Annotated in this window: 69 protein-coding genes and 1 other annotated feature (2 of these 70 only partly in view); of the genes, 63 read left to right on the top strand and 6 right to left on the bottom strand. The window is 45.9% G+C overall.

Annotation, left to right across the window (positions count from 1 at the left end):
* The 14 genes from rplT to ACP4IT_RS01180 all read left to right on the top strand — a co-directional run.
* Positions 1-274 carry the 3' portion of a 50S ribosomal protein L20 gene (gene rplT, locus ACP4IT_RS01245; protein ID WP_011667796.1) on the top strand. 86 nt of this gene lie to the left of the window's left edge, so the window shows 274 of its 360 coding nt (coding positions 87-360); its start codon lies off the left edge, out of view; it ends in the stop codon at positions 272-274.
* A gap of 303 nt (positions 275-577) precedes the next feature.
* Entirely contained in the window at positions 578-1,120 is a 543-nt protein-coding gene (locus tag ACP4IT_RS01240) for a YqeG family HAD IIIA-type phosphatase (RefSeq protein ID WP_267160598.1), read from the top strand.
* Complete coding sequence (yqeH, locus tag ACP4IT_RS01235; protein ID WP_407337460.1) at positions 1,101-2,243, top strand: ribosome biogenesis GTPase YqeH; 1,143 nt, start codon at positions 1,101-1,103, stop codon at positions 2,241-2,243. The genes ACP4IT_RS01240 and yqeH overlap by 20 nt, the downstream gene beginning before the upstream one ends.
* 16 nt (positions 2,244-2,259) lie before the next feature.
* The gene (locus ACP4IT_RS01230) at positions 2,260-2,568 is read left to right on the top strand and encodes a YhbY family RNA-binding protein (protein WP_080952737.1); all 309 of its coding nucleotides are present in this window, start codon (positions 2,260-2,262) and stop codon (positions 2,566-2,568) included.
* Between the two features lie 13 nt (positions 2,569-2,581).
* On the top strand, positions 2,582-3,214 hold the full coding sequence (locus tag ACP4IT_RS01225) for a nicotinate-nucleotide adenylyltransferase (RefSeq protein WP_015473603.1): 633 nt from the start codon (positions 2,582-2,584) through the stop codon (positions 3,212-3,214).
* On the top strand, positions 3,204-3,800 hold the full coding sequence (yqeK, locus tag ACP4IT_RS01220) for a bis(5'-nucleosyl)-tetraphosphatase (symmetrical) YqeK (protein WP_172757594.1): 597 nt from the start codon (positions 3,204-3,206) through the stop codon (positions 3,798-3,800). The genes ACP4IT_RS01225 and yqeK overlap by 11 nt, the downstream gene beginning before the upstream one ends.
* A gap of 25 nt (positions 3,801-3,825) precedes the next feature.
* Positions 3,826-4,182: a ribosome silencing factor gene (rsfS, locus tag ACP4IT_RS01215; protein WP_011667790.1), complete on the top strand. Its 357-nt coding sequence runs from the start codon at positions 3,826-3,828 to the stop codon at positions 4,180-4,182.
* Complete coding sequence (locus ACP4IT_RS01210; RefSeq protein WP_011667789.1) at positions 4,179-4,922, top strand: class I SAM-dependent DNA methyltransferase; 744 nt, start codon at positions 4,179-4,181, stop codon at positions 4,920-4,922. The genes rsfS and ACP4IT_RS01210 overlap by 4 nt, the downstream gene beginning before the upstream one ends.
* Position 4,923: 1 nt before the next feature.
* A complete protein-coding gene (locus ACP4IT_RS01205) occupies positions 4,924-6,072 on the top strand; it encodes a nucleotidyltransferase (protein WP_011667788.1) in 1,149 nt (382 codons plus the stop codon).
* Between the two features lie 73 nt (positions 6,073-6,145).
* Entirely contained in the window at positions 6,146-6,700 is a 555-nt protein-coding gene (locus ACP4IT_RS01200; RefSeq protein ID WP_426855151.1) for a YceD family protein, read from the top strand.
* 66 nt (positions 6,701-6,766) lie between these two features.
* Positions 6,767-6,955, top strand: a complete 189-nt coding sequence (gene rpmF / locus ACP4IT_RS01195; RefSeq protein WP_011667786.1) for a 50S ribosomal protein L32 — start codon at positions 6,767-6,769, stop codon at positions 6,953-6,955.
* Between the two features lie 105 nt (positions 6,956-7,060).
* The gene (locus ACP4IT_RS01190) at positions 7,061-7,876 is read left to right on the top strand and encodes a Cof-type HAD-IIB family hydrolase (RefSeq protein WP_015473606.1); all 816 of its coding nucleotides are present in this window, start codon (positions 7,061-7,063) and stop codon (positions 7,874-7,876) included.
* A gap of 14 nt (positions 7,877-7,890) precedes the next feature.
* Positions 7,891-8,205 carry an ArsR/SmtB family transcription factor gene (locus ACP4IT_RS01185; RefSeq protein ID WP_011667784.1) on the top strand — a complete coding sequence of 105 codons (315 nt, stop codon included), beginning with the start codon at positions 7,891-7,893 and terminating at the stop codon, positions 8,203-8,205.
* 220 nt (positions 8,206-8,425) lie between these two features.
* Positions 8,426-9,079 (top strand): M57 family metalloprotease, encoded by a 654-nt coding sequence (locus ACP4IT_RS01180; RefSeq protein ID WP_267160597.1) that lies wholly within the window; start codon positions 8,426-8,428, stop codon positions 9,077-9,079.
* Positions 9,080-9,203: 124 nt separating this feature from the next.
* Here the strand turns inward: ACP4IT_RS01180 and adhP are convergent, their stop codons facing one another.
* A complete protein-coding gene (gene adhP / locus ACP4IT_RS01175) occupies positions 9,204-10,220 on the bottom strand; it encodes an alcohol dehydrogenase AdhP (RefSeq protein WP_011667742.1) in 1,017 nt (338 codons plus the stop codon).
* Between the two features lie 415 nt (positions 10,221-10,635).
* Between adhP and ACP4IT_RS01170 the strand changes: the two genes are divergently transcribed.
* The 3 genes from ACP4IT_RS01170 to ACP4IT_RS01160 all read left to right on the top strand — a co-directional run bounded on the left by ACP4IT_RS01170 (position 10,636) and on the right by ACP4IT_RS01160 (position 13,482).
* Entirely contained in the window at positions 10,636-11,322 is a 687-nt protein-coding gene (locus ACP4IT_RS01170; RefSeq protein WP_011667741.1) for a response regulator transcription factor, read from the top strand.
* Positions 11,319-12,929, top strand: coding sequence for a HAMP domain-containing sensor histidine kinase (locus tag ACP4IT_RS01165; RefSeq protein WP_011667740.1), 1,611 nt, complete (start codon positions 11,319-11,321; stop codon positions 12,927-12,929). Before ACP4IT_RS01170 ends, ACP4IT_RS01165 begins: the two co-directional genes overlap by 4 nt.
* Before the next feature lie 148 nt (positions 12,930-13,077).
* The gene (locus tag ACP4IT_RS01160) at positions 13,078-13,482 is read left to right on the top strand and encodes a YxeA family protein (RefSeq protein WP_011667739.1); all 405 of its coding nucleotides are present in this window, start codon (positions 13,078-13,080) and stop codon (positions 13,480-13,482) included.
* A 148-nt stretch (positions 13,483-13,630) separates the two neighbouring features.
* Here the strand turns inward: ACP4IT_RS01160 and yidC are convergent, their stop codons facing one another.
* Both yidC and ACP4IT_RS01150 read right to left on the bottom strand, forming a co-directional pair.
* Complete coding sequence (yidC, locus tag ACP4IT_RS01155) at positions 13,631-14,533, bottom strand: membrane protein insertase YidC (RefSeq protein ID WP_011667738.1); 903 nt, start codon at positions 14,531-14,533, stop codon at positions 13,631-13,633.
* A 102-nt stretch (positions 14,534-14,635) separates the two neighbouring features.
* Positions 14,636-14,908: an acylphosphatase gene (locus tag ACP4IT_RS01150; protein ID WP_011667737.1), complete on the bottom strand. Its 273-nt coding sequence runs from the start codon at positions 14,906-14,908 to the stop codon at positions 14,636-14,638.
* Positions 14,909-15,014: 106 nt separating this feature from the next.
* Between ACP4IT_RS01150 and ACP4IT_RS01145 the strand changes: the two genes are divergently transcribed.
* The 9 genes from ACP4IT_RS01145 to ACP4IT_RS01105 all read left to right on the top strand — a co-directional run bounded on the left by ACP4IT_RS01145 (position 15,015) and on the right by ACP4IT_RS01105 (position 23,798).
* The gene (locus ACP4IT_RS01145) at positions 15,015-15,785 is read left to right on the top strand and encodes a TrmH family RNA methyltransferase (protein WP_015473610.1); all 771 of its coding nucleotides are present in this window, start codon (positions 15,015-15,017) and stop codon (positions 15,783-15,785) included.
* A 124-nt stretch (positions 15,786-15,909) separates the two neighbouring features.
* Positions 15,910-16,407, top strand: coding sequence for an HD domain-containing protein (locus ACP4IT_RS01140; protein WP_011667735.1), 498 nt, complete (start codon positions 15,910-15,912; stop codon positions 16,405-16,407).
* A gap of 34 nt (positions 16,408-16,441) precedes the next feature.
* Positions 16,442-16,816 carry a winged helix-turn-helix transcriptional regulator gene (locus ACP4IT_RS01135; protein ID WP_011667734.1) on the top strand — a complete coding sequence of 125 codons (375 nt, stop codon included), beginning with the start codon at positions 16,442-16,444 and terminating at the stop codon, positions 16,814-16,816.
* Positions 16,817-17,149: 333 nt separating this feature from the next.
* The gene (pheS, locus tag ACP4IT_RS01130; protein ID WP_426855150.1) at positions 17,150-18,196 is read left to right on the top strand and encodes a phenylalanine--tRNA ligase subunit alpha; all 1,047 of its coding nucleotides are present in this window, start codon (positions 17,150-17,152) and stop codon (positions 18,194-18,196) included.
* A gap of 9 nt (positions 18,197-18,205) precedes the next feature.
* Positions 18,206-20,614, top strand: a complete 2,409-nt coding sequence (gene pheT / locus ACP4IT_RS01125; RefSeq protein ID WP_024855068.1) for a phenylalanine--tRNA ligase subunit beta — start codon at positions 18,206-18,208, stop codon at positions 20,612-20,614.
* A gap of 156 nt (positions 20,615-20,770) precedes the next feature.
* Positions 20,771-21,907, top strand: coding sequence for an endolytic transglycosylase MltG (gene mltG / locus ACP4IT_RS01120; RefSeq protein WP_011667731.1), 1,137 nt, complete (start codon positions 20,771-20,773; stop codon positions 21,905-21,907).
* 12 nt (positions 21,908-21,919) lie between these two features.
* Positions 21,920-22,594: a uridine kinase gene (gene udk / locus ACP4IT_RS01115; protein WP_015473615.1), complete on the top strand. Its 675-nt coding sequence runs from the start codon at positions 21,920-21,922 to the stop codon at positions 22,592-22,594.
* A gap of 108 nt (positions 22,595-22,702) precedes the next feature.
* Entirely contained in the window at positions 22,703-23,176 is a 474-nt protein-coding gene (greA, locus tag ACP4IT_RS01110) for a transcription elongation factor GreA (RefSeq protein ID WP_024525354.1), read from the top strand.
* 313 nt (positions 23,177-23,489) lie between these two features.
* The gene (locus tag ACP4IT_RS01105) at positions 23,490-23,798 is read left to right on the top strand and encodes a HesB/YadR/YfhF family protein (RefSeq protein ID WP_011667727.1); all 309 of its coding nucleotides are present in this window, start codon (positions 23,490-23,492) and stop codon (positions 23,796-23,798) included.
* Between the two features lie 52 nt (positions 23,799-23,850).
* Here the strand turns inward: ACP4IT_RS01105 and ACP4IT_RS01100 are convergent, their stop codons facing one another.
* Positions 23,851-26,481, bottom strand: coding sequence for a YfhO family protein (locus ACP4IT_RS01100; RefSeq protein WP_024855066.1), 2,631 nt, complete (start codon positions 26,479-26,481; stop codon positions 23,851-23,853).
* Between the two features lie 299 nt (positions 26,482-26,780).
* On the opposite strand from ACP4IT_RS01100, the gene ACP4IT_RS01095 reads away from it, so the two are divergent.
* The 8 genes from ACP4IT_RS01095 (at position 26,781) to ACP4IT_RS01060 (ending at position 32,712) form a co-directional block, all read left to right on the top strand.
* On the top strand, positions 26,781-26,990 hold the full coding sequence (locus tag ACP4IT_RS01095; protein WP_011667725.1) for a DUF378 domain-containing protein: 210 nt from the start codon (positions 26,781-26,783) through the stop codon (positions 26,988-26,990).
* Between the two features lie 266 nt (positions 26,991-27,256).
* A complete protein-coding gene (locus ACP4IT_RS01090) occupies positions 27,257-29,371 on the top strand; it encodes a peptidoglycan D,D-transpeptidase FtsI family protein (RefSeq protein WP_011667724.1) in 2,115 nt (704 codons plus the stop codon).
* A 187-nt stretch (positions 29,372-29,558) separates the two neighbouring features.
* Positions 29,559-29,708 (top strand): 50S ribosomal protein L33, encoded by a 150-nt coding sequence (rpmG, locus tag ACP4IT_RS01085; RefSeq protein WP_011667723.1) that lies wholly within the window; start codon positions 29,559-29,561, stop codon positions 29,706-29,708.
* 63 nt (positions 29,709-29,771) lie between these two features.
* Entirely contained in the window at positions 29,772-30,320 is a 549-nt protein-coding gene (locus ACP4IT_RS01080; protein WP_011667722.1) for a 5-formyltetrahydrofolate cyclo-ligase, read from the top strand.
* Positions 30,321-30,335: 15 nt separating this feature from the next.
* Positions 30,336-31,016 carry a rhomboid family intramembrane serine protease gene (locus tag ACP4IT_RS01075; RefSeq protein WP_011667721.1) on the top strand — a complete coding sequence of 227 codons (681 nt, stop codon included), beginning with the start codon at positions 30,336-30,338 and terminating at the stop codon, positions 31,014-31,016.
* Between the two features lie 42 nt (positions 31,017-31,058).
* The gene (locus ACP4IT_RS01070) at positions 31,059-31,289 is read left to right on the top strand and encodes a YqgQ family protein (protein WP_011667720.1); all 231 of its coding nucleotides are present in this window, start codon (positions 31,059-31,061) and stop codon (positions 31,287-31,289) included.
* A gap of 4 nt (positions 31,290-31,293) precedes the next feature.
* Complete coding sequence (locus ACP4IT_RS01065; RefSeq protein ID WP_011667719.1) at positions 31,294-32,265, top strand: ROK family glucokinase; 972 nt, start codon at positions 31,294-31,296, stop codon at positions 32,263-32,265.
* Between the two features lie 30 nt (positions 32,266-32,295).
* A complete protein-coding gene (locus ACP4IT_RS01060; protein ID WP_011667718.1) occupies positions 32,296-32,712 on the top strand; it encodes a rhodanese-like domain-containing protein in 417 nt (138 codons plus the stop codon).
* Positions 32,713-32,755: 43 nt separating this feature from the next.
* Here ACP4IT_RS01060 and ACP4IT_RS01055 read toward each other — a convergent pair whose 3' ends face one another.
* Positions 32,756-32,932 (bottom strand): DUF3042 family protein, encoded by a 177-nt coding sequence (locus ACP4IT_RS01055; RefSeq protein WP_011667717.1) that lies wholly within the window; start codon positions 32,930-32,932, stop codon positions 32,756-32,758.
* Positions 32,933-33,077: 145 nt separating this feature from the next.
* On the opposite strand from ACP4IT_RS01055, the gene ACP4IT_RS01050 reads away from it, so the two are divergent.
* The 24 genes from ACP4IT_RS01050 (at position 33,078) to ACP4IT_RS00935 (ending at position 51,030) form a co-directional block, all read left to right on the top strand.
* Positions 33,078-33,833, top strand: a complete 756-nt coding sequence (locus tag ACP4IT_RS01050) for a glycerophosphodiester phosphodiesterase (RefSeq protein WP_011667716.1) — start codon at positions 33,078-33,080, stop codon at positions 33,831-33,833.
* Positions 33,830-34,753, top strand: coding sequence for a tRNA (adenosine(37)-N6)-dimethylallyltransferase MiaA (gene miaA, locus ACP4IT_RS01045; protein WP_011667715.1), 924 nt, complete (start codon positions 33,830-33,832; stop codon positions 34,751-34,753). Before ACP4IT_RS01050 ends, miaA begins: the two co-directional genes overlap by 4 nt.
* Positions 34,754-34,859: 106 nt before the next feature.
* Positions 34,860-35,246 carry a MerR family transcriptional regulator gene (locus ACP4IT_RS01040; protein WP_011667714.1) on the top strand — a complete coding sequence of 129 codons (387 nt, stop codon included), beginning with the start codon at positions 34,860-34,862 and terminating at the stop codon, positions 35,244-35,246.
* 41 nt (positions 35,247-35,287) lie between these two features.
* On the top strand, positions 35,288-36,628 hold the full coding sequence (gene glnA / locus ACP4IT_RS01035) for a type I glutamate--ammonia ligase (protein ID WP_011667713.1): 1,341 nt from the start codon (positions 35,288-35,290) through the stop codon (positions 36,626-36,628).
* 252 nt (positions 36,629-36,880) lie between these two features.
* Complete coding sequence (locus ACP4IT_RS01030; protein ID WP_011667712.1) at positions 36,881-37,753, top strand: hypothetical protein; 873 nt, start codon at positions 36,881-36,883, stop codon at positions 37,751-37,753.
* On the top strand, positions 37,746-38,687 hold the full coding sequence (locus tag ACP4IT_RS01025) for a hypothetical protein (protein WP_011667711.1): 942 nt from the start codon (positions 37,746-37,748) through the stop codon (positions 38,685-38,687). Before ACP4IT_RS01030 ends, ACP4IT_RS01025 begins: the two co-directional genes overlap by 8 nt.
* Positions 38,688-38,701: 14 nt before the next feature.
* A complete protein-coding gene (locus tag ACP4IT_RS01020) occupies positions 38,702-39,244 on the top strand; it encodes a dUTPase (RefSeq protein WP_011667710.1) in 543 nt (180 codons plus the stop codon).
* 57 nt (positions 39,245-39,301) lie between these two features.
* Positions 39,302-39,910: a TetR/AcrR family transcriptional regulator gene (locus ACP4IT_RS01015; protein ID WP_307722693.1), complete on the top strand. Its 609-nt coding sequence runs from the start codon at positions 39,302-39,304 to the stop codon at positions 39,908-39,910.
* A 65-nt stretch (positions 39,911-39,975) separates the two neighbouring features.
* Positions 39,976-40,053: a sequence feature (ribosomal protein L21 leader region), on the top strand.
* A 20-nt stretch (positions 40,054-40,073) separates the two neighbouring features.
* Complete coding sequence (rplU, locus tag ACP4IT_RS01010; protein WP_011667708.1) at positions 40,074-40,382, top strand: 50S ribosomal protein L21; 309 nt, start codon at positions 40,074-40,076, stop codon at positions 40,380-40,382.
* A 28-nt stretch (positions 40,383-40,410) separates the two neighbouring features.
* Positions 40,411-40,749, top strand: a complete 339-nt coding sequence (locus tag ACP4IT_RS01005; protein WP_011667707.1) for a ribosomal-processing cysteine protease Prp — start codon at positions 40,411-40,413, stop codon at positions 40,747-40,749.
* A 19-nt stretch (positions 40,750-40,768) separates the two neighbouring features.
* A complete protein-coding gene (rpmA, locus tag ACP4IT_RS01000; RefSeq protein ID WP_011667706.1) occupies positions 40,769-41,068 on the top strand; it encodes a 50S ribosomal protein L27 in 300 nt (99 codons plus the stop codon).
* A gap of 96 nt (positions 41,069-41,164) precedes the next feature.
* The gene (locus ACP4IT_RS00995; RefSeq protein ID WP_426855149.1) at positions 41,165-41,677 is read left to right on the top strand and encodes a M24 family metallopeptidase; all 513 of its coding nucleotides are present in this window, start codon (positions 41,165-41,167) and stop codon (positions 41,675-41,677) included.
* Positions 41,678-42,229: a M24 family metallopeptidase gene (locus ACP4IT_RS00990; RefSeq protein ID WP_426855148.1), complete on the top strand. Its 552-nt coding sequence runs from the start codon at positions 41,678-41,680 to the stop codon at positions 42,227-42,229.
* Positions 42,230-42,305: 76 nt separating this feature from the next.
* On the top strand, positions 42,306-42,866 hold the full coding sequence (gene efp / locus ACP4IT_RS00985) for an elongation factor P (protein WP_011667704.1): 561 nt from the start codon (positions 42,306-42,308) through the stop codon (positions 42,864-42,866).
* Positions 42,867-42,900: 34 nt separating this feature from the next.
* Positions 42,901-43,341 (top strand): Asp23/Gls24 family envelope stress response protein, encoded by a 441-nt coding sequence (locus ACP4IT_RS00980; RefSeq protein ID WP_011667703.1) that lies wholly within the window; start codon positions 42,901-42,903, stop codon positions 43,339-43,341.
* Positions 43,341-43,769, top strand: coding sequence for a transcription antitermination factor NusB (gene nusB / locus ACP4IT_RS00975; protein WP_011667702.1), 429 nt, complete (start codon positions 43,341-43,343; stop codon positions 43,767-43,769). The genes ACP4IT_RS00980 and nusB overlap by 1 nt, the downstream gene beginning before the upstream one ends.
* A gap of 148 nt (positions 43,770-43,917) precedes the next feature.
* The gene (gene folD, locus ACP4IT_RS00970; RefSeq protein WP_011667701.1) at positions 43,918-44,784 is read left to right on the top strand and encodes a bifunctional methylenetetrahydrofolate dehydrogenase/methenyltetrahydrofolate cyclohydrolase FolD; all 867 of its coding nucleotides are present in this window, start codon (positions 43,918-43,920) and stop codon (positions 44,782-44,784) included.
* On the top strand, positions 44,771-46,126 hold the full coding sequence (gene xseA, locus ACP4IT_RS00965) for an exodeoxyribonuclease VII large subunit (RefSeq protein ID WP_011667700.1): 1,356 nt from the start codon (positions 44,771-44,773) through the stop codon (positions 46,124-46,126). Before folD ends, xseA begins: the two co-directional genes overlap by 14 nt.
* Positions 46,119-46,364: an exodeoxyribonuclease VII small subunit gene (locus tag ACP4IT_RS00960; protein WP_011667699.1), complete on the top strand. Its 246-nt coding sequence runs from the start codon at positions 46,119-46,121 to the stop codon at positions 46,362-46,364. The genes xseA and ACP4IT_RS00960 overlap by 8 nt, the downstream gene beginning before the upstream one ends.
* Complete coding sequence (locus ACP4IT_RS00955; RefSeq protein ID WP_011667698.1) at positions 46,354-47,256, top strand: polyprenyl synthetase family protein; 903 nt, start codon at positions 46,354-46,356, stop codon at positions 47,254-47,256. Before ACP4IT_RS00960 ends, ACP4IT_RS00955 begins: the two co-directional genes overlap by 11 nt.
* On the top strand, positions 47,257-48,072 hold the full coding sequence (locus ACP4IT_RS00950; protein ID WP_011667697.1) for a TlyA family RNA methyltransferase: 816 nt from the start codon (positions 47,257-47,259) through the stop codon (positions 48,070-48,072).
* A 92-nt stretch (positions 48,073-48,164) separates the two neighbouring features.
* Positions 48,165-48,620, top strand: coding sequence for an arginine repressor (locus ACP4IT_RS00945; RefSeq protein WP_011667696.1), 456 nt, complete (start codon positions 48,165-48,167; stop codon positions 48,618-48,620).
* Between the two features lie 76 nt (positions 48,621-48,696).
* Positions 48,697-50,391 carry a DNA repair protein RecN gene (recN, locus tag ACP4IT_RS00940; protein ID WP_426855147.1) on the top strand — a complete coding sequence of 565 codons (1,695 nt, stop codon included), beginning with the start codon at positions 48,697-48,699 and terminating at the stop codon, positions 50,389-50,391.
* A 177-nt stretch (positions 50,392-50,568) separates the two neighbouring features.
* Positions 50,569-51,030 (top strand): hypothetical protein, encoded by a 462-nt coding sequence (locus tag ACP4IT_RS00935; protein WP_011667694.1) that lies wholly within the window; start codon positions 50,569-50,571, stop codon positions 51,028-51,030.
* Between the two features lie 49 nt (positions 51,031-51,079).
* Here the strand turns inward: ACP4IT_RS00935 and ACP4IT_RS00930 are convergent, their stop codons facing one another.
* Positions 51,080-51,403 carry a hypothetical protein gene (locus tag ACP4IT_RS00930; RefSeq protein ID WP_011667693.1) on the bottom strand — a complete coding sequence of 108 codons (324 nt, stop codon included), beginning with the start codon at positions 51,401-51,403 and terminating at the stop codon, positions 51,080-51,082.
* Between the two features lie 266 nt (positions 51,404-51,669).
* Here ACP4IT_RS00930 and gmk point away from each other — a divergent pair, with 266 nt between their 5' ends.
* From gmk to fmt, 5 genes are all read left to right on the top strand, one after another.
* Positions 51,670-52,284 (top strand): guanylate kinase, encoded by a 615-nt coding sequence (gene gmk, locus ACP4IT_RS00925; protein WP_015473640.1) that lies wholly within the window; start codon positions 51,670-51,672, stop codon positions 52,282-52,284.
* 3 nt (positions 52,285-52,287) lie between these two features.
* Positions 52,288-52,503 carry a DNA-directed RNA polymerase subunit omega gene (rpoZ, locus tag ACP4IT_RS00920; protein WP_011667692.1) on the top strand — a complete coding sequence of 72 codons (216 nt, stop codon included), beginning with the start codon at positions 52,288-52,290 and terminating at the stop codon, positions 52,501-52,503.
* Positions 52,504-52,597: 94 nt separating this feature from the next.
* On the top strand, positions 52,598-53,809 hold the full coding sequence (gene coaBC / locus ACP4IT_RS00915) for a bifunctional phosphopantothenoylcysteine decarboxylase/phosphopantothenate--cysteine ligase CoaBC (RefSeq protein WP_011667691.1): 1,212 nt from the start codon (positions 52,598-52,600) through the stop codon (positions 53,807-53,809).
* Between the two features lie 11 nt (positions 53,810-53,820).
* On the top strand, positions 53,821-56,238 hold the full coding sequence (priA, locus tag ACP4IT_RS00910) for a primosomal protein N' (protein ID WP_172757593.1): 2,418 nt from the start codon (positions 53,821-53,823) through the stop codon (positions 56,236-56,238).
* Between the two features lie 22 nt (positions 56,239-56,260).
* Positions 56,261-56,823: the 5' portion of a methionyl-tRNA formyltransferase gene (fmt, locus tag ACP4IT_RS00905; protein WP_011667689.1), read on the top strand. The gene runs 382 nt beyond the window's last position; the window shows 563 of its 945 coding nt (coding positions 1-563); the start codon lies at positions 56,261-56,263; the stop codon falls past the right edge of the window.

Raw genomic sequence — 56,823 nt, 5'->3', positions numbered from 1 at the left:
CCGTTTATTCAAGGTTGCTAAGGATCAAGTTATGAAGGGGCGTCAATACGCATTCCGTGACCGGAAAGCGACTAAGCGTAACTTCCGTAAGTTATGGATTGCCCGGATCAACGCCGCAGCCCGGATGAATGGTCTGAGCTACAGCAAGTTGATGCACGGCTTGAAGTTGGCTAACATTGACGTTAACCGGAAGATGTTAGCTGATTTAGCAGTTAACGATGCTGCTGCATTTGCTGCTTTAGCTGAACAAGCTAAGACGGCTTTAGCTGCTTAATTTTAAATTAATTGTGGAGCTTGTTCTCTGCAGGATAAAAACGAGCATGCCGATTCTAGGGTTCTGCTCGTTTTTTTACATAGTTTTTTATTTGTAAGTGATCAAATTCTGCAGGTCGAATGGGGCTAATCTGCTGAAAAAATAGAAAGCTGTTTTATGACTAAGCGTTGTAAACTGCTAGGATGTTTTGGATAAGGCCAATCTTTATCGGTCTTCCGAGTGGTAAAATTACGCAGAATTGCGTATAATAGTATGCTAGACATGCCAAGGATGGCAAAAAAACGAAGGGGGGCTGTCACCCGCATGGTTTCTCAATTCAAACCAACGTGGATGGTTAAAAATATTTATGATTTGACTCCGGCACAACTGCGTGCCAACGGCATCAAAGTGATTTTAACGGATCTCGATAATACGTTAATTGCGTGGAACAATTCTGATGGGACACCGGAGCTACGGCATTGGCTAACCTTATTGGAGTTGGCAGGGATTCGAGTAATTGTCGTGTCAAATAACAACCGTAAGCGGGTTGATCGTGCGGTGGCACCTTTTAACTTGGATTATATTCACCGGGCACTAAAGCCATTATCATGGGGGATTTTGCGGGCGTTACGGCGTTGGCATCTGAACCGTGATGAAGTCGTCATGGTTGGTGATCAGCTTTTGACGGATGTTTGGGCGGCTCACCACAGTGGCGTACGCAGTGTCTTAGTCAAGCCGATTTTAAAGTCGGATGCGTGGGTGACCAAGGGTAATCGTTTAATGGAAAAGGTAGTCATGTGGCGGTTGCGTCACAACTATCCAGAATTAACTTGGCAGGAGGATCTTGATGAACGAAAAGCACATTGAACCTGTTTTGATTGATGGTGAACCACTTCATTGTATTGGCTGTGGCGCCACCATTCAGACGACTGATCCAACAGCACCAGGGTATACGCCACAGTCGGCGTTGGATAAGGGAATTGAAAAGCAAGAGGTCTATTGTCAACGCTGTTTCCGATTGCGGCACTACAATGAAATTGTGCCCGTTGGTTTAACGGATGACGATTTTTTGAATTTGTTAACCCAAATTCAAGATGCTAACGCCTTGATTGTTTATGTCGTTGATATCTTTGATTTTAACGGTAGTGTGATTCCCGGTTTGCACCGATTTGTGGGTGACAATCCGATTTTACTGGTGGGTAACAAAGAAGATTTGCTACCACGCTCACTGAAGCGTAGTAAGCTACGTGACTGGTTACGTCAACGGGCAAATGAAGCTGGGTTGCGGCCAATTGATGTGACATTATTAAGTGCTAAGACCAACCAGTCTGTCGATGGCTTATTACAATTGATTGATAAGTATCGCGGAGACCGAGATGTCTACGTAGTTGGTGTGACGAACGTCGGTAAATCCACGCTGATTAATCAAATTATTCGGCAAAATACTGGGGTAAAAGATTTGATCACCACTTCTAAGTTCCCTGGAACCACGCTAGATAAGATTGAATTGCCGTTAGACGATGACCATGTTTTGGTGGATACACCAGGGATCATTCAAAATCAGCAGATGGCCCACTTCTTAACCGGGAAAGACTTAAAGATCGTGACGCCACAAAAGCAGGTTAAGCCGAAAAATTACCAGCTAAATGACCAGCAGACGTTGTTTTTAGGCGGGGTTGCCCGATTTGATTTTAATAAGGGTCCTAAGTCAGGGTTTACGGCATACTTTGAAAACAATCTGTACATTCATCGGACGAAGTTAGAAAACGCTGATGATTTTTATGCGCGTCAGTTGGGACAGTTATTGACGCCACCACAAGCAGTGGACAAAGATGATTTTCCACCATTAGTTGCTCATGAATTCAAGACGACCGCGAAGAGCGATTTGGTCTTTGAAGGCTTGGGTTGGATTACGGTTCCTGCTGGGATTAATGTGACCGGTTGGACACCTGCTGGTGTTGGTGTTTTAATTCGTCACGCAATGATTTAAATTGGAGGATAACAATTTGTTACGAGGGAAACAAAAGCGCTATTTACGCGCTCATGCGCACGTGATGCGTCCATTATTTTCAGTCGGTAAGAATGGTTTAACCACGGTTTGGTTGGACCAATTAACCGGCGCGCTAGAAAAGCGCGAACTGATTAAAATTAATTTGCAACAAAGTGCTGACGTCACAGTTGCTGAGACAAAGACGTTCATTGAAGATAATACGGATATTCAAGTGGTTCAAACGATTGGTCGCGTGCTGGTTTTGTACCGGGTCGCAACTGACGAAGATAATCAAAAGATTTCACCAATTGTGGAAAACATGTAGGGAGGTCTAAGTCGTGGTAAAAATTCTGGAACGAACGAGTACGCAAGTCGCAACGGAGATGGCCGCGACGGCCAAAAAACGGCGGATTGGTATTCTTGGTGGCACCTTTAATCCACCACATCTGGGTCATCTCGTGATTGCAGATCAAGTCGCCACCCAGCTAGGGTTGGACCGTGTCTTATTTATGCCGGATGCGGAACCCCCACATGTCAATCGAAAATTGACCATTCCTGCCGCAGACCGGGTAGCCATGGTTAAAGCAGCGATTAAAGACAATCCACGTTTTGACTTGGAGTTAACGGAGGTTGAACGTGGTGGTCGAAGCTATAGTTACGATACGATGTTGCAATTGACACAAGCCCACCCCGAAAATCAATATTATTTCATTATTGGTGGGGACATGGTTGCCTATTTACCAAAATGGTACCGAATTGATGAACTGGTAAAGCTGGTTCAATTCGTTGGGGTTTGCCGTCAAGGATTTACCCACGCGTCGCCGTATCCTGTTTTGTGGGTGGACGTCCCACAGATTGGAATTAGTTCCACGATGATTCGCGATCAAGTTCGCCGTGGGCAGTCCATTCGTTATCTGGTTCCAACCATGGTTGATCTTTATATAAAGGAGCATCTGTTATATCGTGACTGAACTGAATTATCAAGAACATATTTTTCCGGGTACCCGCGAGCAACTAGTGGCCAAGCTGGAGCAAGCGTTGAAGCCACATCGGTTTCGGCATGTTTTGCGGGTCGAACAAACGGCTATTCAATTGGCTACAGCTAACCAAGTGGATGTGGAAAAAGCCAGTATTGCCGGTTTAGTCCATGATTATGCCAAACAACGGCCAGATGAAGATTTTATTGCCGCCATTCAACGTTATCATTTAGATCCCATGCTGTTGGACTATGGAAATGCCATTTGGCATGGCGTTGTTGGTGCTGAATTAATTAAACATGAACTACAAATTTTTGATGAGGATATTTTGAATGCGGTGCGCCATCATACAACCGGTGCGGTTTACATGTCGCCATTAGAACAAGTTATCTATATGGCAGACTATATTGAACCTAAACGTGACTTTCCTGGCGTTGACGAAGCTCGGAAAGTCACAGCGGCTGATTTAGCTAAAGGTGTGGCGTTTCAAGCAAAACAGACGTTGCAGTATTTGGTGACTAATGGCAAGCCGGTTTATCCGAAGTCGATTGACACTTATAACGCGTGGATTTCCCGTTAGTTGTAAGTGCGAGAGGAGAAAATGCATGGAAAGCAAAGAGATTTTAGAAATTGCCGTAAAGGCAGCTGAAAACAAGCGAGCAGAGGACTTAACTGCCTTAGATATGACCAAGGTGAGTTTAATGGCCGACTACTTCTTAATCATGGAGGCTAACTCTAGCCGTCAAATTCAAGCGATTGCCGATGAAATTACGGATCAGATGGCCGCTAACGGCGTTAAGATGCGCGATGTTGAAGGTAAGAATGAGGCCAACTGGATTTTAATTGATTTAGGCGACGTTGTGGTTCACGTCTTCCAAAAAGAACAACGGAGTCATTACAATTTGGAAAAATTGTGGTCTGATGCCCCAACGGTTGATTTAGGTCAGTGGGTTGAAGCATGATTTATCAATCATTTGCTGAACTTTACGATGAACTTTTTGATCCAGCCATGTATGACCAGTGGCTGGATTTTGTGACCGACCGTGTTGATCCTACTAGCGGCGAACTATTAGACTTGGCTTGTGGTAGTGGTCGGTTGGGCGTGCTACTTGCCGAACATGGGTATCAAGTCAGTGGCTTGGACCTCAGTGAAGAGATGTTGGCCTTGGCAGCTAAGCATGCCGAGGAAGCGGATGTTGCTTTGCCGTTAGTGGCTGGTGATATGCTGGACCTCAGTGTGTTGGGTGAGTATCAGACGGTGACGTGCTTTGCCGATTCGTTCTGTTATTTACCGGACTTGACGGCGGTGACGCAAGCCTTTACACAGGTGCACGACCATTTGGCGGTTGGGGGACAATTTCTGTTTGATGTGATTACGCCCCACCAAACAGATGACGTCTACCCAGGGTACATGTATAACTATGTCGATGACACCCGAGCCTTTGTTTGGACGAGTTATGGAATTGAAGACGAGACCCATGCGGCTGAACACGATTTGACATTCTTTACGCAAAACCCTAAGACGGGTGAATATCGAAAGGTGACAGAACTGCATCATGAACGGACCTATCCGTTAGCTGACTATCAGGCGGCCCTCAAGCAGGCTGGTTTAACGTTGAAACGGGTAAGCGCCGACTTCGGTGCGAATGAAGTTACTAGCGAAACGACCCGGTGGTTCTTTGAGGTAACACGGGAGGCTTAATATGACACTTCAAGCAGCGGGAATTGTGACAGAATACAATCCCTTTCACAATGGTCATGCCTATCAGATTGCACAAGCACGACAAAAAACGGGTGCTGACGTGATTGTGGCCGCAATGAGTGGTAATTGGGTTCAACGCGGAGAGCCAGCGATTATGGATAAGTGGCAGCGGACTGAAGCGGCACTTGCCGGTGGCGTTGACCTCGTTGTTGAACTGTCGGGTGCTGCGGCGCTACAGCCGGCCCACCTATTTGCCCAAGGAGCTATAGCGGTTTTAGCTACTTTGAAGTGTCAGTGGCTCGTCTTTGGCACCGAACATCCGGACATGGATTATGATTGCCTGATGGCCCATTTGCCGAGTGATCCAGCGATCTTTAAACGATTTGATCAGACGTATGCATCACTATTTCAAGGTTATTTGCGGGAGCAAACGGGGATTACGTTGAGTGCGGCAAATGATATCCTCGGCTTCTTCTACGCCGTGGCTAATCAGCAGCAAGGACAACCTTTACAGTTAGTGCCATTAGCACGACGGGGGAGCCAACATAATGACACTGCAGTCATGCAAGGTACAAACTACGCCAGTGCAACCGCAATTCGTGCGGCCTCCTTGGCTGGTGATTGGGCGACGGTTCAGCCAGTTGTGCCGGCCAAGACGTTGGCATTATTGCAGCAAGAATCATTAATAAGCTGGGCCGATTTTTGGCCATTACTCCGATATCAGTTGATTAGTGCCCCCGTTACGGATATGCGGCAACGTTATCAAATAACGGAGGGCGTTGAATATCGCTTGAAGCGAGCAGCTTTAGAAGCAACAACGTTTGCGGATTTTATGCGTATCGTAAAAACCAAACGGTATACGTATACGCGACTTCAACGGCAAGCCGCTTATCTACTGTTACAGGCACTGCCCGAGGAGATGCGGCCACAGCCGCAATATTTGCGGGTTCTCGGCTATTCCAAGCAAGGGCAGGCCTACTTACACCAGATTAAGAAACACGTCGCCTTACCGCTCGTTAGTCGGGCAAATCGGGATTGGCAGAAGGGCGTTGGGTCCCTTGACGATCGGTTGGGGGCACTCCGAACTTTGGTGACGGGAATTCCACAAGATTATGGCCGGATTCCCATAAAAAAACCGGATTCTGAGTGACTATCAAGGAAATTACCTTGACATCACATTTTTTGACAGGTATAATTTATCACGTTGCATTGGAGGGATTACGATGAAATGGTTGTTGACCGAGCTGCGGAAGAACCATCGCAGTGAGCCGCTTTTGTTCGATGAAACACTCGATTTGAAGGCGGATTTAATGGCGCGTTATGGCGACGAGGTCTTAGACTTAAGTCCCGTTCACGTGACGGGCACAGTGTCCGTCATTGACGGTGGCGACGTCGTCGTAACAGCACAGGTAATTGCGGATTTGACGGTACCATCTAGCCGATCTTTGGCACCGGTAGATTTACCCGTCAACTTCAGTATGACGGAATTTTATGTGTCTGACCCAGCCGCAACGCAACGGTTTGAAAAAACTGACGTTGTGATGGTCGTTTCCGATGACCAAGTTGTTTTAGACAAAGCTGTTGGGGATAACATTATTCTACAAATTCCGATGCACATTCTTTCTGACGCTGAAAAGCAAGGCGAAGCGATGCCTGCCGGTCAAGACTGGCAAGTTGTTGCAGAAGCTGACTTAGAAGCCGTTGAGAAAGAAAATCAACCAGTTGATCCACGTCTTGCAAAGTTAAAAGATTTCTTCCCTGATCAGGATGATCAATAATCGCCTTTGTGAGCCTTAAAAATTTTTTCACTAGTGGATATAATTTATTTAAAGGAGGTGTTTTCTTTGGCTGTACCAGCACGGAAAACGTCTAAGACGAAAAAGCGTATGCGTCGGGGTCACATTAAGTTGGCTACCCTGAACTTAGCACCATGTCCAAACTGTGGTGAATTACGGAAGTCTCACGTAGTTTGCCCAAGTTGTGGTTTCTACGATGGCCGTCAGGTCGTTGCGGTTAAGAACGCAAACAACTAAATCGATGAAAAGCTCCTATGAAGTCCGCGGCTTCTAGGGGCTTTTTTGTGTTTCCAATAAAATCGCGTATAATGAAACGACAAGGATTAACGAAGGAGTGAAATTGTGGCAATGAAATTAATCGCGACTGATTTGAACGGGACGTTGTTGCATCAAGATCAGGGATTTAATCAACCTTTGCTCAAAGAAACGCTGTCGCAATTAAAGCAGCGAGGGATAAGACTCGTGTTGGCTTCTGGTAACCAATACGCCCATTTGAAAGAGGTCTTTAGAGAAATCTGGTCCACAGATCTGGCGGTGATTGCTGAAAACGGGGCTTCAATTTATCTGGGTGATGAGCTAGTCTTTGATGGAAGTCTGACACCCCAGCAAGTCCGGCTGTTCTTGTCGGCCACGGCACAAGATGAGTTTTTGCAGAATGCCTATTTGATTTTAGTCGGCGCACAAGGTTCTTATACAAGGGTTGGGGCACCAGCACCACTAATTGCAGCCGCGGAAAAGTTCTACGACCATCTGCAACAGGTGATGTCCCTCGAAACCGTCACCGATCGTATTAAAAAAATTAGTGTCTCCACAGCGCCTGAACAGGCCGCCGCGCTAGTTCAGCACTTAAACCAGCGGTTCGCGGGTCAATTAAGGGCCCATGACAGTGGTTATGGTGTCATTGATGTCGTCAGTTTACACGTCGGTAAGTTACCAGCCGTTCAATGGTTGGCTCAGCATTGGCAGATTCCGGCTACTGAGATTGTTGCATTTGGTGATGGTGCCAATGACGTGCCGCTATTAAACTATGCAGGGCAAAGCTACGCCATGAAGAATGCACCCGTCGATATTCAGGCGCAGGCTAAGCACGTTACCGTTTGGGACAACGATCGTGATGGGGTACTCCGTACAATTGCTACCTTATTAGTTGCAGACTAGAGAGGAGCACCACAATGCCCATTAATGATGCAATCTTAGCGGAAGCCGTTAAGATTTATAAAGTATTGAGTAACATGAACCGAATCAAGATTCTTTATTTCTTGGAGAATCACGAGGCTGACGTGTCGCGTATTGTTGATCACGTTCAGTTGTCACAGCCAATTGTGTCTCACCAGTTGGCGATTCTCTATCACTATCAATTAGTGACACGTCACAAGCGCGGTAAGCATGTCTATTATTGTTTGGATGATCCCCACATTCTTGAGATGGTTGATGCAATGCTGGGACATGTCTCTCATGAGATCAAAGGAGAACCGCATCACGATTAAACAGACGTTCGGACTAACTTAGTCGCGACCGTTTTTTATTGGCGTGGTAAATCCTATCATGACATGACTGACAGTTATCGAAAGTGAAAGAAGTCTAGCGCTGTTTGGGCAGTCAGTTATTAAAAAAACGTAGCATTTCAAGAATTTCAGGCGTTTTAGTGGCTTCTAATGAATGGGACCAGTAAACTAACCCTAATCATTCAAAATAGGAGCAAAAATAATGCGCAAATTTTTGGGTTTTCTGTTCTTGCTGGCGCTAGGGGCCTGCTTTTTCTTACCCCAAGTACAAACTGAGCTTCCAAAGATTCTAAAACAATCGCAATTGACCGTTGCCCAAGCGGCTAAAAACATCGGGGTTCAGTTGCCGCTGGTCGGCCGACAAGAGGCGGCTGGTGCCACGCCAGTCGAGTCGATTGTTCGTCCGCAAACGTTAAAGAAAACGTACTATTATCATTTTTCGGCGGATGTTCCAGTAAAAGTTCAACAAGTATTTGAACGGGCCATCGCTGTTTATAATGAGACCGGTATTGTTGACTTAGTGGCAGGTCAGGCCACTGCCGAACAAAATGAAATTACGATTTTTGTTTATCAGAAAACGATGACGGCTAAACAAGTTAATTATTTGGAATTAGGTAAGGGTGGTCCGGAGATTCAGCAACTAACGGGATTTCAAGGTTACACGGCTAATCATGCGCGTGCGGGACTGAACGTGAAGTATGGTCAAAGCATTAAGGAATCTGTGGCGACCCACGAATTGGGCCATGCGTTAGGACTCGATCACAGTTCGAGTCGGCAATCAGTGATGTATCCAATTGATCAGGGGCTAACCCAGCTGTCTGCTGGTGATTTAAAGGCACTGAAGTATTTGTATTAGGATGCCGCGTAAAAAAGGCCACGACATGTCATTATCTTTTGAGGACCAATAACTAAAAAAAGCAATTCTGAAAATGACTTTTTCAGAATTGCTTTTTTAATTCAAATATTAATTTAAGTCGAAATTACTTCGTGAAATCAACGACCATTCGGCCAACGATTTGGTTATTCTTCATTTCATCAATGATATCGTTAACCTCGTCCAAACGACGGGTTTTAACGATTGGGTGAACCTTGCCTTCAGCACCAAATTGGAAAGTTTCGGCAAGATCTTGACGAGTTCCAACCAGTGAACCGCGAACGGAAATACCATCCAAGACGGTCTTAGCAATGTTTAATTCCATGTCGCCTTGAGGAAGGGCAACGGCAACTAATTTACCATCTGGCTTCAAGGCGTTAACGGATTGGGTAAAGGCATCCTTGTTAACAGCAGTTACTTGCGCATTGTCCACGCCACCGACCTTTTCTTGAATCTGTTCGGCGACATTACCGTCATGCCGGTTGATTAATACTTCAGCACCGTTAGCCTTAGCAGCAGCTAACTTATCAGGGTTACCATCAACGGCAACGACGTGGGCACCAAAGACATTGTGAGCGTATTGAATAGCCAGATTACCTAAGCCACCGGCACCAACAACTTCCACCCATTGACCAGGCTTAGTTTCGCCGACTTTCAAGGCTTTGTACATGGTTACACCAGCACAAGTTAATGAAGTGGCTTCAATTGGGTCCAAACCTTCTGGAACCTTAACGGCGTAGTTGGCATCAACGATACATTCTTCAGCCATCGCACCATCAACTGTGAAACCAGAGTTTTGAACATTCCGGCAAAGCGTTTCGCGACCGGTTAGGCAATATTCACAATGGCCACAACCCTTAAAGAACCAGGCAACAGAAACCCGGTCGCCAATCTTCAAGTTATCGACGTCGTCAGCGACTTGAATGACTTTACCAACACCTTCATGGCCGATAATCCGACCAGGTTGCTTACCGAAGTCTCCGGCAGCCACATGTAAGTCGGTGTGACATAACCCACAATATTCCATTTTAACTAAAGCTTCACCGTGAGTAATTGGGCGGAGCGTAACATCTTTAATATCAACGTAACCGTCAACTGAATCGCGAATAACTGCTGCTTTCATGAAAAAAACTCCTTTTCTTTTCGTCTACAAGAATCAGTATACTGCAAAGGAAGTAATATTCAAGTGAAATTTTGCACAAAAAGTATTACGTTTTTCCTAAGATGAACGAAAAAAGCTTATATAACAGCAGTCATTGGTTGATCTGAAAAGTATATAAATGTGAAGCAAATGACTAATCACTTTTTCAGAAGCAATATTATCGTCCGAATGCAACCGGTTGTTAATTTTTCAAAAGACAGCGACTAACAGTGATGAATAGGTAATGTTTCAGTTAAATGTGAGTGGGTAGGGAGTTTTGGCATACAATTATGAGAAAATATGATAAAATTAAATGTTGAAATGAGAATCGGACGTCCATTGTTAGTGTTTTTGCTGACAGTGGGTGCCGCGAATTAGCCAGAGGAGTTAACGTGTAATGAGCCGAATTTTAATTATTGAAGATGAAAAAAACCTAGCCCGGTTCGTTGAACTGGAGTTAAAGCATGAAGGGTACGAAACCAACGTGCAGTTTAATGGTCGAACCGGCCTGGAAGCAGCCTTGTCACAGGATTTTGATGTGATTTTGCTAGACCTAATGTTGCCTGAATTGAATGGGATCGAAGTTGCTCGCCGCGTGCGTGAGGTTAAGAGTACGCCAATCATTATGATGACGGCGCGTGATTCTGTGATTGATCGGGTTTCTGGATTAGATCATGGCGCAGACGACTATATCGTTAAGCCATTTGCAATTGAAGAACTGTTAGCGCGTGTTCGGGCGCTATTGCGGCGAATTCACCTAGAGGGTGAGCAGAAGAGTACCAAACAGACGACGGTTAAGTTCAAGGATCTTACAATTGAAAAGGAAAACCGCATCGTACGTCGGGGCGACGAAGTCATTAACCTGACTAAACGCGAATATGAATTGTTATTAGCCTTGATGGAGAATATCAATGTTGTTTTGGCGCGAGATGTCCTGTTAACCAAAGTGTGGGGTTATGAATCAGAAGTAGAAACCAACGTGGTTGATGTCTACGTGCGGTATCTTCGCAATAAAATTGATGTTCCTGGCCAGAAGAGCTACATTCAAACGGTCCGTGGAACAGGGTACGTGATGCGGTCGTGACCCAAACCGATAAAACCCCTGAGTTAACTGGTGATAGTGTTGCGCCTAAGAAGGCCGGGTTTCGGTTTTCTTTGAAGTGGGAGTGGGCGCTATCAACAGCATTTGGTGTTTTGGTTATTTTTGCTGCGATTGTTTTTTTGATTTTTAACAGCTTTATGACGGTGTTGATGCGTCAGGAAAAAACTCACGTATCGGACACACTGAACGTTGTTGTAGAAAAGTTGAACAGTCAAAAACAACTGACAAGTACTAATGTTAACCAGCTGTTGCGTCCCCAAGCAGTTGTGTCAGCGACCAAGCAGCCGACGCCCTATAACAATGCCGTGATTGCTAGTTTAGCCCGTGATAGTCAGGCCGTAACGGTTTATGATGCCGATGGACAGTCACTCTTTGCGACACGGCAAGGGGATGTCTCATTCCGGCGGGCTAGTAAACAGTCAATTTCTACTCAGACGGTGTCTGGTCGCAAGAATTTAGTGGGACGGTCACCAATTCGAGCTAAGCAAGGTAATCGCATTTTGGGCTATGTTCAAGTGACAGATAACTTGCGAGATTATCGTGCCACGCAAGTCAAATTGTTACAGGTTGAGGTGGTCTTAGGGCTGATGGCGGGCTTAGCCGCTGCAGTGCTGAGCTATAGTCTAGCAACCTTTTTACTACGGCCAGTTGAAGAAATTCGGGAGACAATTCACGCGGTACGTGAAGATCCACAAACAGATAAGCGAGTGCCCGAGATGCATCATCAAGATGAGCTAAGTGATCTAGGTAGCTTGTTTAATGACATGCTGGATACGACACAGCGCTATATGGATCAGCAGCAACAATTTGTGGAAGATGTCTCGCACGAGTTACGAACCCCAGTGGCGATCATTCAGGGACACATGGAGATGTTGGATCGTTGGGGTAAGGAAGATCCAGAAGTTTTGGATGAGTCGATCAAGGCCTCGTTACAAGAAACCAAGCGTATGAAGAGTTTGGTTCAAGAGATGCTGGATCTCCAACGAGCGGAACAAATTGAGGTTAATTACCCTAATGAAGTGACGGATGTCAGCGAAGTGGTTGAGCAGGTCTTCGATAATTTCAAGATGATCCACCCGGATTATGTGTTTATCTTGGATGATGACGTTCACCAACCACTACAGGCGCAAATTTATCGGAATCATTTGGAACAGATTCTTATTATTTTGATGGATAATGCGGTTAAGTACTCACAAACACGTAAGGAAGTTCATCTGACGTACGAAAGTGACTTGCGAAACCTTGAAGTGGCCGTTCAGGACTTCGGTGAGGGCATTTCGCAAGAGAATCGCAAGCGGGTTTTTAATCGTTTCTATCGTGTAGATAAGGCGCGTTCCCGCACCAAAGGGGGCAATGGCCTCGGCTTAGCGATTGCCAAACGGTTAATCGAAGCTTACCATGGCCAAATCACAATTGAGAGTGCTTTGGGGCATGGGTCTGTTTTCCGAATTTCATTACCAATCTTGTCACCGGAAGCGGCACAGGCGCTTAATGCTAAAAAAGAACAAACGCAAGCGGCCAATGACATTCCAGGAATCCAATCAGAATTGTTAGTGGACGACAGCGAGGATTCAACGAAATCTGAATAAAATAAAAAATCCGGTTTGAGTTTAGTTGACTTAAATCGGATTTTTTATACGATAAAATCGTAAAGAGATTGACAGGTAATGACGATTCAAGTATGCTGTTAACAACAAGTTAGTTACTATAGTAACTAACTAAATAGGGGGAACTGCTATGAAATTAGTCAAAGGCTTTTTGTGGTTACTGGTCGGTGCCGTGGTCGTTGTTGGGGGAAGTTTGTTTTGGTTACCACAATTTACGAAGAATAAGCATTCAGAATTGGTAATGGCTTTGGATAATGTTAATCCGGTGGTTAAACCGGAAACGGTTTATGCACTCACCACGACAAAGCCAGTTCGTCAGTTTACTGGGGGTGCTGGTGAAAAGGAATACACTTATCGATTAACAACCTATAATGATCGAGGACAGACCCGTATTGTAATGTTCGATGCCCAATGGCGGTTAAAACCACAACGTTTTTTGAAAATTAAGACGAAAGGCCAAAATGTTGAGTCTTGGACAGCAACGGCGCGACAAGAAGTCCCAAGTGGTGTTCGACAAAATCTGTTAATGAGCTAGTGTTTAAGCTTGTTGTTACTAACAATCGTTGTATTGGCGAATGGCTGGGGATCAGATTTAATGCCTTTGAAATGGCTTATTGTTATTAACAATCATATCAGAAAGAATAAAAAAGATCGTCGACAAAAAGTCGGCGATCTTTTTTTGATTATCGATGACGCTGTTGTTTTCCGGCGTTACGATTACGATTTTTTTGACTAACTGGTTTGGGGGTTGTGACTGTCGGTGTTGGCTTGACGACAGGTGCAACAACCGGAGCCGGTTGGTCTTTCATCTTTTCCTTAATCTCGCGACGAATTCGTGGTCGATAGAAATTGATGATCAATGTTTGTAGACAGGCAAACAACCCACCAACGAAGAAGTATAAGCCAAGACCAGCTGGAGAACTCATTGTGAAGAAGAGAATCATGACTGGTGATAGCAATAATGTCATGCGCATTTGTTTCTTTTGATCTTCTGGCATCCCCAACATGGACAAGTATCCTTGTAGTAGGTAAGAGAGGAAAGACAATAATGCAAGAATCCAGCTAGATTTTCCTAATGGAATTCCTAAGAAAACAGTGTTGGACAGTTCTGGTGAGTACCGGATAGCTGCATATAGTGCGGCGAAGATCGGCATCTGGATCAGAAGCGGTAAGCAGCCAATTCCACCGGTCATGCTAATGCCATTGTTACGATACAAAGCCATCATAGCCTGACTGGCAGCCTGCTGTTCTTCCGGTGTCTTAGCAGCTTTTTGTTGCTTCTGTAAGGCGGTCATCTGTGGCCGGATCATTGAGATCTTTTCCTGCTGAACGGTAGCACTTCGCATTTGACGAACCATGATTGGCAATAAGACCATTCGTACAATCACGGTTAAGATAATAATGGCCCAACCATAGCTACCGCCAAAGATGTGGGCGAGCCAATCCATCACGTGTTGTCCAGGTACGGCCAGATAATCGTAAACGAAGCCATAAGGTTTACCATTCTTGGTTTGCACACAGCCACTCAAGAAGAGGGCCATGGCCGCCAAGGCGGTCGTAACCGTAACTTTTTTGGAGATTTTCATATGTTGTTTTGAACCCCTTTAAATAACGATGTAGAGCCTAATTGCTCCCAGCGGCGCGAACGCCGTTAACATCAAACATCTTACTTGATTTACCGGCCATTTTCAAATAATAATCCGGAAGTCGGCAAATTGGTGGGTTGGGATTGAGTGGGTTGTCAGCGTCATCACGTTAATCCAGGGGGATAAGCCATGTTTGAGCTGCTGACAGAATTGTTGTAGGGTTGCAGATTCACCAGTGGCAATGATTTCAACTTGTCCGTTAGCGAGATTGCGGACAGTACCGGTTAGCGTCAGCTGTTTGGCTAGTCGTGTGGCCGACCAGCGGAACCCAACGCCTTGCACTTGACCACTGACCAGAATTTTTTGTGTTTCCATAAGACGATGCCCTCCCGATTAAAAATGCGTTTATCTCATTATACAACTGCCGGTTATTGATCGGATATGGTAAACTAGATGAAATAACTTAAAGCGAGGGACTATCGTGAAAGAAAAAATTACGTCTAGTCAAAATAGGCGCGTCAAGGAATGGCGATCCTTAGCCAGCAAAAAAGGGCGTAAGGCCACACGGACTTATTTATTGGAAAGTTGGCATCTTGTTCAAGAGGCTATTAAGGCGCAACAACCTTTAACGGCAATTATGGGGACTGCTGAGCAGTTAAGTGCCCATGCAGATAGCTTGCCTACTGACGTTCCCATTTACGAACTAACGGATAGTCTGGCTAAGACAATTGGGGATACTGGCACGCCTCAGGGCATTTTTGCGACGGCTCCGATGCCAGATGAGACTGCAATTGATCCTAAAACTGCGACGGGGGCTTGGCTGTTTCTAGACTACGTACAAGACCCTGGTAATATTGGAACGATGGTGCGGACAGCCGACGCTGCGGGCCTAACCGGCGTTGTGTTTGGAAAGGGAACCGCCAGCCGTTTCTTGCCCAAGGTTTTACGAGCCATGCAGGGAAGTCAGTTTCACATTCAATTGGTAGAGGCCGATTTACATGATTGGATTGGCGCTTTTACAGCCCGACAATTGCCAGTGTACGGAACTAATTTAGATCCACAGGCGCAAGACTATCGTGACGTGCCAGCTTTAACGAATGGTGCGATTGTCATGGGCAATGAGGGCAACGGTATGGCACCAGACTTGCAACGTTTAACGACACAAAATCTATATATCCCTATTAAAGGACAGGCAGAGTCCTTAAATGTTGCCGTGGCTGCCGGTGTTGTGATGTTTCGATTAGTGGGTTAATCATAAAGAAAAGGTAAACCCGATGAGAAATAGGCCATTTTGGTTGCATTTTGTCTAAAAGACAGTATGATATAGGGTAATTGAGAGACTGAAAATCATAATTTTAATGAAAAGGAAGCATTCTATGACCAAACTTACTTGGCGTGATGACCCCGAGTACCTTGCTTTAGTTTCTGACTTGTTGGCAAAGGAGCCGGTCCAACGCCTGGCGAATTACACCCAGCATCATCACTCTAACCGTTTGGATCACTCCATTTCGGTATCGTATAATAGTTATTTAGTTGCGAAGAAACTTGGTTTGAATACCCGGGCCACTGCACGGGGTGGGTTATTACACGATTTGTTTTATTATGATTGGCGAACGACGAAGTTTAATTTAGGCTCGCATGCGTTTATTCATCCTCGGGTTGCCTTACGCAATGCCGAAAAGTTAACGGATCTAAGCCCTATGGAAAAGGATATTATCCTTAAACACATGTGGGGAGCGACGCTGGCGATGCCGAAGTATCGAGAAAGCGCGATTGTATCGTTGGTGGATGATTATGAAGCTGTTTACGAATTCTGTGGACCAGCCCGTAAGCGAATGGAAGCCTTGATGGACAAGGTAACGCCTAACGCCTAGTTTCCAAGGAATCTGGATGGGAGGCAAGACAAATATGCAAATGATGTCAAAGAAGACGACAGAAGCACCAGACACGGCTATCGATTTTGAATTGTGCCCCCGCTTTGAACAAACTTTTTCCTTTTTGGGAAAGAAGTGGAATGGCTTGATTATCGATGTCCTCTTGCATGAAGGACCACAACGGTTTCGGGATTTAGCGCGAAATGTGCCGCGATGCAGTGATCGAGTGCTGGTTGAGCGACTAAAGGAATTAGAGGATAACGGTGTCATTTTACGCCGAACTTTTCCTGATAGTTCCTTGATTGAATATGAGTTAACTAAGAAGGGCCAAGAATTTGCTCCCGTGATGGCGGCGGTTCATGCTTGGTCTGACAAGTGGTCTTGTCCGCTTGAGGAGAACCAGAAGTAGTTGACTTCTGCGGCCAAATCCGCTAGGCTAATTGAAGTAATAGTTAAAAACGATGATAGAAAAGTAGTAACCGGAACGGTTTGTCAGGAAGAGTCTGCCTAGACTGTGAGCAGACTTCAAAGCGATAGGTGAATTCAGTTCTTGAGTTGTCGCCAGGACGCAACTTAGTTGTTGTGAAAAGGTGTTCCGGTACGTGACCGTTATCACGACTGAGTGTGGTTGGGGATGAAATCCCTAACTGAATCAGGGTGGTACCGCGATGCTTCGTCCCTAGTTTTAGGACGGAGCTTTTTTATTTGTCTAAAAAGTAAGTTAGAAATGGAGGATGACGTTATGTCGTTGAGAGATAAATTAAACGAACTGCATGAACGTGGGTTAGCCGAGATTCAAAAATCGACTGACCTAAAAGACGTCAATCAAGTGCGGGTATCGTTATTAGGTAAAAAGGGTCCAATTACCGAGGTGTTGCGTGGTATGCGGGATTTAGACGCTGAAGAACGACCTAAGGTTGGTGCTTTTGCCAACGAAATTCGGGATGACTTAACGGCAGCATTGACTAAACGGCGAGAAAAATTGGAAAATGCCGTACTAAATGCCCGTCTGGCTAAGGAAGCTATCGATGTTACCTTGCCAGGCACGCCGGTTGCTAAAGGTGAGCCGCACGTTATTCAGCAAATCATTGATCAAATTGAGGACCTCTTCTTGGGAATGGGTTATCAAGTGCTGAGCGGTCCAGAAGTTGAAGAGGACAAGTATAATTTTGAAATGATGAACTTGCCTAAGAACCATCCAGCACGGGATATGCAGGATACGTTCTACATTACCAAGGAAATTTTGATGCGGACGCAGACCTCACCAATGCAGGCCCGGACGTTGGAAAAGCATGACTTTAGTCAGGGACCATTAAAGATGATCTCTCCAGGCGTTGTCTATCGGCGAGATACGGATGATCCGACCCATTCACATCAATTCCATCAGGTCGAAGGCTTAGTGATTGATAAGCATATTACGATGGCTGATTTAAAGGGAACGCTCCAGGTTTTGGCCCACGAACTATTTGGTGATAAGTTTGACGTGCGGTTACGGCCAAGCTATTTCCCATTTACGGAGCCTTCTGTGGAAGCCGATATTACCTGTTTTAATTGTGGTGGAAAGGGTTGTAACGTTTGCAAAAACACTGGTTGGATTGAAGTGTTAGGTGCTGGTATGGTGCACCCTAATGTCTTAAAGATGGCCGGCGTTGATCCAGATGTATATGGTGGTTTTGCCTTTGGGGTTGGTCCCGATCGGTTTGCCATGCTGAAGTACGGGGTTGATGATATCCGTAACTTCTATTTAAATGATGTTCGTTTCCTGACCCAATTCACGAAGAAAGGATAACCGCCAACTATGAAGATTTCATATAATTGGATTAAAGAATACCTGGATTTAAATGTTTCACCCGTTGATTTGGCGGAAAAAATCGAACGCACTTCCGTGGAAGTCGATGGCGTGACCACCCCTAGTGATGGCCTGAAGAAGATCGTGGTAGGACACGTCTTGTCCTTAGAAGCCCATCCCGATTCCGATCATCTGCACATTTGCCAAGTGGATGTTGGTGAAGACGAGCCCTTACAGATTGTTTGTGGGGCGCCGAACGTTGCCGCGGGTCAGAACGTCATCGTGGCCTTACCAGGCTCACGGATTGCCAACAACGTTAAGATCAAGAAGTCCAAGATGCGGGGAGTCCCATCTGCGGGAATGATCTGTGCGTTACAGGAAATTGGGTTTGCCGAAGATGTTGTGCCTAAGGCTTACGCTGATGGTATTTATGTTTTGCCAACTGACGCGACGCCTGGGGATGACATTTACGATTACTTAGGTATGAACGACAGCTTAATTGACTTGGATGTGACGCCTAACCGTGGGGACATGTTAAGTCTTTATGGCACACTACATGACTTGGCAGCTATCTACGATCAACCCGTTAAGTTAGAACAACCAGCGGTTAAAGAAGCTGGTCAGGCAGTTGCCGATCAATTGACGGTTCACGTTGATGACCAGTTAGCACCGCAATATCGCATGCGTTTGGTTAAGCAAGTTAAATTAGCGCCTAGCCCAATGTGGTTGCAGATCCGGCTGTGGAATGCGGGTTATCGACCAATCAATAACGTTGTAGATATTACGAACTACATTATGTTGAAGTATGGTCAACCTTTGCATGCTTTCGATTACGATAAGTTTGCTGGACAAGATGTTTACGTGCGGACGGCACAAACTGGTGAAAGTTTAACAACGCTAGACGAAGGTGAACATGAGTTAGATCCACAAGATATTGTCATTGCTGATGAACACGCGCCAATCGCCTTGGCTGGGGTCATGGGTGGCTTGGATACCGCAATTAGTGAGGGAACCGTCACGGTAGCCATTGAAGCGGCTGTCTTCGAGCATGACCACATTCGTAAGGCTGCGCAACGGCACCATTTACACACGGATGCTTCACAACGGTTTGAACGTGGTGTCAATCAAGCTGGTGTACAAGAAGCCTTAGATGCAGCTGCACAGATGATGACCGAGTTGGCCGATGGTGAGGTTCAAAGTGGAACCGTGGTTGCGGCTGCTAACATTCCAGCACCAGCTGTGATTACATTGACACTCAGCCGAATCAATGCTGTTTTGGGTACGACTTTGGCTATGGAACAAGTTAGTCATATTCTCGAAAGCCTAGGTTGTACGGTGGCGATTGACGGAGAGACATTGACCGTGACGGTACCGGTTCGGCGCAATGATATTCATATTCCAGCTGATCTTTTGGAAGAAATTGCCCGGATCTATGGTTACGACCAGTTGCCAGCAACTTTGCCAACGGGACGGATGACCATGGGGGCCTTGACGCCAGCACAAAAACTGATGCGGGCCACTCGTCGCTCACTAGAAGGACTGGGATTAAATCAGGCGATTTCGTACGCGTTAACAACGGAAGATAAAGCGAATATGTTCATGATGCGGGCCAGCGAACCCACCCATTTGGCTTGGCCAATGAGTGTGGATCATGCGGTATTGCGGATGAATATTATTACGGGCTTATTAGATGACATTGCTTATAACACGGCCCGCAAAGTTAAAGATGTGGCGTTGTATGAACAGGGCCGAGTCTTTTACCGTGAAGCGGATACAGAGCGTCCTAGCGAAGAGGAACACATTGCCGGCGCAATTACGGGGACACTGCTACCAGCAGCTTGGGATCAGCCGGCAAAAGAAGTTGACTTCTATCAAGTCAAGGGTATCGTTGCGGCTTATCTGAAAGATATGGCGGTTAACGGCGACGTTACCTACGTGGCTAATTCGGATATGCCTGATATGCATCCCGGAAGAACGGCAGATATTTTGGTGCATGGCCATCGAATTGGCTTTATGGGGCAAATTCATCCGACTGTGGCCAAACAGTTTAAGATTGGGGCTACGTATGTCTTTGAACTGAATCTACAGGCAATTATTGACATGCCTAAGCAGGAAAATCAGTACGACGTCATTTCCCGTTATCCAGCAATCACACGGGATATTGCCATGCTGGTAGACAATCAGGTTACCAACGAACAAATTATGGCGTTGATTGAAAAACGTGGCGGTGCTTACCTGAGATCCGTCAAATTGTTTGATGTTTACGATGGTGTGAAGGTTCCTAAAGGCAAGAAGTCTTTAGCTTACACCTTAACGTATCAGGACAAGAATGCGACGTTAGTGGACGATGCGGTGAACCAAGCTTTTGACAAGGTTACCCAGCGGCTTCAAGATGAATTAGGTGCTGAAATTCGTTAATTCTGGTAATAAAACGCGATTGGCCTGAGGGCTAACCGCGTTTTTACGAGGCATGCAAGTGAAAGATTACAATTTCATCAAAGTCACGTTTACGTATTCCCGCGGACTGTAAATTTCTGTATAATAGAGAAGATTATGGCATAGAACGGAGGAAATATGTTGGATAATGGTAAGGATCCTATTCCATCACGACAAGATTCGGGAAAAAAGCGCTCGTTTGGTCGTCGGATCATTATTGGGGTAGCCAGTCTACTGGTTATTTTGGCGGTGGCGATTGGCGTTATTGGTTATCACTACTTTCAATCGTCGTTGAAGCCGATGGACAGCAGTAATAACCAAGTGGTGCAAGTCCACGTTCCCATGGGCGCAACATCAAATAAAATTGGGCAAATTTTACAGGATAAAAAAGTAGTTAAAAGCGGAATGGTGTTTAACTATTACGTGAAGTCCAATAAATACACTAATTTTCGTGCCGGGTATTATCAATTAAAACCATCAATGACACTAAAACAAATTGCCATGCAATTACAAAAGGGAGGTTCTTCAGAACCTATCCAAAGTACATCCGGCAACGTGTTGGTGCGTGAGGGAGAAACGATTGATCAGATTGCGACAGCAATTCCAGTTCAAACGGATTTCACCAAAGCAGAATTCTTGAGCCTAATGAAGGATAAAGCTTTCTTCAATCAGTTAGCAGCTCGCTATCCGCAACTATTAAGTTCCGCTAAAAGGGCGAAAAATGTTCGGTATCGGTTGGAAGGTTACCTGGCACCAGCGACGTATCAGGCTGGCAAAAAGATGACCTTGAAGCAATTGATTACAGAAATGGTTGCTAAAACGGATGAAAATCTGCAAGGAAACTACGCCACAATTAAGAAACAGAAGCGCTCAGTTCAAGAAGTCTTAACGTTGGCTTCATTAGTGGAACGCGAAGGGGTTACCCAAGCAGATCGGAATAAGATTGCGGGTGTGTTCTTGAACCGGATTAAAGCGGGGATGGCCATTCAATCTGATATTTCTGTCCAGTATGCGTTAAAGACAACGAAAAAGACGTTAACGTATAAAGATTTAAAAGTGAAGTCTCCATATAATTTGTATATCCATACAGGATACGGGCCAGGTCCATTTGACAACCCAAGTGTTTCGTCAATTAAAGCGGTCTTGCATCCAACGGATCGGAGCAAGGGATACTATTACTTCATTGCGAACACCAAAACGGGGAAGGTTTACTTCTCTAAGACTTACGCACAGCATCAAGAAAAGACAAGTTCACTTGCGAGTGATAATAAGTAAAGGACGGCGACAGTGTTGGCAGAGAAGAAACGACCGATCATTATTGGGGTTACTGGGGGGTCTGGTAGTGGTAAGACGACTGTTAGTCGGGCCATTTTTAATCAATTAATTGGCCACTCTATTATGATTTTACAGCAGGATTCTTACTACAATGATCAATCAGACATGACAATGGCGGAACGGGCCGCAGTTAATTATGACCACCCATTGGCCTTTGATACGGATCTGTTGATTAAGCAGCTCAAGCAATTGTTGCGCTATGAGCCAATTGAAAAGCCGGTCTATGATTACACGTTGTCAACGCGAAGCGATAAGACGATTCATCAGGAACCCCGTGATGTGATTATTTTGGAAGGTATCTTAATCTTAGATGATGAGCGACTACGTGACCTGATGGATATTAAGGTATTTGTTGATACGGATGATGATATTCGGATTATTCGCCGAATCGAACGGGATATGAATGAACGGGGCCGCTCACTGGACTCAGTTATTCAGCAATATTTGGCGACAGTTAAACCAACTTATCACCAATTCGTTGAGCCAACCAAACGTTACGCTGATTTAATCGTTCCTGAGGGTGGCGAGAACCAAGTTGCCATTGACTTATTGGTTACAAAAATTCGTGCAATTCTAGAAGCTAGCGGTAATAAAGAAGTTTTTGACAATCCTGATACAAGCATATAGAATAAGACAGGTTAGCCCAGCGTGGCTAACCTTTTCTACAAGTGATAAGTTAAGTTGGACGGAACGTTTCGTTCAAAATAAAAAAGATAAGTAAAAGGGGTGGCCAGTATGGCACAAGAAAAAATGTATCCAATGACTGAAGAGGGTAAGGAAAAGCTCGAAGCCGAACTCGAAGATTTAAAAATGGTGCAACGCCCAAAGGTGATCGATCGGATTAAGATTGCCCGATCATATGGTGATTTATCAGAAAACTCTGAATACGAATCAGCCAAAGATGAACAGAGTATGTTAGAAACGCGGATTAGTACGGTAGAACGAATGCTTCAATACGCGCAGATTATTGACAATGATGATACGGACAAAGACGAAATCACCGTTGGTAAAAAGGTAACATTCCAAGAAGACGATGACGAACCAGAAGAATATACCATTGTAGGGGCTGCTGAAGCAGATCCTATGTCTGGTAAGATTTCAAACGATTCGCCAATTGCTAAGGGGTTATTAGGGCACCGTGTGGGTGAGACAGTGACTTTCCCAACACCTGGTGGTGACATGACCGTGAAAGTGATTGCGGTCGACTAAAAGCATTTAAGAGATTCAGCCCTAGTTAAAGGGGCTGAATCTTTTTTATACCTTTGATGTATGCAACCGCGAAAGAATCGTTATTTGCTAGATACAATTGATTGAATTAAGGGCCTTTTTGCTGGTTAGTTGGCGGTAACTTATCAATGGTGTTGCGGTCAGCTGAGCAAATAGGTCGCTAACTAGAATGAAATCAGGCATAATAAAAGTACGACAAGAGTTTGTGAAAAGCTGCTTGCCAGATACCCGGCAAAAGTGGTATAAATAAGGTTGAAACCGGATTCATAGTTTGCTAAAGAGGAGTCCTATCAATATGAAAATTACGGTGACTGATGCAGCAAGTAAGTGGTTTCGTGAGGATATGGGAATGACCGGCCGCGGCATTCGTTTTTTCGGTAAAGTTTACGGAAAAACGCCGGTCCATCAAGGGTTTTCTCTGGGAATGACCCCGGATGATCACCCCCGCCATCCAATCGTTGCAGAAAAAAAGGACGACGTAACCTACTACATTACGGAAGGTGACCAATGGTTCTTTGTTGGTTATGATCTGACGGTCGATTACGATGCGCAAACGGATGGCCCCGTTTATCGGTATGCGGAAAATGGGGAATTAGATCACTAGTAAAAAACGCATGACCAGTTTTTGCGGTCATGCGTTTTTATAATGGACTAAATTATTGGTGGCGGCGAGAGAACCACCAACCGCCGAGAAGAATAATGAACGTTCCACCGCTAATCAGCAGTCCCACATTAAGCAGAGGTGGCCAATAGGCGAGCGTGACGGTACTGTTACCCTTAGGTAATTTGACCGCGGTAAACATGCCAATCGTTTTATAAGTCTTGACGGCATGACCGTTGACTGTGGCATGCCACCCCTGGGAATATGGGATAGATGTGTTCAGGACCTGCCCAGCGTGTTTACTGGTAATCGTGCCCTTGAAGTAACGACTAGTGTGCGTCGTCAAATGCCAAGGCTGCGTCTTCAGTTGATTAATCGCAGCCTGAAAACGAGGAGTGTTTAAACGATACAGCGTGAAGTTATCCAACCATAGGGAGCCTTTGCTAAGTTGAATGGTTAACTTTTGTTGGTGTCCCTTGGCGTGGTCTGCGGCACTAACCAAAATGGTATTTCGGTAAGTCTTGTATTGGTTGAGTGTCTTGCCATTCAAGATAAAGGTCGCGTTGTCCGGATTTACAGTTGATCCGAAAGTGAAGTAGTAGGCATCATTGGTGGTCGGCGTGAAGGTCAAGGTAATCTTGCCGGGCTTTAGTAAGTTTTTCTTCTGCAAGACGGCGCCCGTTATTTTAGTCTGCTGATTAATATTTTGGAAGGTGACTTGATCAAAATTCTCAGCGGTATATAACTGCTTGTCTTGGGAATTGCCGGTTAATGCGGCTAGCCAGTTAGCCTGATACTGTGTTGGATCAGCGGTTTTATTTTTTAGAGTCAGAATTTGCTGATTGGCTGCATAGCCCATAGGAAGGGCATACTGGTTTTTGTAGGTTGTTGCCCAGTGGTCACTGCTGATTTTTTGGTAATCGGCGAGATCTGCCTTATTAGATGAAGCCGGTAAGATACTGGTACCGCTGAGTGCGCCTGCTAATTGGTTCTGCTGGAAATAATATTTCATGTTGAGCAAGGAATCAGTAACTAGTGTGCCGTTACTGTACTCCACAAAGCCGTCACCGTCAGGATTACCAATATTGCCAAAGAAAGTGGGGACTGCTTTGGGTAATACGGATGAAAAGACGCCACCACCATTGTAACCAGTTTGGAAAGCATCTCCTTTGGTGCGCAAGAAGGTTTTACCGATGCGATAGAAGCCATGATCGCGTTTCTGTACGCGATTAACGAGTCGTTGAAGTTCATTCGTGTAGTTACCGTATTCACTTTGAGACACGTAACTAATATTGTTCAAAGAGATGAATGCGTTAGCTGTCACCTCAGTCACCCCGATAACTAAGAAGGTTAGGGGATAGATCCAATGATGCTTGATTGGCAGGGTAATTAAGGCAAGGGCGAGGATGACGAACAGTAACCCTAGCAGTAATTGATTTAACGTCAAGAACTTGAACTTGGCTAAGTTAATCCCCACGTAAGCACTACCGGCAATAACGATGAGGGTCACTAAGCTGATGGCTAACCATCCTGGTTGAAAATCGGCGGTCAAGGTTTGTGCCGCGAGCCAAATTAACCAGAAACTAACAATAAAGGAGAAACGATAAGGATACCAAACCGGAAATTGGCCGGCATGCCAGAGTAAATCTAGTGGTTGAAAGCAAAGTGATAGTGCTAAGAAGGCTGTTAAAATGCCGGAAGCAATCCGAGTACGAAGTTTGATTCGCCGATCACTGAAGTAAAAGAGACTGCCTAATAGGGCGATGGCACCAATAAATAAGTTAGCTGTGCCATCGGGCATTTGATCAAAGTTAAAGGCGCCCAAGAAAAATTTGGCGAGCATCTTAGGTGGAAAGAAATCAAAATGCCATTTGAAGGTGGTGACGGTATATTGGGCCTTACTCTGTGACAGTGACCACCAGGTTGGCAGTAAAATAAAGGCAGATAGCAAGCCACTAATTGCTGATGCAAGGACAAACTTACCGGCTTGTTTCCCGAAATGGCGCCAAGTGGAGAAGCGGTCAACGGCTAACCAACAAAAGGCTAGAACCATGAACAAGCAAATCATGTAAGCCATGTAGTAATTAACGACTAACATGAGCGTTAGCCAGATGACGTAAGTGCGCCATTTTCCGGTGTGCATGAGCTGATATAAGCCATAGAAGATCAAGGGTAACAGATAGGCGGCATCCAGCCACATGACGTTAAGCTGATTGGCAACTGACCACCCCATTAAGGCGTAAGCTGTTGCAAACATAATGGCTTTAAACCCGCGTTGTTGGGTTGTTTTCTCCAGTAACCAGGCAAAACTCAAACCGGCCAAGCCATATTTGAAGACAGTCAGTAGGAAGACGCCCGTGGTTAAGCTGGTTCCGGGGCATAGCAATAACAACCAATTTAAGGGACTTAAAAGATAGTAAGACCAAGTACCTAACATTTCGCCGCCAATGCCATTAGAGAAAGAGTAAAAAATGCTACTAGGATCATGGAGGATTGCCCGGCGTAGATAGGCAAAAAAGTCGATATATTGTTGCCCTAAGTCGACAGTTAACAAGCTACTGGTGCCAAATGGCGCCATTTGACGATAGATAAAATAACCGGTCATCAAAATGAAGGGTACTAAAAAGGCCCCCCAAAGGGTGAGTTGACGTCGGGAAAGCGCCCAGCGTCGTTTTCGTACTTGCAAAGAAAGCCACCTCAATTTTTTTAATTTTAAGCATAGATCATCGGGTTGTTCATTGGGGGTGGCGCTAATGACTGATCAACCAGTGTACCTTCCCCCGCAAGAATCGATGGGAACAGTTGCGGACGACCGTTCAGCTATAATCTTATCAGATTTATTCTGAAGATGCGGTTAAAACTGGTAAAAATTTCGAGATAATCTGACGATGACGATTTTACTATAGGCAGTTAATTGGGATAACTGTCCGAACTTTGTTACTATTCAGATGCACCATAAATTAAGCTAATTAAGGAGTGAACGACATGAAAACTTTGGACATCGTAGCTCTCATTGTATTAGTCATTGGTGGATTGAATTGGTTGTTGGTTGGCGCATTTAATTTTGATTTAGTTGCGGCCTTGTTTGGCGGTCAAGCGGCACTGATTTCAAGAATTGTGTATATCTTAGTGGGAATCAGCGCAGTATACTGTTTACGGTTTTTCGGGCTGATTACCCACCGGAAAACGGCTTAGTTGATCGCTTGTTGCCGAGGTATCTCACGGATGAGAGGGAAATCTCTGATCCGTGTTTTAGTGTGCTTGACGGTACTTAAAATATATAATTTGGTAAATGTTGATTTAACGGGACTTTAAGCAATCATTAAAAGGTTAAAATACCAGTTGACGTTCACGAATTAGGTCTCTAGAATAGCATAGAATGATTAAATTTCGGTAGCGGGATAGTGACCGACGGCGAAGTTTGGTAAAATAGTAGCTGTATAATAAGGAGCAGAGCTGTTGTGAAGAATTTTTATAATCGCGTTAGTAACCGAAACCAGCGATCTAGTGGCCCGAGTAAGTCACTGATTCCCTTTCGGTTGAACTTTCTTTTCATTATTGTTGCCCTGTTGTTTGCGGCGTTAATTGGTCAATTGGCGTATTTGCAAATAATTTATGGGTCACAATTGAAGGCAGAGGTCAATTCGACTGATACCACGATTGAAACCACCAACGTTCAACGGGGGATGGTTTATGATTCAAATGGTAAGGTGCTGGTTGGTAATAAATCACACCAAGCCATTTCCTACACGAAGGGCGTTAGTGTGCTATCTACGGATATGTATAAGATTGCCAATCGGTTAGGAAAGTATTTGACGGTCTCGACGAGCTCATTGACGCCGCGTCAGGCAATTGATTACTACTTAACGGACCCTAAACGGTTGAAAGCCGTTGAGAACAAGTTGAGTGGGACCAGCGGGATGTCGACGACCCAAAAGTACAACAAGGCGTTAAGCTATTTGGAAAATGATTCATCTTTCAAATTGACTAAAACGCAAAAGAATGCGGCAGAAATCTTTGCTAAGATGAGTGGCGCCTACTCGTTATCGACGACCTACATTAAAGATTCCGGGGTTTCCAACAAAGAGATTGCCGAAATCGGTGAACATCTTTCAGAAATGCCGGGTGTTAAAGTTGGGACTAGTTGGTCACGGGATTATCCGAACGGGTCTTCAATTAAGGCCATTATTGGGACGGTTTCATCCGAGAAGACTGGTTTACCGAGTGATCGGGTTAATGAACTGCTGGCTCAAGGGTATTCGCGAAATGACAGTGTGGGACAATCCTACTTGGAACAAGAGTATGAATCTGTCTTACGGGGAACCAAGGCTGAAAAGCAAGTCGAGGTTTCTGGTTCCACGATTACCAAAGAAGCGAAAAAGTATGGTGGGCAAAAGGGCGACAATCTCCAGTTGACTATCAACTCGACCTTCCAAAAGAAGCTACAGTCATTGGTTCATTCAGCAGAGTCCGGTGCCGGTGGTTACTCAACGGGGACCTATGCCATCGTGATGAATCCTAACACTGGTGGGATTGTTGGAATGGCCGGAGTTGACCGTAATCCATCGACTGGTAAGATCACAACGAATGCCCTAGGCACTATCAATAGTGATATTGTAATGGGGTCGGTTGTGAAAGGCGCGATGGTCTCTGGTGCTTTAATGGACGGTGTGATCACGCCAAGCAATAACACGTTAACCGATAAAGTTATTAACGTCGGTGGTGTGAAAAAGGCGTCGTGGTTTAACAAATCTGGTAGTGCCAGCATTGCGTTAAATGCGTCCACAGCGTTGGAAGTTTCTTCTAACTCCTATATGATGCAATTAGCCATGAAAGAAGCCAAGTTTAATTACGTCTCTGGCTCAGCTTTGACCATGAGCACGAGTATTTTTGATAAGGAACGGGGTTACTTCAATCAGTTCGGGTTAGGCGTTAATACTGGGATTGATTTGCCTGGTGAAAGTACCGGACTAAAGGGGTCGAGCACGTACTCTCATATTGGGAATGCGTTAGACTTATCCTTTGGGAACTACGATGCTTACACAACGTTGCAGGTCGCTCAGTATATGTCAACCGTTGCTAATGGCGGTACCCGAATTGCGCCGCACGTGGTTCAGTCAATCCGGGGAACTAAATCCGATGGGACACTGGGCGCCGTGAAATCAACGGTCACCCCTAAGGTCTTGAACCGGATTGACATGACGGCTGCACAGAAGAAATTGGTTACTGAGGGACTATATGACGTGGTTCATGGAACCAACACGTATAAGACGGGGGCAGAATTAGCTTCCATCTCGCCTGGGATTTCTGCTAAGACGGGGACGGCTGAAACGTATTACAAAGGCCATTCCACTGTTACGTTAAGTTTGGCCTCTTATGCGCCATCCAATGATCCTCAGGTCGTGGTGGCCTTGGCAATGCCAAACTTGAGCACGAGTGATGAAGATAATAACATGAAATTGGCCAAACAGATTTATGCTGCTTACTGGAAGACGGTTCAATCAACGTCAACGTTGACTAACCCAACCAAGGCAACAACGTCTGGCTCAGCAGTTAATACAAGTGCTGCGAACTAAAGAGAGCTTAAAAATCACGTGAAGCCGTTGGGCAGAGCGTGATTTTTTAATGGCTAAAAACACGTGTTAAGTATTTTTCCTTAACATATTTGGGATTATGACTGGTAATTGCCCCGGATTAATGGTAATATATTACGAGTTAAGGGCTCTAGCCTGTAATTATGAACAAGTTGGGAGGTTACCCACTATGCGTGTACACATCACTTTAGAATGTACAGAATGCCACGAACGCAATTACTTATCCAGCAAGAACCGGCGTAATAACCCGGACCGGGTTGAATTTAAGAAATACTGCCCGCGTGATCGGAAAGTAACTTTGCATCGTGAAACTAAGTAAGGTACGGGCGAGAGTCCGCACCTTTTTTTGTTGAATTTTTCTATGGATTGAGGGGGTGGGCCCATGATCACTAAAAAACACTTACGTCAACAAACGATTCAGGCGTTGATGGCAATGCCTGCCGATCAACGGCAACACGCGACACGCGACCTGCACCACCAATTATGGTCATCGTTAGCTTGGCAACAGGCCAAAACAGTGGCCACCACCATTAGTGGTGATTTTGAATTAGCGACGGCACCTATTATTGACCGTGCACAAGCCGAGGGGAAAACGATAGCCGTTCCCACAACGCTTCCTAATCGCCAGATGGCGTTTCATGTTGTTGATAATCAAACAAATTTTGCCACCAGTCCTTTTGGTTTACAGGAGCCGACGAATGGGGCGATTATTGCTCCAGCAACCTTTGACTTACTAATTGTTCCCGGGTTAGTCTTTGCCGCGTCTGGTGAACGGCTGGGATTTGGCGGTGGTTATTATGACCGTTATTTGGTGAAAACGACAGGGACTAAGGTAGCTTTAGCGTTGCCAGCACAATGGGTAGCAACGCCGACGTGGCCAGTGGCCGAATATGATGTATTATTAGATGAGATCTTTCAGGTCACACCATAAGGAAGGAGCCTAACGGTGGCAAACTTTAAATACCGACTACGAAATTTGAACCAGACACCCTATATGACGACTGGATTAGTCGTCATTATGGTGTTAGTCTTTGTTGCGATGACGTTGGCTGGTGGTAGTACTAGCCTAAATGTTTTGGTCGCTTTTGGTGCGAAAGTCAATCCGCTGATTCAGCAGGGTCAGTGGTGGCGGCTGATTACGCCGATGTTTCTGCACATTGGGTTTACCCATATCTTCTTAAACATGGTGACGTTATACTTTGTGGGGACCCAGTTGGAGGCGGCTTTTGGTCATGCCCGGTTTCTGATAATCTTTTTAGTGGCTGGAATTGGCGGCAATGTTGCCAGTTTTTGTTTTTTAAATAGTTTGTCAGCTGGCGCCAGTACCGCTATTTTCGGTCTATTTGGGGCGTTTATGATGCTCGGAGAATCTTTTTGGCAAAATCCAATTATTCGCCAGTTAGCCCGGACCTTTTTGGCCTTTGTGGTGATGAATATCGCCTTTGATTTGTTTACACCAGGAATCGATTTAGCTGGTCACCTAGGTGGGTTAATCGCTGGATTTCTGGTAGCGTATACAGTTGGTGTTCCCCAAATTGGTCGAGTAAGCGTAACCAAACGTGTTGTTGCAACGGTTGTCTTGATTTTGGGATTGGTCTGGTTATATTTACACGGAATGGCGCAGTAAGCGGCGAAAAGTCTCGTGCAATTTCATGGAGGTTGTGGCACAATGAAAACGTTATATGATGTTCAGCAGCTACTTAAAAATTTTGGTATTTATGTGTACGTTGGCAAGCGTCTTTGGGACATTGAAGTGATGGCTTTGGAACTTGATCACCTGCATCAAGCGCGGGTAGTCGACGATAAGGTTTTTGTTTCGGCCAAACTTGTGCTCACACATGAACACCGCTTAGAAGAACAACGAGCAAAATTCAAGCATCAATCCATTGGAGGGATTTAGCGTTATGGCACGGAATTTAATTGGAATCGATTTAGGTGGGACTACCACTAAAATGGCCTTTCTATCACTGGCTGGGGAAGTCTTGACCAAGTGGAGTATTCCAACTGATATCGCCGACGAGGGGAGCCACATTGTTCCAAATATTATCGACTCAATCAGTCAACACATTACGAACTCAGAATTCAGTAAAGACGACTTTCTGGGTATCGGAATGGGGACGCCGGGTTCAGTAGATATTGAGAATGGAACCGTCATTGGGGCCTTTAACTTGAACTGGAAGAAACGGCAACAGGTTCGTGATCAAATTCAAGCAGGTTTAGGCCTTCAATTTATCCTGGATAATGATGCTAACGTGGCATCATTAGGCGAGTACTGGAAAGGTGCTGGCGAAAAGGATAGTGATGTGGTCTTTGTAACCCTAGGAACGGGTGTCGGCGGTGGTGTTATCGCTGGCGGCCACCTCTTGCACGGGATTAACGGTGGGGCTGGTGAATTGGGCCACGTAACCGTTCAACCGAATGGCTATCTATGTACTTGTGGCAAACGTGGTTGTCTGGAACAATATGCTTCCGCAACCGGAGTGGTTCACGTGGCTGCCGATATGGCTAAGGATTTCATGGGAACTTCTCGATTGAAAGAAATGGAAGACAACCAGGAAAGCGTGACGTCAAAGATGGTCTTTTATCTAGCCGATAATGGGGACATCTTGGCAAACCAAGTGGTTGACCGGGTCACCTTTTATTTAGGGTTGGCTTTAGCCAACGTTGCCAACATTTTAAATCCAGCCAACATCATTATTGGTGGTGGGGTTTCTAACGCTGGGAACACGTTATTACAACCAACGACGCGGTATTTCCAAGAAAATGCCTTTCCAGCAGTTCGGGATTCAACCAAACTGCGATTGGCACAACTCGGAAATGACGCAGGGATTATTGGCGCGGCATCACTCGCTTTACGATTCCAAAAAACGAATTAAGAGAACCAGGTTTAGGAAGGACGATTTAGTTTGGTAATTGCTGCAGGAATCTCGGGATGGACGGTCTACATGATCGTACTGATTGTTTTACTTATCGTGTGGGGTGGCTGGTCATTAACAACGGTGATGCGTCGAAATCGCGTTGCCAAGCTAATTGATGAAGCAACCTTCCAAGAAGGACAACGTAAGGCCCAGGTGGTTGATTTACGTGAGAAAAAGGATTTTGATGCGGGTCACATCTTAGGTGCCCGTAACATTCCTTATTCGACGTTTAAGGCTTACCACACGCAATTGCGAGCTGACTTACCCGTTTACCTATATGACCAAGGGAAGTCTCTGAGCACACGCGCAGCGATTCTCTTAGGTAAAGAAGGCTACACGGATATTTCAATCTTAAAAACCGGCTATGCTCGCTGGGATGGTAAAACTAAAAAAACTAAAGACTAAAAAAAGGTCCGGAAAAATTTCCGGACCTTTTTTGGTGACTAAATTACCCATGGTGGGCAGCGTGACTTTTTCGGTTAGCTAACTTGCGGTTTTCTTCAAACCGAGCTTCTTGGTCTTCGATAGGTTGAACGACTTTTTTCTTAAAAGAAAAAACTGCGCCGGCAACCGCACTAGCCGTAGCGACAACGCCAAACAAAACGCCTTTGGTGAAGTTCTTCATAACATTCGACTCCTTCTATCGTGGGATTTTGATTATCCGCTTCCATTATGCTTGTTTTTTGATGAAATTGCTAGCGATTTACAGCGAAATGCGGGGATTCTGTGGTAATCTTACTAGTAGGATTTGGGAGAAAGGACTGACGTGGGTGTTTAAACGACAAACGACACAGGTGATTGCACACCGAGGAAGTAAAGGCACACGACCGGAAAATACGTTGTTGGCATTTCAAGCGGCATTGGATGCGGGTGCCGATGGTATTGAAACTGACGTGCAGTTGTCGCGTGATGGTCAGATGGTTATCATGCATGATGAAAAGGTTGATCGGACGACTAACGGTAGCGGATTAATTAAAGACCTGACATTGGCACAATTGAAACAGTTAGACGCCGGTAGTCATTTTGGACGGGAATTCGCGGGCACCAAGATGCCAACGCTGGATGAAGTGATTCAGCTCTTAATTGCCGACCACTTTTCTGGCGTGTTTAATTTGGAACTGAAAACAAATAAGATTCCGTATCCCGGGATTGAACAGCAATTAGCGACGTATTTTACGCAACAACCCGTGCCGTTTCGGTTAGTCTTTTCAAGTTTTCGCGCGCAGTCATTAGTTACGCTACGAAAACTGTACCCACAGGCGGAGTATGCGAAATTATTTAAAACGGCAGGCCGGCAGGCGAAACAAATGGAGCGCCACCAACAAGTCGCGGGGCTCCATCCGGATATTCGATGGGTTAAGGCGCACCGCTTTTGGTTACCGCATATGCAACTACGGCCGTGGACGGTTAATAGCCCGGCAGACATGGCGTATTGTTTCCGTCGTCACTTTGCGGGCATCATTACGGATTATCCGGCACGGGCGGTTGCCTTAAGAGAAAAAATACAGGGAAGTGAACGGGTATGATTAAAGTTGTGGCGGTTGTGGGTCCCACGGCAGTCGGTAAAACAGCACTGGCCATTAAATTAGCCCAAGCCTTTAATGGTGAGATTATCTCAGGAGATTCTATGCAGGTTTACCGGCATCTAGATATCGGTACTGCCAAGGCAACGGCCGCGGAACAAGCGCAAGCGCCTCATCATCTGATTGATATTCAGGATGTCGATCAACAATTTACGGTCGCTCAGTTCGTTGCGGCGGCTCAGCCATTAATCCAAGCGATTCATGAGCGAGGGCATTTGCCAATTGTAGCTGGGGGGACCGGTTTTTATTTGCAAGCCCTATTTGATGGCTTGAAATTAGGAGCCGACGCACCAGGTGACCCGCAGATTCGTGAGCACCTCCGGCAAATAGCAGTCGAACAAGGACCACAAGTCTTGTGGCAACAATTGGCGGCTCAAGATCCCGTTGCGGCTAGTAAGATTCCACCAACAAATATTCGGCGGACGGTCCGGGCGCTGGAAGTCATTCAAGTTACGGGACAGTTATTTTCTCATCAGCAAAATGCGGGTTCCCAATACGATGAATATTATATTGGGCTGAATACAGCGCGACCGCTCTTGTATGAACGGATTAATCAGCGCGTTGATAACATGGTGCAAGCGGGGTTGCTAGATGAAGTTCGTTGGTTAGCTAAGCGCGGTGGGGCAACACTGCCGGCGGCAAGCGGAATTGGTTATCGGGAGTTATTACCGGTTCTTGACCAACCGGAAAAACTTGCAGCGGCAATTGACCAGATTAAGCAGGACTCACGTCATTATGCCAAACGCCAGCTGACTTGGTTCCGACACCAAACAACTGCGAACTGGTATGATTTGGTGCAGCATCCAGAAGTTGACGCCCAGATTTTACAGGATGTGACGGCGTGGTTAACTGAAAAGAACTAAAGAATTTCTAACAATCGGCTACTTATGTCAGAAAACCTAACATGAATTCTTGACGTCAGCTGTCAACGTGGTATGATAACAGCATAGTTTGAAGGGGGCGGTAGTGGTGAAAGAAAAAGAATTACGGCGATCATTAGCAGTTTTGCCGATCGGAACGGTGATGAAGCTGACTAATTTGACGGCGCGACAGATTCGCTACTACGAAGCCCAGGCGTTGGTTTTTCCTGAGCGTAATGATGGTAATCGGCGAATGTATTCATTGAATGATGTTGACCGATTACTGGAAATTAAGGACTACTTGGCTGATGGCATTAATATTGCTGGAATTAAGGCAATTTATGACCAGCAACATCAAGCCGCTCAGCAAAAAGCAGCGGCTCAGCGACAGCCATTGACGGACGAAGACGTGCGGCGAATCTTGCAAGACGAGTTCATTCGTCAAGGTGGGCTGGGCCATCCAACGCCAGGAATACAGCAACAGCGGCCGCTTTAAGATATTGATGAGACGAGACAAATACGCAGGGAGCGATTTTGATGGCAAAACCGGAATATTCTAAAGATGACATTCGACAGATGGCAAAAGACGAAAACGTCAAATTTTTACGGTTAATGTTTACCGACCTATTTGGAACGATTAAGAACGTTGAAGTCCCAATTAGTCAACTAGGTAAGTTATTGGATAACAAGTTGATGTTTGATGGGTCTTCAATTGACGGGTTCGTTCGGATTGAGGAAAGTGATATGTATCTTTATCCTGACTTGTCGACGTGGATGATCTTCCCATGGAGTACGGAACGGGGAAAGATTGCACGTGTTATCTGTGAGGTTTACACAACTGAAGGCAAACCATTTACGGGTGATCCGCGGAATAATTTGATCCGGGTGTTAGATGATATGCGTAAAGCTGGTTTTACGGACTTTAACATTGGACCAGAACCTGAGTTTTTCTTGTTTAAGATGGACGAAAATGGGAAACCGACGACGGAACTTAACGATAAGGGGAGCTACTTTGACATGGCCCCAATGGATTTAGGTGAAAATTGCCGGCGTGAAATTGTTCTGACCTTGGAAGAAATGGGCTTTGACGTTGAAGCGGCGCATCATGAGGTTGCTCCTGGTCAACATGAAATTGATTTTAAATATGCCGATGCGTTAACCGCGGCAGATAATATTCAAACGTTTAAACTGGTGGTAAAGACCATTGCACGGAAATATGGGTTGTATGCGACCTTTATGCCGAAGCCATTGGCCGGAATTAATGGTTCTGGTATGCATTTGAATATGTCCTTATTCCATGATCAAGGCAATGCCTTTTATGATAAAGATGGTGAAATGGAATTGTCTGAAGACGCCTATCATTTCTTAGGCGGACTGCTGAAACACGCGCGGAGCTTTACAGCCATCTGCAACCCAATCGTGAACTCGTATAAGCGGTTAGTTCCTGGTTACGAAGCACCGGTCTATGTTGCTTGGTCTGGCTCTAACCGGTCGCCATTAATCCGAGTTCCTAATTCACGGGGACTGTCAACCCGGCTAGAAGTTCGAAGCGTTGACCCAGCTGCTAATCCATATTTAGCGATTGCCGCCGTACTTGAAGCGGGCTTGGATGGTTTACGGAATAAGCTGGCACCACGTGAAGCGATTGACCGTAACATCTACCGGATGGATGCAGAAGAGCGGCAGGAAAATCACATTACCAATTTGCCAGATACGTTACACAATGCGTTGAAGGACTTAGCAGCTGATGATGTGATGCGTAATGCGATGGGGGATCACTTATACCAGAGCTTCATTGAAGCCAAAAACTTAGAGTACAATTCTTATCGAACTCAAGTTTCCGAATGGGAACGCGATCAATATCTAGAACTTTATTAAAAATTAGCACGTTAAAACTGGTCATCCCTTAAATAGGTGATGGCCAGTTTTTGGTGTACAATGGCGGATCGCTCGTCGTTAAGTTACCGGATCGTGTAAATGACGAATGAACCCCGTAATAATAAAAAATTAAGGATTTTCCGATAAAACTTCACGCAAACTGCTTTATTCTGAACGGATTTTTGGTAACATGAACGTATAATCAAATGTTCACGGCAAGCGCTAGGGAACATCAGAATGAGGGATAAATTCATGGAAAATCAAGAACAACAAGCTAGTGCAGCCGACGTGTTAACACAGGCGATCGCCAGTAAATTAGATTATTTAAGCACGTTACAAGCGGCAGTACAGCACAATGATGATCGAAAGGTTTATGAATTGCTTGATGAAGGGCGGTATTACCAAGAGGTCAAGAAGACCCGGTCACCGCGAGCCGTTAATCACCTCGCTGAATTAGTCGACAACATTCACCCCCAGATCAGTCATTACTTGAGTGACAACTTAATTGATTATTTGGGACATATTTACCCATTTTTCTACTACGAAGAATATACAACCGGCTTGTTCCATATTTACTTTGGCAACTGGTGGGACCGGCGATTATTTGGTGATTTAGATGTCATCAATGTGCAATTCCAGTTTGATGAGACGGAATACCAAAAGCTACGTGATTCTTTTGCGTTGGAAGCCCAAAATCAACGCCTGAATACGGCTAAGATTGAGTCAATCTCCGCGCAAAGTGAAGAACTACAACAATTGGTCAATGCCCAAACACAACGCGACAACCAAAAGGCGGAGTTACGGGAACAATTAAAGGAAAATAGTTCCAAGAGTAGTATGCCTTGGGATTCTGGCAAACTCAAAGAAGAACGCCAAGCTATTATTGACCAACTAACCAAGCTGGCTGATGAAGATGAACGGGCCTTAAATGCCCACAAAACGATTAAAGAAAACGATGATCGAATTTTGGTTTTGTCTAAGGAAGACACGATTTTAAATTATGAAAAGCAAAGTATTCGGGATGCTTTCGATGATTTTGAACATTTCGAAGCACACAATGCCAGCCTGTATGCCGACTACATCAATAGCTTAATTGGCAAAAGTGAGGTGACGATCGATGATTAACGAAAATGATCCATCGACGTTGACTACCAGTGGTCGTTTATTAAACTATAACAATGCGATTAAGGATGGCTTGCAAACGGGGCTACGCTTTACGGAATTAATGGATCAACTGATCAAAACCACGGATCCTGATGAGTTAGTCACGGCTGCAACGGAATTGGCCGATTTTACGCTAGATTCTGACTTCGTCACGTTCCCCCATCAGTATAGTCATGCTGATTATTATCTCCTCTTTATGTCGCGGATGTTGGAACTCCATGATCAAGGTAAGCATGTGATCTTACAGTCGCGTGATCACCATGAAGAACTGACCCAGCAACTAACCCCATTAGGCGATCGGGGAACGTTTAACTTTCGGGTAGAGACTTCAGAAAACGGCGGTGTTTACTACCGGGAACGGGCGACAGGACAGTCCTTGTTCTATTTGAATTTAGAACGGAAAATGTTCCGGTTTAACAGCCATGCTTTGACTCAGTTATTTATCATTGATTTACATGATTCCGTACCGGCCGATACAATTAAGGCCTCGGTTGGTATTCTGGTTGATTTTGCGCGCTACTTAAAAGAAGACTATGGCTACTCCGTAGACTTCAATATTTTGGATGCGGCTAACCGTCAAAACTATGCGGTTCGGTCGACCGACCTACCAGCCGGTGTTGTTGATCGCCTATTTGTGATGGCTGCGCAAAATGATTATATGTTAACCAATGGTGTCAATGGTAATGGCGCAGAAATTGCGCTAGGCCGCGGCATTGTGGTTGATATTTTTAACAATCAGTTGGACGGCCAGCCTGAATGGGTGTTGACAGTTCACGATGATGACCAGAAGATTTCATGGTTTGATGTTTTGTTACGTTTTGACTTTATGCGGGATTGGTATTTGGAAAACTTAACGGAGTTAGAAATTACCTCAGATCCATTGATTTTCGGTTAGAAGGGAGTCTAATCGTGCTAGAATTGGCTAAATTAGTGCGGCAATCGATTGCGCTAGATGAACAGATTACACGAGACCGCGACATTGAAATGTCGCGGCAGCAGCAAATTGAAAATGCCTACGTTGCCTTAGATGTTGAATTGGCAGAAGTTGCCAACACATCTGAATGGTTTAAAGTTTGGAAAACCCATCGTGGTAAAGCCGATGCGGGACAAACGCCAATGGAAACGTTGCTAACAGAATATACGGACGCAATGGATTTCTTCTTTTTAGTCTCAGCTAAGAAGACGTGGACCCATCTTATTATGCTGAAAGAAGAAGACCTCACAACGCTGGAAAAGAGCCGACCGGCCAAGGATTTAGATCAACAGTATTTGATCTTAAAGCGGATGCTATTCAATAGTCATTTTGCCCATCGTCAAGAAGACTTTCGTCACGCGTGGCGCTTATTTTTGAAGTGGGGGCTGGCTGATTTTGGTTTTACGCAGGATCAAATCCAAGCAGCTTACGAGGCCAAACGGCAAATTAATTTGGAGCGACAAGCAAATAATTATTAGCAAATGGGGGCTAGTTCGAGTTTTCGGACTAGCCTTTTGTTAGGAAAGGCGTGAAGAATCATCAGTCAGCCAACAGATCCACGGGTTGTCCGCACCAACGAACGCTTACGTCAGGCATTAAGCACGCTATTACAAGAAATGTCATTCAAACAGGTGTCGGTCCAAAAGCTCACTCAGGCGGCAGCAATTACACGAGGAACTTTTTATCTGCATTATCAGGATAAAGCTGATTTTTTAGCTCAGACTGAGCAGCAGGTTATTGATGAATGGTTAGCGGCCGGCAAAACCTTACTGGCACCATACGGTCATCCAGTGAATGGTTTTGCGTTAGGCCCAGCACTCCGATATGTGGATGACCATCATCAGATTTTGATGGTGTTACTCCAACCACAGTTCGCCCATTTTCGTACGCAGTTACAGCAACGTTTGGAACAAGAACTACTAGTATTTAGTCAACAGCTACCGCAGTCAAATGTGCTAACGTCACCATTAGACGTACAAGTGAGCTTTTTGGCAACGGGATTCATTGGGGTGATTGATCACTGGTTAGCAGATGATCGGCGTTATCGCCCGGATTATTTGGCTCAGGCGTTTCAGCAATTGCTACCATTGGAAAGTCTCCCGGTAGCGGCCTGGTTTGCGCCAATTAATCCGGAAAAACGCTGACAATAAAAAAGACTTGACGGTTTGCTGCCTATCAAGTATAATTTTCATGTTGTATTTGTGGACTTCCACAGCTGCAACCGCTCGGAACGAGTTTAAGTTTTCCGCTTGCGGAGCACTTGTCTTCGGCGAGTCTAAGTCTAAAATTATAAGGAGGTGCACATTCATGTACGCAATTATTGTAACTGGCGGCAAGCAGTACAAGGTCGAAGCAGGCCAAGCTGTTTACGTTGAAAAGTTAAATGTTGAAGCTGGTGAAAAGGTTACTTTTGACCAAGTTGTCTTTGTCGGTGGCGATACGCCTAAGATCGGGACACCAACTGTTGCGGGTGCGACTGTTACTGGGACTGTTGAAAAGCAGGGCTTGGAAAAGAAGGTCGTTACTTTCAAGTACAAGGCCAAGAAGGGCCAACACACGAAGAAGGGTCACCGTCAACCATATACCAAGGTTGTCGTTGATGCTATCAACGCCTAAAGCCTAAAGATTAGAAGGGGCGATCTCGATGATTCATGCGACGTTCCATCATGGAACTAACCGAATCGATTCATTCCAAATCACCGGTCATGCCGATTCTGGCGAATATGGCCAAGATATTGTTTGTGCTGCGGTTTCGGTGCTTGCGATCACGACTGTTAATGGCTTACAACGAATCGCTCAGATTCCGGTGCAAGTCGACAATCATGATCAGGAAGGTGGCTTTCTGGAAGTCCACCTCCCACCAAAGCTGGAAGCAACGGCCGAATTAAAGGGACAAACACTCCTCCAGAGTTTTGCGGATGGGTTACGAGATGTTGCCAACAATTACGCGGATTTTGTTGAATTCGCTGAAACCAACAATTAAATTTGCGGAGGTGAAACTTATGCTGATGAACATGAACTTACAATTCTTCTCTCACCATAAAGGTGGTGGGTCCACTGCTAACGGTCGGGACTCTGCTGGTCGTCGTCTTGGGACGAAGGCTGCTGATGGTTCAACTGTAACTGGTGGTTCAATCCTTTACCGTCAACGCGGTACGCACATTTACCCTGGGGTCAATGTTGGCCGTGGTGGTGATGATACGTTGTTTGCCAAGGTTGCTGGCGTCGTTAAATTCGAACGTCTTGGCCGTGACAAGCGTCAAGTATCTGTTTACCCAGTTGCCGAAGAAGCAGCTAAATAACACGAGGTTTTCCTCGTACGACTGAAGAGCTTGAGGCGAGACCAATTCGCTTTGGGTTCTTCTTTTTTTCGGAAAATTAGATCGGGGGTTGGGTCAATGGCGACACGAGTTGAACGGCTACAGGCGCTATTTGCGCCACTGAGCATTGATAGTTTTTTGGTGTCTTCACCTAGTAATCAGCAATATTTGGTTGGCGCTAGTGTGATGTCTGGTGATGGCTACTTATTGGTGACGGCTAAACGAGCGGTTTTTATCACGGATGCACGTTACCAAACGGAATTGACCCAGGTGATACCCCAAATACCGTTAGTGATTACGCGGAGCTACTTGCAAGCCGTTAATGATGTCTTAGAGGCCGATGGTGCAACCGTATTGGGAATTGAGGATCAGCTAACTATTCGTGAGTTCGAGTGGTTAGATGAGCACTTAATGACCGATATCGTCCCACTGGCCGATGTGGCTGATGAGTTACGACAGGTAAAAGAAGCGGATGAACTAGCGGCTATTCGGCGCGCTACGCAATTAACCAGTGCTGGATTAGAGGCGCTATTTACGGTACTAAAGCCGGGGATGACGGAGCGTCAAGTTGCCCAATGGCTTGAACAGTGAATGCAAGAACATGGGGCTACTGGGACCAGTTTCCCAACGATTGTGGCCAGTGGTGTCCGTTCGGCTTGGCCGCACGGACAGACAAGTGATAAACAGCTCGCTACTGGTGAACTGGTTACGATTGACTGTGGTTTTTACGTGGATGGTTACACATCCGACGTTACTCGTACGGTGGCACTGGGCGACCCGGGATCAGAACTGAAAGCGGCTTACCAGGCAGTTCAAGCAGCACAATCCGCCATTGTGGCTGCCGTTGCCCCCGGTGTAACGGGCGATGAATTAGATCGGATTGGTCGCGACTTTTTGACAGAACGGGGCTACGGTGAGGCGTTTATTCACGGAACGGGTCACGGAATTGGGTTAGATATTCACGAAGGCCCTAATATTGGCCGTGGTTGGCCAGATATTATGAAGGCTAATGAAGTCATTACGATTGAACCTGGTGTTTATTTGGCTGGCCGGGGCGGTATCCGGATTGAAGACGATATCTTGGTCACATCAGCTGGTCACGAAGTCTTAACCACCGTGCCACGGAATTTAATTATTTTGTAAATGGCACCCCTGTCTTGCTTTTTAGGGGTAAGAATTGATATTATAAAGAGGACATATTTTAGGAGGCTATAACATTATGGCAATTTCTACTGCTGATTTTAAAAACGGTTTAACCATCGAGGTTGATAACGCAATTTGGCGGATCATTGAGTTCCAACACGTCAAGCCTGGTAAGGGTGGCGCTTTCGTTCGTTCAAAGCTTAAGAACTTACGGACTGGTGCTGTTCAAGAAAAGACTTTCCGTGCCGGTGCTAAGATGGAACGGGCAGACATTCAAACGCGTAGCATGCAATATCTATATGAAGATGGTGATAACCGGGTCTTCATGGACACCGACAACTTTGAACAAATCGAAGTACCCGAAGAACAAATCAAGGATCAACTTCCATACTTACAAGAAAATATGAATGTTGATTTGGTTCAATTTGGCTCAGAAGTTCTCGGCATTGAAGTACCCAACACGGTTGTCCTGGAAGTTACGGCAACTGAACCTGGTATTAAGGGGAACACCGCTTCTGGTGGTTCTAAGCCAGCAACGATGAACACCGGCTTAGTCGTTCAAGTCCCATTCTTCGTTAATGAAGGCGACAAGCTCTCCATCAACACAACTGACGGGACGTATATTTCTCGCGCCTAGGTTATCACACGTTTAAGTAAGGGAGGGTCAATGAATGGCGGAAGATACTAACATTATTTTAGAATCTAAAGAACCAGCTTTGGGCAAGATTGAGGTGGCACCGCAAGTCCTAGAAATTATTGTAGGGATTGCTGCTAGCCAAACCGAGGGTGTTGCCCGGATGCGTGGCTCTTTGGCCAATAGCGTCACGGAATTATTTGGTCGCAAGGAACAACATGGCAAGGGCGTGAAACTGGTCTTTGACGGCGACGAATTGGCAGTTGATGTGTACGTTTATTTGGATTACGGGGTTGCAGTTCCTAAGGTTGCCTTGGCCATTCAGGATAGCGTTAAGCAACAATTGCTGTTCATGACGGACCTCGATTTGCGTGAAGTTAACGTTCACGTGGAAGGCGTCATTCCCGAAAAGACGGCGCAACAGGTTGACCCAGATAACCTGTTCAACCAGACCGATGAAGGAGACAGTGACCAATAGTGACACTTACACGACATCAAATTCGGGAACGGGCATTTCAAATGTTGTTTGCATTAAATGCCAATCCTGAAGCCGATCATGATGCGTTATACCAACGTGTTTTGACGGATGACCCGAACCAACTTGTTCCCGTGCCAGACTATTTGGCAACTTTAGTGAATGGCGTTTTGGCCCATCAGAGTGAACTAGATGCGCAAATCGACCAGTACTTGAGTACCGGATGGCAGTTGAAGCGAATTGCGAAGACTGATTTAGTCATTTTACGCATGGCATTTTATGAAATTGAGCATGTGGACGATGTCCCTAATCGTGTAGCTGTTAACGAAGCCTTGGAACTTGCCAAGAACTTTAGCGACGATCGTTCTCGTCGTTTTATCAATGGGGTGTTAGCGCACACGTTGGACGACGAAACCGACACACAAGCTTAATTGATCAAACCGTTTGCTGGTAATGAGCAAGCGGTTTTTTTAGTTGTCAGGGAGAATGTGTGATTTAACCATTAGCGGCATTCCCGTTTTCAGAGTAACTATGCTAAAATGGAAGATAACTTTAAAACACAGTGGGAGGACGCGCTTTATGACGACCATCATTGACGGAAAGCAGATAGCAAAAGACCTAAATGCGCAAACAGCTACACGAGTTGCGGCACTTAAGAAACGTGACATCGTACCAGGATTGGCCGTTATTGTGGTGGGGGATGATCCTGCCAGTGCCATCTATGTTCGTAATAAGCATAAGAAAGCTCTGAAATTAGGAATTAAGTCAGTTGTTCGGGAGTTACCAGCCACGACAACCCAGGCGGAATTGACACAAATCGTTATGGCGTATAACGTTGATCCCACGATTCACGGTATTTTGGTTCAGTCGCCATTACCGGCAGGACTGGATGAACAAGCAATTGTAGCGGCGATTGATCCCCAAAAGGATGTCGATGGGTTTCATCCCTTAAATGTTGGCCGGCTATTTGCTAACTTACCCGGAAAGTATCCCGTATCGTGCACGCCTCGGGGAATTATGACCATGTTAGCGACTTTGCCCATGCACTTGCGCGGAAAAAGAGCAGTTGTGGTGGGGCGTAGTTTAATTGTGGGTCGGCCAATGGCTGCGATGCTCCTGAATGCTGATATGACGGTTAGCGTGGCTCACGTGCATACCCAACACTTGAGTGATTTAACACGCACAGCTGACGTGCTCGTTGTGGCAACGGGCGTGACGCATCTGATTAAGGCGACTGATGTGAAGCCGGGTGCAGTCGTTATTGATGTTGGGATGGACCGCGATGAGAATGGCAAATTGACTGGGGATGTTGATTTTGACAACGTCGCACCACGAGTGGCCGCGATTACACCAGTCCCCGGCGGCGTTGGCCCAATGACAATTGCGACTTTGATGCAGCAAACGGTCGATTTATGTGAGTGGAGTGAGCAACGTGGCAACAACTGATTATTTAACGGTCACAGCACTGACCCAATATTTAAAGCGCAAATTCGATGTGGACCCGTATTTGGGTAAAGTTTATCTAACCGGTGAAATTTCAAACTTTCGGTTACGACCACATGCGCATCAGTATTTTAGTTTGAAGGATGACCACGCTAAAATTAGTGCGATTATGTTTAAATCAGCATTTGAAAAATTAAAATTCACGCCGGAAACGGGCATGAAAGTCTTAGTTACGGGGCGAATTTCACTGTATGAACCCAGTGGTAGTTACCAAATCTATGTGGAACGAATGGAGCCAGATGGTGTTGGTCAGTTGTATCAAGCCTATGAACAGTTAAAGCGCAAATTAGCCGCAGAAGGCTTGTTCACCGCACCTAAACGGCCATTATCCCGTTTTCCTAAACGAATTGCGGTGGTGACCAGTCCCAGCGGGGCAGTCATTCGTGATATTATCACTACGACCCGGCGACGGTTTCCCATCGCACAGATTGTCTTGTATCCGGCGGTTGTGCAGGGAGATGCGGCGGCCGATGATATTGTTCGGCAGATTCAACGGGCGAATGCGGCTCAGTCATTTGACACGTTGATTATTGGTCGTGGTGGTGGCTCAATTGAAGATTTGTGGCCATTTAATGAAGAACGGGTGGCCCGAGCGATTGCAGCGAGCCAACTCCCGGTCATTTCGTCGGTGGGTCATGAGACAGATACGACCATTGCAGATTTGGTGGCAGATGTCCGGGCGGCGACTCCGACGGCGGCAGCTGAGCTGGCAGTGCCCGTTCTTAGCGATGAGTTGCTCAAGTTACAGCAGCAGCGAACCCGGCTTTTAAATGCCATGGCTAATCGCATTAATTTTCAGCAAGAACGACTCAATAAGTTAATGACGGCTTATGTTTTCCGGCAACCACAACGGTTATATGAAACGTACGTACAGCGGCTTGATCGGGCACAACAGGCGCTGGGGCGGAATATGCAAGACCTAGTTACCCAACGGCAACAGCAGTTCCAGTTAGCTCAGCAGGCCTTAGCTAGCCGATCACCGTTGGCTCGGGTTCAACGCAATCAACTAGTGGTGCAACAAACGGCAACGCGGTTAGCAACGGAGGCTCGACGGTATGTGACCGCTAAACAAGAACACGTGGGTCAGCTGATCAATGGCTTGGATTATTTGAGTCCGTTAAAAATCATGGGCCGGGGTTATAGTTATGTGACACAAGATGACCACGTGGTCCGATCCGTTCAGCAATTACAGCCGGGGCCGGCAATGGTCCATCTAAGCGATGGAACGGCCAGCGCAGAGATTAAGACGATTACACCAGCATCGGAGGAAAAGACACATGAGTGAAGAACAACCAACCTTTGAAGAAAATTTAGCTACGTTAGAAACGATTGTCGCTCAGTTAGAACAAGGCGATATCCCGTTGGAACAGGCCTTAACCCAATTTCAAAAGGGCGTGGCTCTGAGTAAGGAGTTACAAACAACCTTGCAGGATGCCGAGAAGACGTTAACAACGATGATGAATGATTCCGATCAAGAAGTGGCTTTTGAAACGCCACAAGGAGGCACGGGTGATGCCGATTAATGCACGGTTAATCGCATTTGAAGATCAATGGGTGCCAGCATTAAATGCACCGTTAAAGCAGGCCATCTTGGCTGATAGCCATGATGCCCAATTAGCGGCGGCAATGACCTATTCAGTTTTAGCTGGGGGCAAACGGCTGCGACCGTTACTAACCGTGGCGACGATGCGGTCGTTGGGCGTGACCTTTGTGCCAGAACGCCATTGGCGACCAGTGATGGCACTAGAGTTGTTGCATACGTATTCGTTGATCCACGATGATTTACCTGCGATGGACAATGATGCATTACGTAGAGGAGAGCCAACTAATCACGTTAAATTTGGAGCTGGTATGGCGACTTTAGCGGGTGATGGTTTGTTGACGCTAGCGTTTCAGTGGTTGACGGCTACTGATCTACCGGCGACAATGCAGGCGGCTTTGGTACAAGCCTTAGCGACAGCTGCTGGTCCTAGTGGGATGGTTGCTGGACAAGCCAAAGATATTCAATCTGAGCACGTTAATTTGCCTTTATCCCAATTGCGTGTTTTGCACAAGGAAAAGACGGGTGCGCTTTTACACTATGCGGTGCAAGCCGGCTTGATTCTAGGTCAAGCACCTGAAGCACAGTGGCCCGCCTATTTACAATTTGCGGATGCATTTGGCCTAGCTTTTCAAATCTATGACGACATTTTAGATGTGGTCAGTTCACCTGCTGAAATGGGTAAGGCAACGCAAAAAGATGCGGATGAAGCTAAGAATACGTACCCTGGTAAGCTGGGATTGATTGGCGCCAATCAGGCACTAATTGATACGATCCACAGTGGTCAAGCCGCGTTACAAGGCTTACCCACGTCAACTCAGCGGGATGACTTGGCGGCTTTCTTCAGTTATTTTGATACGGAACGGGTGAACTAAATGAAAAAAAAGCGGGTTGCGGATCTCTTATTAGAACAGGGCCTATTCACGTCACTAGATGAAGCTAAACGGGCGGTTATGGCTGGTGAGATTCTAGGAAAAAATGAAGAACGGTTGGATAAACCAGGCTCATTAATCCCAATTGATACGGAACTACATTTAAAGGGTCACCCATTGCCCTATGTGTCTCGCGGTGGCTTTAAGTTAGCTAAAGCCTTAGAAGTCTTTAAAATTGACGTCACTGACCGAATTGTCTTGGATATCGGTTCTTCAACGGGTGGGTTTACCGATGTCATGTTACAGAACGGTGCGCAATTGAGTTACGCGCTCGATGTGGGCAGTAATCAGTTAGTTTGGAAATTACGGCAGGACCCACGGGTCATTGTGATGGAACATACCAATTTTCGGTATAGTCAGTTAGCTGATTTTACGAAAGGTCAACCGACCTTTGCCTCAATTGACGTTTCCTTTATCTCACTCAAGCTTATTCTGCCACCATTAAAGCAAATTTTAGCGGTGGGCGGCGATGTCGTGGCCTTGATTAAGCCCCAATTTGAGGCTAGTCGTGAGGATGTCGGGAACCATGGAATTGTACGTGACCGCGCGGTGCATGAGCAGGTGGTCCAAACGATCATTGATTTTGCAGTAGCAACGGGATATAGCGTATTGGGCTTAGACTTTTCGCCGATTCGTGGTGGCGAAGGTAATATTGAATTCTTGGTTCACTTACAATCAGTTGATAAACATGCAGTTTGTGCAAATACGGTCTCGGTGGCTGCGACCATTGATGCAGCATATAAAGACCTAAAACACTAGATTATGAGAAATTTATGAGAATTTACTTTCCAAAACCTAAGCTCTGGTATATGATAAGATTATGCATTTTTATCACATAAGGGGGGCTAGGTATGAAGAAGCAAGAACGCCAGCAGCTACTCAAACGATTATTAACATCACGGGAAATTGAACGCCAAGAGGATTTTGTGCGCTTATTAAGTGAAGATGGTATTCACGTCACGCAGGCCACAATTTCACGGGATATCAAAGAGATGCAGCTGGTTAAACTGCCAGCCGAATCAGGTGGGTACCGTTACAGCTTGCCCGTCCAGAAAAAGATTGATACACAAAAGAAATTACAGCGAACACTCCAAAATGCCTACATATCCTTTGCTGTGCAAGATCAGTTTACGATTTTGAAGGTGTTACCAGGTAACGGTCCGGTCATTGCGTCTTTACTTGATCAGATGCGGTACGAGTTTGTTTTTGGAACGGTGGGTGACGATAGCTCGGTTCTGACGATTTGTGTTTCTCATCAAGGTGCTTTACAATTGGAGAAGACAATCGACCGTATGCTTGCGGATTGATGATTTGAGACCACGACTGACTGACCAGCACATGCTGACGAAGCAGTCGTGGTCTTTTATTCTAGGAGGGCGAAACGTGTTACAAGAATTGTCCATTAAGAATTTTGCCATTATTGACCATTTAGATGTGACTTTTAAGAATGGCATGACGGTACTGACCGGTGAAACGGGGGCTGGTAAGTCCATTATTATTGATGCAGTTGGTTTATTAGCCGGTGGCCGCGGTTCGGCGAATTTTGTGCGGACGGGCACTGATAAGGCATTGATTCAAGGGAGCTTTGTTTTTCCGGCTGATGGGACAACTTACCAGGTCTTAGATGAACTGGGAATTGACCATGATGATGGTAATGTCATCTTACAACGCGAGATTCATCAAAACGGGCGCAATACGTGTCGAGTGAATGGTATGTTAGTCAATACGAATACGCTGAAACGAATTGGCGAGACCGTGGTGGATATTCATGGCCAAAATGAACATCAGGAACTGATGCAACCAGAAAAGCATTTGGGGATGTTGGATGAGTTTGCGGGGGCCAACGTTGCCAAATTACGAACTCAATATCAGAAAATCTATCAACACTACACACAACTGCAGGCGACGCTTGAACACAAGCGAGCCAATGAAAAAGAGTGGGCTCAGCATTTAGACATGCTCCAATTTCAGGTTAAAGAAATTGCGGCTGCGCAGTTACGTTCTGGTGAAGAAGATGAGTTAGTTGCTGAACGTGACCGATTAGATAACTTTCAAAAAATCAATGATGCCTTGCAGCGTTCTCAGGTCATCTTGACCGGTGAGGACACGGCACCGGGTGCCAATGATCAAATTGGCGAAGCCATGCAGGCGATGCAAGGCATTGCGGATTTTGATCCGGCCTTTAATCAGATTGCTAGTAGCTTAGAAACCGCGTATTATGCGCTAAGCGATGCCGTGGGCGACGTTTCTTCTCAGTTAGACTTATTGGAATGGGATGAGGGACGCCTCGATGAAATTGAACGGCGATTAGATGTTATCAATCAGCTAAAACGTAAGTATGGCGATTCTGAGGACCAAGTTTTGCGATATTATGATAAAATTGCTGCCGAATTGAAGCAAATGCAGGCGACTGATGAAACGGCTGATGATTTGGAGAGTCAAGTGGCTGCTCAACAATCGTCGCTATTAAAGCTGGGCGAACAGTTGAGTCAAGGACGTCAGCGAGCTGCGGAACAATTGGAAACCGCCATTCATGGTGAATTAGCGGATCTTTATATGGATAAGACGGTGTTTACTGTTCACTTTACGCGATCAAAGTCCATTTTGAGTACGGGGTTGGATCATGTGGAATTTTATCTGCGAACCAATCCGGGAGAAGCTATGCGGCCTCTGGCCAAGATTGCATCCGGTGGGGAATTGTCACGAATTATGTTGGCCCTTAAGACCATCTTTTCCGAGTCACAAGGAATCACCAGCATTATCTTTGACGAAGTGGATACTGGGGTAAGTGGCCGTGTTGCGCAGGCGATTGCCGAAAAAATTAGCGGTATTGCGCGGGCGTCACAAGTTCTATGTATTACGCACCTGCCACAAGTGGCCGCAATGGCGGACCATCATTACTTTATTGCTAAGGAAATCGTGGGTGATCGGACTGAAACGAAATTAGCGCGGCTAAATGAAGCCGATCGTGTTCACGAATTAGCCCGGATGTCAGCGGGGACCCAAGTCACTAAGCTCGCTTTGGAGCATGCTAATGAATTGTTGGCATTGGCCGCAGAAACGAAACAACGTCGTTAATATTTGGAGATAACGTACGGGGTATGGATAGCTATTGAAAAGGGCTAGTTTTAGGATCACTTTTTAAAAGGCTGCTGGTTCGATAAATAACCGAACCAGCAGCCTTTAGTCTATGGTACCCCACAATGACGAGTACACTTCATTATATGAATGATAAAGCATTGGGGGATGTTAATAATGAAGTGGCGTAAACTAAGCTTGGGATTACTCTTGATAGTGGGCCTGATTTGGGTATCGGCGTTGTCAATTGGGGTAACTGCACAATCGCAGACGACCGTCATACCGAATGTCTATCATGGAAGCTGGTTTCAGCCGGAGGCCTTACAGTACCGCGTTAAAATGACAGCAACCACGTTCACCTTTGGTGGTGGATACTACGAACACGAACATTGGCAGCCACACAACCAGGTGACTTATCGACTAAGTTCCCACGTAACAGCAGGAACTTTTACCTGGGGAAAACGAAACGCGCAAGGATATCACAGCGTCAAAGTGCAGGGGGGTATCTTCTATGTGAAGGAGAATCGAGGGACCCTGTTTGTTAAACAAATTCGTCAAGGCCATGACATCAACGGCTATGATCTAACGTTTAACCAGATACCGCACGCTGCTCAGGTGTTGTCGGGGGGTGTTCATTAGAGCCAAAAATTGGCAGCTAAGTCTCGCGGGGCTTAGCTGCCAATTTTAGTTAACATCGTTGAATCGAACGTAATAGCTCAAGGGTGACAATTGTAGTGACCTGATTGGTTTGTTTTAAAATGAGATGACCGAAAGCATCCTGTTGCAAGTGACCAACAACAGTTGTGGGTGCCACGTTGGTAGCCGCTTTAAATTGCAACTGCACCAAATAGTGGCGAGTGATCGCCTGTTGAGAAAAGTAACTAAGCTGAGTCATTGGCATTTGTGGATAAACGAGCTGCCCATTAATGACGGGCAAAGCACTAAACATTTCTTGATAAACAGAGGCGACCCGATCAGAGAGGGTGGGCCGATTAACGATTGGATTTTGCATGTTGATCACCTCGAACGTTTGTTTGTATTTTCATTATACGAACACACGTTTGTAAATGCAAGCCTTTTTCCGTAAAAACTTTTTAACAGTTTTTTACGAAAATGGGGAAGGAGATGCAGTAATTATTAACAAATAGTGGTAATATAGTATCCTATAGATTAAAGTTTGCGTGATCATTTCGGTTACATAGGTGTGGTAGGTTTGACTGATGAGTCATTTCCAATCACACACTTAATTAATTTTTATGATGAAGGGATTTTTAAACGATGGCTAAACGTGGAATGCTCATTGTGCTTTCTGGTCCTTCCGGTGTAGGTAAAGGAACGGTGCGAAAGGCTTTGTTCGATACGGGAGCAACGGATTTTTCCTATTCGATTTCGATGACGACGCGGCAACCGCGCGAGGGCGAGGTCAACGGGGTTGACTACTACTTTGTCTCGAAAGAAGAGTTTGAAGAAAATATTCGGACTGGACAGATGTTGGAGTATGCCAAGTATGTTGACAACTACTATGGTACCCCGTTAAAATATGTTAATGAGACTCTCGACCAAGGCAAAGATGTTTTTTTGGAGATCGAAGTTAACGGTGCGATGCAGGTGCGGGCTAATTGTCCCGACGCTGTTTTTGTGTTCTTGACGCCACCGGATTTGATGGAATTAAAACATCGTCTAATCGGTCGGGGAACGGACGCAATGGATGTCATCAACAAGCGCATTAAAAAAGCGGTTGGTGAAATTCAAATGATGCGCAACTATGACTATGCCGTTGTCAATGATGAGGTTAGTCAGGCCGTTGAACGGATTCAAATGATCATCCGGAGTGAACGACTGCGGGTGACGCGGGTGATGCCAGATTATGAACAAATGATTGGAGACGAATAAAAAATGTTACTATATCCCTCAGTTGATGATTTATTAGCACAAGTGGATTCACGGTATTCATTGATTATGTTGGCTAGCAAACGGGCACATGAATTAGATGCTGGTTCGAAGCCATTATTGACCGACTACAAGTCGCCCAAGACAATTGGTCGGGCGCTTGAAGAAATTGCGGCCGGTGCATTGATGATTGATCCGGATGAAAAGGATTTAGACGCTTAATTTAAGCGTTCGGTAAAGACCAGGTTGCCATTGGGTAATCTGGCTTTTTTTATCAAGACACTAGATAGTCAGCAGAGTAGTAGGAGGGAACGCGATGTTTGAAGGTAAGCATATAACACTAATTGTAAGTGGGAGTGTGGCAAGTTATAAGGCGGCAACGCTGGCCCGAGAGTTGCAACGAGCTGGTGCCCAGGTGCGCGTGATTTTGACGACTGGAGCGGCTCAGTTTGTCACGGCAGCAACATTTGCGGCACTGACGAAAACTACCGTGTTGACGGATGATAATTGGTGGCAAGCGGATGGTCAGATTCGGCATATTGAGTGGGCCGATTGGACAGATTTACTGATTGCGGCACCTGCTTCGGCCAATTTGATGGCTCAATTGGCGAATGGATTGGCGAATGATGCTGCGAGTGCAACGTGGCTGGCTACAGCAGCACCGAAAGTGGTGGTTCCGGCAATGAACACCCATATGTGGCAAGCACCAGCTACACAACGGAATCGGCAGCAATTAATGACAGATGGGGCTCACGTGTTAACGCCAGCAACCGGTGTGTTAGCGGAAGGCTACTCTGGGCAAGGGCGATTTTTAGCACCGGCTGAGATTGTGCGGCAACTAGCGGATCTACCGCTATTTACTCCCCAGACCTTGGCTGGCAAGCGGGTGATCGTGACTGCTGGTGGGACGCGCGAGCGATTAGATCCAGTTCGGTTCTTAACGAATGACTCTTCTGGTAAGATGGGCTATGCCGTGGCTGCTGCCGCCCAGCAGGCGGGCGCAAAAGTCACATTAATTACAGCGCCAACGGGACTGTCGGCTCCCAGTGGTGTTGACATCGTAAACATTCAAAGCACAACGGAACTAGCGACGGCTGTACTGGATCGTTTTCCTAATGCGGATGTATTAGTCATGGCAGCTGCCGTGGCTGATTTTCAGCCAGTCACGGTAGCCGATCAGAAGATTAAGAAGACAGCCGATAATGATGAGATGGTTTTAACGTTAAAAAAGACGCCTGATATTTTAAAGCAAGTGGCGGCGATTAAACAACCACATCAAGTGACCGTGGGGTTTGCCGCTGAGACCCAAGCGGTTTTAGCTAATGGTCAAAAGAAACTAGCTGATAAGCAATTAGATCTTTTGGCTGCCAATGATGTCTCTCGCCAAGATATTGGGTTTAACAGTGACGATAATCAGGTGACCTTCATCATGCCAGACGGCGTAACGGACCAAACACCTAAGACCAGCAAACGAGTGATTGCCCAAGCCTTAGTGTCACGGGTCGCAACTATTTTAGCAGCAAAGTGAGGTGACAACGCGTGGCTCAAATTGGTCAAGTATTAGTTGATGTGCCCACCATGCAAACCAACGACCCTTATTCGTATGCCATTCCGGCAGAATTGGAACAACAAGTCCAATTAGGGATGCGCGTGACCGTGCCATTTGGTCGCGGACACCGGGTTGTTTCGGGGGTTGTGGTTGGTCTTAGTGATGGGACGAACTTTGATGGGCAGTTAAAACCGATTGCATCGGTCTTAGACCTAGCTCCGGTTTTAAATGAGGAATTGCGCCAACTAGCGGACTGGTTGGCGGACCAGACGTATGCCTTTCGAATCACGTGTATTCAAACGATGCTTCCGAATCTACTCAAGGCCCAAACGGCGCGCGAGATTAAGCCGACAACTGAACTCAGTCCGGCCGAGATGGCGCAATATTTTCCGGATGGTGCTCCTCGCGAATTTGATACGAGTAAATTAGATGATAAGACGATGGCTGGATTATTGCGGTTGCAGCGTGCTGAGAAGGTTGAGGTTACGTATCAAGTGACTAGCAAGGCAACCGCTAAGACGGTGACTGGCATCTTACCGGCCCAGTCAATTGATGAACTGAAAGCCCATCAGGATGCGGTAGTTAAACGCGCCCCTAAGCAAGCTAAACTGTTGGCCTACCTGCAAACCTTGTCGCCAACGACGCCAGTCGCGCAAAGTCGTGTGAGTCATGATACGGGCGTGAGTGCTGCCGTGATTACGGCAGCAGAAGCAAAGGGCTGGTTGGTCAAACAACCGATCGAGGTGTACCGCGATCCATTTCAACGGCCAGTAACCCCAACGGCACCATTAACGTTAAATACGGCACAACAGACTGCAGTGACGGCGATTACGCAGGCAATTGATGAACAACAGTCGCAAAACTTTTTAGTGGAAGGTGTCACTGGCAGCGGTAAAACTGAAGTTTATTTGCAAAGCATTGCGGTAGCCTTAGATCAAGGCCGAACGGCACTCATGCTGGTGCCTGAGATTGCGTTAACCCCGCAGATGGTTAATCGGGTTAAGGCCCGATTTGGTCATCGAGTGGCGGTCTTGCATAGCGGACTATCAAAGGGCGAACAGTATGATGAATGGCGCCGGATTGACCGCGGCGAAGCCACGGTTGTTGTTGGTGCCCGATCGGCGGTATTTGCGCCCGTTAAGAACTTGGGTATTATCATTATGGACGAGGAACATGAGAGTAGTTATAAGCAAGATGAAAATCCACGTTACCATGCCCGCGACGTGGCTTTATGGCGGGGACGTTATCATCATTGCCCGGTTGTACTGGGAAGTGCGACCCCTTCTTTAGAAACGCGAGCGCGGGCTTCTAAGGGGTTGTATACGCGCCTATTGCTAGCTAAGCGGGTCAATGATCATCCCTTACCGACGGTGCACGTTGTGGACATGCGAGAGGCACTAAAGCAACAAGGAGAAAGTGATTTTTCGGAACCGCTACTCACGGCAATTCAAGCCCGATTAGACCGGCATGAGCAAGTGGTCTTGATGCTAAATCGACGTGGTTACTCGTCGTTTGTAATGTGTCGAGATTGTGGCTTTGTGTTGAAATGTCCTAACTGTGATATTTCACTCACGCTACACATGGATACGCACACGATGAAGTGTCATTACTGTGGGCATGAAGAGGCGATTCCTCACGTCTGTCCCAATTGTCACAGTCGAAAGATTCGTTATTATGGGACTGGGACACAGAAAGTGGAACAGGCCTTACAGCAGTTAGTACCAACTGCCCGGATTTTACGAATGGATGTTGATTCTACGCGTCGCAAAGGGGCTCATGAGAAGATTCTCCGGCAGTTTGGCCAGCATGAGGCCGATATTTTGCTGGGGACGCAGATGATCGCCAAGGGGCTTGACTTCCCAGATGTTACGCTCGTTGGTGTTTTGAATGCCGATACGGCATTGGGGTTACCAGACTTCCGGGCGAGTGAACGCACCTTTCAGCTATTGACGCAAGTTAGTGGCCGGGCTGGTCGGGCTGATAAACCGGGAGAGGTCTACATTCAGACGTTTAATCCGGATCATTACGCCATTGAATTAGCCAAGGACCAGGATTACGAGCGCTTTTTTGTCACGGAAATGCATATGCGCCATCAGGGCAATTATCCGCCGTATTACTTTGCGGTACAGGTCACGGCTAGTCATGAAGATGAAGCGACGGCGGCTAAAGCGATGTATCAAATTGTGGCGGCGGTTAAAAAGGGGCTCAGTGCCAACGCGATTGTTCTAGGGCCAACACCTAAGGCAATTGCGCGAGTTAAACGGAAGTATTATTATCAAGTAGTAATCAAGTATAAACACGAACCACAATTAAAATCGGTTTTGGAACAGATTCGTCAGGCGGCCCAGATTCCGGCCCGTCACGGCTTATCGGTCACAATTGATCCAGAACCAATGAATTTTATGTAAAGATAGAAAGTATGGTGGAACGATGACTTCAGTAATTTTTATGGGAACGCCTCAGTTTTCGGCGCCCATTTTAAGTAGCTTAATTGATAACGGTTATGATGTGTTAGCGGTTGTAACCCAACCCGATCGTCGTGTTGGGAGAAAACACGTTTTAACGGCTTCTCCTGTTAAACAGGTGGCCGTCGCTCATGACATTGAGGTGTTACAACCAGAAAAAATTTCCGGTAGTTCCGAAATGGCGCGGGCAATTGAGCTGGCTCCCGATTTAATCGTGACGGCCGCTTTTGGACAATTCTTACCGACTAAATTGCTAAAAGCAGCTAAGGTGGCGGCAGTGAACGTACATGCCTCTTTGTTACCCAAGTATCGCGGTGGTGCGCCGGTGCATTATGCTATTATGAATGGCGATTCTGAGACCGGGGTTTCCATTATGTTTATGGAAAAGAAAATGGATGCCGGGGCGGTGCTGGCACAACGGGCCATCCCAATTACGGATCAAGATGATGTGGGGACGATGTTTGCCAAGCTTAGTGATTTAGGCCGTGACTTACTGTTAGAAACGTTACCTAAGCTACTGGCTGGTGA

The organism is Levilactobacillus sp. LN180102, from assembly GCF_050106635.1.
Lineage (GTDB): Bacteria > Bacillota > Bacilli > Lactobacillales > Lactobacillaceae > Levilactobacillus > Levilactobacillus brevis.
Note: the sequence above shows the minus strand (reverse complement) of the source record. Positions and strands in the feature narration are given on the sequence as shown.

Coding starts and splice junctions, on each gene's coding strand:
- yqeH (WP_407337460.1), top strand. CDS start 1,101: ATGAACGAAAAGCACATTGAACCTGTTTTGATTGATGGTGAACCACTT.
- ACP4IT_RS01200 (WP_426855151.1), top strand. CDS start 6,146: ATGAAATGGTTGTTGACCGAGCTGCGGAAGAACCATCGCAGTGAGCCG.
- adhP (WP_011667742.1), bottom strand. CDS start 10,220: ATGAAAGCAGCAGTTATTCGCGATTCAGTTGACGGTTACGTTGATATT.
- rpmA (WP_011667706.1), top strand. CDS start 40,769: ATGCTGATGAACATGAACTTACAATTCTTCTCTCACCATAAAGGTGGT.
- ACP4IT_RS00935 (WP_011667694.1), top strand. CDS start 50,569: ATGAAGTGGCGTAAACTAAGCTTGGGATTACTCTTGATAGTGGGCCTG.
- ACP4IT_RS01135 (WP_011667734.1), top strand. CDS start 16,442: ATGCAAATGATGTCAAAGAAGACGACAGAAGCACCAGACACGGCTATC.
- ACP4IT_RS01205 (WP_011667788.1), top strand. CDS start 4,924: ATGACACTTCAAGCAGCGGGAATTGTGACAGAATACAATCCCTTTCAC.
- coaBC (WP_011667691.1), top strand. CDS start 52,598: ATGTTTGAAGGTAAGCATATAACACTAATTGTAAGTGGGAGTGTGGCA.
- gmk (WP_015473640.1), top strand. CDS start 51,670: ATGGCTAAACGTGGAATGCTCATTGTGCTTTCTGGTCCTTCCGGTGTA.
- ACP4IT_RS00955 (WP_011667698.1), top strand. CDS start 46,354: ATGCCGATTAATGCACGGTTAATCGCATTTGAAGATCAATGGGTGCCA.
- ACP4IT_RS01105 (WP_011667727.1), top strand. CDS start 23,490: ATGAAAATTACGGTGACTGATGCAGCAAGTAAGTGGTTTCGTGAGGAT.
- ACP4IT_RS01185 (WP_011667784.1), top strand. CDS start 7,891: ATGCCCATTAATGATGCAATCTTAGCGGAAGCCGTTAAGATTTATAAA.
- ACP4IT_RS00980 (WP_011667703.1), top strand. CDS start 42,901: ATGGCGGAAGATACTAACATTATTTTAGAATCTAAAGAACCAGCTTTG.
- ACP4IT_RS01065 (WP_011667719.1), top strand. CDS start 31,294: ATGGCACGGAATTTAATTGGAATCGATTTAGGTGGGACTACCACTAAA.
- ACP4IT_RS01140 (WP_011667735.1), top strand. CDS start 15,910: ATGACCAAACTTACTTGGCGTGATGACCCCGAGTACCTTGCTTTAGTT.
- glnA (WP_011667713.1), top strand. CDS start 35,288: ATGGCAAAACCGGAATATTCTAAAGATGACATTCGACAGATGGCAAAA.
- ACP4IT_RS01095 (WP_011667725.1), top strand. CDS start 26,781: ATGAAAACTTTGGACATCGTAGCTCTCATTGTATTAGTCATTGGTGGA.
- ACP4IT_RS00960 (WP_011667699.1), top strand. CDS start 46,119: ATGAGTGAAGAACAACCAACCTTTGAAGAAAATTTAGCTACGTTAGAA.
- ACP4IT_RS00945 (WP_011667696.1), top strand. CDS start 48,165: ATGAAGAAGCAAGAACGCCAGCAGCTACTCAAACGATTATTAACATCA.
- yidC (WP_011667738.1), bottom strand. CDS start 14,533: ATGAAAATCTCCAAAAAAGTTACGGTTACGACCGCCTTGGCGGCCATG.
- ACP4IT_RS00995 (WP_426855149.1), top strand. CDS start 41,165: ATGGCGACACGAGTTGAACGGCTACAGGCGCTATTTGCGCCACTGAGC.
- mltG (WP_011667731.1), top strand. CDS start 20,771: ATGTTGGATAATGGTAAGGATCCTATTCCATCACGACAAGATTCGGGA.
- ACP4IT_RS01240 (WP_267160598.1), top strand. CDS start 578: ATGGTTTCTCAATTCAAACCAACGTGGATGGTTAAAAATATTTATGAT.
- folD (WP_011667701.1), top strand. CDS start 43,918: ATGACGACCATCATTGACGGAAAGCAGATAGCAAAAGACCTAAATGCG.
- ACP4IT_RS01055 (WP_011667717.1), bottom strand. CDS start 32,932: ATGAAGAACTTCACCAAAGGCGTTTTGTTTGGCGTTGTCGCTACGGCT.
- ACP4IT_RS01080 (WP_011667722.1), top strand. CDS start 29,772: ATGATCACTAAAAAACACTTACGTCAACAAACGATTCAGGCGTTGATG.
- rpoZ (WP_011667692.1), top strand. CDS start 52,288: ATGTTACTATATCCCTCAGTTGATGATTTATTAGCACAAGTGGATTCA.
- efp (WP_011667704.1), top strand. CDS start 42,306: ATGGCAATTTCTACTGCTGATTTTAAAAACGGTTTAACCATCGAGGTT.
- greA (WP_024525354.1), top strand. CDS start 22,703: ATGGCACAAGAAAAAATGTATCCAATGACTGAAGAGGGTAAGGAAAAG.
- ACP4IT_RS00930 (WP_011667693.1), bottom strand. CDS start 51,403: ATGCAAAATCCAATCGTTAATCGGCCCACCCTCTCTGATCGGGTCGCC.
- ACP4IT_RS01210 (WP_011667789.1), top strand. CDS start 4,179: ATGATTTATCAATCATTTGCTGAACTTTACGATGAACTTTTTGATCCA.
- ACP4IT_RS01170 (WP_011667741.1), top strand. CDS start 10,636: ATGAGCCGAATTTTAATTATTGAAGATGAAAAAAACCTAGCCCGGTTC.
- rplU (WP_011667708.1), top strand. CDS start 40,074: ATGTACGCAATTATTGTAACTGGCGGCAAGCAGTACAAGGTCGAAGCA.
- rsfS (WP_011667790.1), top strand. CDS start 3,826: ATGGAAAGCAAAGAGATTTTAGAAATTGCCGTAAAGGCAGCTGAAAAC.
- ACP4IT_RS01150 (WP_011667737.1), bottom strand. CDS start 14,908: ATGGAAACACAAAAAATTCTGGTCAGTGGTCAAGTGCAAGGCGTTGGG.
- ACP4IT_RS01005 (WP_011667707.1), top strand. CDS start 40,411: ATGATTCATGCGACGTTCCATCATGGAACTAACCGAATCGATTCATTC.
- ACP4IT_RS00950 (WP_011667697.1), top strand. CDS start 47,257: ATGAAAAAAAAGCGGGTTGCGGATCTCTTATTAGAACAGGGCCTATTC.
- pheT (WP_024855068.1), top strand. CDS start 18,206: ATGAAGATTTCATATAATTGGATTAAAGAATACCTGGATTTAAATGTT.
- rpmG (WP_011667723.1), top strand. CDS start 29,559: ATGCGTGTACACATCACTTTAGAATGTACAGAATGCCACGAACGCAAT.
- ACP4IT_RS01025 (WP_011667711.1), top strand. CDS start 37,746: ATGATTAACGAAAATGATCCATCGACGTTGACTACCAGTGGTCGTTTA.
- ACP4IT_RS01070 (WP_011667720.1), top strand. CDS start 31,059: ATGAAAACGTTATATGATGTTCAGCAGCTACTTAAAAATTTTGGTATT.
- ACP4IT_RS01180 (WP_267160597.1), top strand. CDS start 8,426: ATGCGCAAATTTTTGGGTTTTCTGTTCTTGCTGGCGCTAGGGGCCTGC.
- ACP4IT_RS01030 (WP_011667712.1), top strand. CDS start 36,881: ATGGAAAATCAAGAACAACAAGCTAGTGCAGCCGACGTGTTAACACAG.
- miaA (WP_011667715.1), top strand. CDS start 33,830: ATGATTAAAGTTGTGGCGGTTGTGGGTCCCACGGCAGTCGGTAAAACA.
- ACP4IT_RS01160 (WP_011667739.1), top strand. CDS start 13,078: ATGAAATTAGTCAAAGGCTTTTTGTGGTTACTGGTCGGTGCCGTGGTC.
- pheS (WP_426855150.1), top strand. CDS start 17,150: ATGTCGTTGAGAGATAAATTAAACGAACTGCATGAACGTGGGTTAGCC.
- ACP4IT_RS00990 (WP_426855148.1), top strand. CDS start 41,678: ATGCAAGAACATGGGGCTACTGGGACCAGTTTCCCAACGATTGTGGCC.